Source organism: Sphingomonas sp. GW821-FHT09E03, from assembly GCF_059416225.1.
The window spans coordinates 1-55,470 of the sequence record NZ_JBWKOS010000007.1 but is presented as its reverse complement, the minus strand read 5'-3'; the positions used below and the strand labels follow the sequence as shown (position 1 = coordinate 55,470).

Here is a 55,470-nt window from a genome sequence, read left to right as displayed (position 1 = left end):
TTCGCGCGGCGCTCCAATCTGCTGGTGCTCGACGAGCCGACCAACGACCTCGACCTCGAGACGCTCGACCTGCTCCAGGAGGTGATCGCCGACTATGACGGCACGGTGCTGATCGTCAGCCACGATCGCGACTTCCTCGACCGCACCGTGACGGTGACGCTGGGGCTTGACGGCTCGGGCACGGTTGATGTGGTCGCCGGCGGCTACGAGGATTGGGAGCGGCGGCGCAAGGCCAAGGCGGAGCCGAAGAAGACCGCCGCGAAGGTGGAGGCCCCCGCCCCGTCGCCAGCCAAGACCAAGCTCACCTACAAGGACCAGCGCGACTATGATCTGCTGCCCAAGCGGATCGAAGAGATCGAGGCGGTTATCGCCCGCGACGAGAAGCTGCTCGCCGATCCCAACCTGTACACGCGCGATTTCGCCAGGTTCACCAGCCTCAGCAAGGCGGTGGAGGCGGCCCGCGAAGAAAAGGACGCGGCCGAGATGCGCTGGCTCGAGCTTGCCGAGCAGGTCGAAGCTCTGGGGTGAACGCGTCAGCTTGACGCCAGCGCGGATTAAGCGGTCAGCTCGAGCGTGACTTCGGTGCCGTCGGCGCCGCTGGCGGTGGTGATGACACCGCCGGCCTGGCGCGCGAAGGCGGGGATCAGGCGCGAGCCGAGGCCGTAATCGTTGCCTTGGGGTGCGGGAGCGGCGGTGTTCATGCCGACGCCATCGTCGGACACGATCAGCGCCCAGCCCTGCGGACGGGCGCGGAAGCACACCGCGATGGTGCCGCTGTCGCGCCCGGTGAAGGCGTGCTTGGCGGCGTTGGTGACCAGCTCGTTGGCGACGAGCCCTATAGAGACGGCGCGGTCGCGCGGCACCGCCGCCTCGTCGCAGTCGCAGATCAGGGTGATGCCGCCGCGCAGCGACAGCGCATCGGCGAGCGCCGAGCAGAGATCGCCGAGATAGGCCTGCATCTGCACCGTGCCCGACTGGCCGTCGCCACGGTAGAGATGGCGGTGGGCCCGGGCGATGCTCTCCACCCGGCGAAGCGCGCTGCCGAGCGCATCGGCGGCATCGCCGTCGGCGCGGCGGCGCTGGATATCGAGGATGCTCGTCACCAGCGCGAAATTGTTCTTCATCCGGTGATCGATTTCGGCGAGCAGCAGATCGCGATCGGCGATCTCGCGATCGCGCTCCTGCGTGGCGCGATGAGCGGCGCGGCGGAACATCTCGGCGCAGGCGATGGTGAGGATCGTGCCGAGGATGATGAACACCAAGGTCGCGTTGGCTCCGGCATTGGCGAAGCGGAAGCCGGGCTGGCGCGCGGTATAGGCATAGGCATAGCCGATGGTGGTGACCGCGGTAACCACGCCCGCCGGCCAGCGCGCGAACAGCGTCGCGAGCATTACCGCGGGGAACACCAGGGCGAACGGCGCGCCCCCAGTCGCCAGCGCGTCAAAGATCGCGCGGAGCAGGATGGCGCTGCTTGTGCACAGCAGCCCGACGCCGAGCTGCGTCACCCAGGGGGTGACGGTGGGCGAAAGCCGGTCCGGCAGGTCGAGTTCGCCCAGGCGAGACATGCCCGCAACGGAGCCGGTCGCCCGCGTCACGTCAAGTCGTGCCCGGTTGGCGCCAGCGACACGCCGGCACGACCGGCGAGATCGACAATATATTGCCAGGCGACCCGGCCCGAGCGGCTGCCGCGGCGCGTCGCCCATTCGAGCGCGTCCGCCGGATCCGCTTCGAGCCCGTGCCGCGCGGCATAGGCTGCGACCATCGCCAGATAGCCATCCTGATCAAGCGCGTGGAACCCGAGGCTGAGGCCGAAGCGATCGGCCAGCGCGAGATGGTCGTCGACCGCATCGCGCGGGTTGATCGCGCTCGATTGTTCGGCGATGTCGCGCGGCATCAGGTGGCGGCGGTTGGCGGTAACCAGCAGGCGGACATTGGCGGGCCGCGCCTCGGCCCCGCCCTCGAGCAGCGAGCGCAGGTGGCGCGCCTCGGCGGGATCGTCGACGCCAAGATCGTCGATGAAGATCACAAAGGCGCGGGGCACGCCGGCGAGCCCGGCGAACAAGGCGGGCAGCGTCTCGAGCGCGGCGACCTCGACCAGGGCGAGATCCCCGCCCTCGCCCTGCACCGCGGCGACGGCGCTCTTGACCAGCGCCGACTTGCCGGTGCCGCGCGCGCCCCATAGCAGCACGTCCTGCGCCGCAGCGCCCGCGGCGAACCGCCGCAGGTTGGCGAGCAGCGCCGCCTTCTGCCGGTCGATGCCGATCAGCAGCTCGAGCGGCAACGGCGCAAAGGCCCGCGTCGCGACCAGGGTGCGTTCGCGCCACACATAGGCCGGAAAGGCAGCGGCATCGGCGGCGGCGGGCGGCGGCGGGGAAAGGCGTTCGAGCGCGGCGGCGATGCGTTCCAGCGGGTCTGCCATGCTTCTACGGTGTCCCTGTCGGTGTGCGATGGAGCGGCCATGGCTGGCCCGGCTTGACTAGGCAAGCTGGTCGGCGCGAGGCCACGCCGGCGAAGGCTGGCGCTAGCGGGCGATCTGGCGAGCGTGGGCGGCGATCTGCGGGTCGGCCGGGGCCAGGGCGACCGCCTTGGCCACCAACTGGCGGGCGGCGCCCAGATCGCCGTCGGCGGCGAGCGCGACGCCATAGGCATCGGCGACGCCAGGGTTCATCGGCGCCAGCACATAAGCAGCACGCGCATAGCGGCGCGCCACCGCGCTCTCGTCGGCGGCGGCATAGGCGCGGGCGAGCCTGGCGAACAGCGCGGCATCGCGGTTGCCGATCATCCGGCGCAGGCTTTCAAGCGTCTCGATCGCCGCTGCGCCGTCTCCGCCCGCGAGTTGCAGGTCGCCGAGCAGGCGCAGCGCGGGCACGCTCTGCGGGTTTTGCCCGAGGTAGAGCGACAGCGCCGCGGCGGCATCGCGCGGGCGACCGGCGCGGCCGAGCGCGTCGACCAGCCGCAACATGGTGGGTTCGTCGAAGGAAAGGTCGGCGGCGGCGGCATAGGCGCTCGCCGCATCGGCCCAATGACTGGCCGCGGCGAGCGCGTCGCCGAGCGCGAGCCGCGCCGCAGGCGCACCCGGGCTGGCCGCGACCAGGCTGCGCGCGCGGGCGATGGCGCCGGGGATGTCGCCACCGTTCACCTGCGCGCGGATCGCCCCGACCACGTAATTGGGATCGTGGGGCGCGTCCGCGGCATCGGCGAGCACCGCGCCGACGGCATCGTCCGTCGCGAAGACGGCAGCGGTGCCGACCCGTGCTGCCGCGGCGCGATCAAGGAAGGTCGCCGCCGATGCCCGATCGCCGCTCGCCTCGAATGCCCGCGCGACCAGCAGCAGCGCATAGGGATCCGCGTCGTCGCGTTCGGCGACCGGGCGAAGGGCATCGAGCGCGCCAGCGGCATCGCCCGAGCGGAGCAAGGCCGCGCCGAGCAGGCGGCGGGCAAGCACGTTGACCGGCTGGTCCGCGACCAGCTGGCGCCAGGTGTCGATCGCCTGCTCATATTTGCCGTCGGCATAATCGAGGCTGCCGCTGAGCAGCATCGCCGCCGGCAGGTCCGACAGCGTATCGCCGGCCTTCTGGAGCAGATCGCGGGCAAGCGCGCGGTGGCCGGCGCGGACGGCAAGCACCGCCTGTAGGTACAGCGCCTGCGGGCTGCCGGGCCGGGCGGCGAGCGCATTGCGGGTGGCGGCGAGCATCTGCGTGTAGCGACCGGCCTCGCCAAGCGTCGCGGCATATTCGATCAGCGCCGGATGGTAGAAGGCGTCGCGCTGCAGCGCCGCCCGGAACCAGGGCAAGGCGGCAGTGAGACCATAACGGCTGCGGACGACCTCTCCCTGCAGCGTCAGTGCGATCGGCTCGCCGGGCAGCAGGCGCACCGCGCGGGCAGCCGCCGCAGCCGCGCCACCAAGATCGCCAGCGTTGAGCCGGATACGGCCGAGATCGGTCCAGGCGGCGCCGTCATTGGGTGATCGGGCGAGCAGCACGTCGAGTGCCTCGCCGGCCGCGGCGCCGTCGCCCTGCATCGCCAGCGCGCGGGCGCGGGCGCGGATCGCAACCGGATCGGCCGGGGTCGTCGCGGCGTCGCTGATCGCGCCGTCATAGTCGCTCTGGAGGAAGCGCGCCCGGGCGCGGTAGGGATCGAGCCGGGCGGCGGGCACACCGGCATCGCCGGCGCGGGTCAGCTCGCCCTCCGCAGCGACGCCGTCCCCCAGTTGCAGATAGGCGCGGGCGAGCAGCAGATGCGCCGGTGCGGAGCCCGGCACCATCTTCAGCGAGGCTAGCGCATGGTTGCGCGCGGCGCTGTAGTTGCCGCGGGCAAACGCCTGGTCGGCATCGGCGAGCGCGCGGCGTGGATCGACCGTCGCCGGCGAGCGCCACGCCAGCAGCACCGCCGCGGCGACGAGCAGCAGCAGGATCGCCGCGGCCACCAGCCGTGCGCCGACCAGCCGCGATGGGCGCGCCGGGCCAGGCCGGTGCGCGCGCCGGCGCGGCTTGAGCAGCGGATAGGCGGCCTCAGCCATGCAGGTCGTAGCTCTTCAGCAGATCGTATAGCGTCGGCCGGCTGACGCCGAGCAGCCGCGAGGCGCCGGAGATGTTGCCGTCCGAGCGGGCAAGCGCATGGCGAATCGCGCGGCGATCGGCGACTTCACGCACCGTGCGCAGGTTGAGCGGCACCTCGTCGCGATCACGGTCGTCCAGATCGAGGTCGGCCGCGGTGACGAGCTTGCCGTCGGCCATAATCACCGCACGCTTGATGCGGTTTTCGAGCTCACGGACATTGCCGGGCCAGCTCCAGGCATCGATCGCGGCGAGCGCGTCGGGGGCGAGGCCGGTGACGGGGAGCTTCATTGCCCCGGCATGCTTGTGGACGAAGGCGCGCGCGAGCAGGCTGGCGTCGCCGGGCCGCTCGCTGAGGCCGGGGATCCGCACCACGATCTCGGCGAGGCGATAGTAGAGGTCCTCGCGGAAGCGGCCCTCGGCCACCATCGTGTCGAGGTTCTGGTGGGTGGCGCAGACGATGCGGGTGTCGACGGCGATCGCCTTGCGGCCGCCGATCCGCTCGATCACGCGCTCCTGGAGGAAGCGCAGCAGCTTGACCTGGAGCGGCAGCGGCACATCGCCGATCTCGTCGAGAAACAGCGTGCCGCCCTGGGCGAGCTCGATCTTGCCCTCGGTGGTCTTGACCGCGCCGGTGAACGCACCCTTCTCGTGGCCGAACAGCTCGCTTTCGAGCAGCGTCTCGGGAATTGCGGCGCAGTTGATCGCGACAAAGGCGCCCTTGCGCCGTGGCGAGCTGTCGTGGACGCCGCGGGCGAGCAGTTCCTTGCCGGTGCCGCTGGCGCCGAGCAGCATCACCGAGACGTCGGCGGCAGCGACGCGCTCGATGGTGCGCACCACCCGGCCCATCTCGTCCGAAGCATAGATCAGGCCGCCAAAGCCGGATCCTTCCACCCGCGCCGCGAGCCGCCTGTTCTCGGCCTCGATGGCATGGACGTGGAAGGCGCGCGCGACGATCAGGCCGAGCGCGTCGATGTCGATCGGCTTTGCGTAGAAATCCCAGGCGCCCTGGGCGATCGCCTGGAGCGCGCTTTCGCGTGCGCCATGACCCGAGGCGACGATCACCTTGGTATGGGGTTTCAGCGACAGGATCTCGGCGAGGGTGGCGAACCCCTCGGTGGTACCGTCGGGATCGGGCGGCAGGCCGAGATCGAGCGTGACCACCGCGGGCTCATGCGCGCGCAACGCCTCGATCGCCTCGCCGCGGGTGGCGGCGGTGACGATCTCATAGCCCTCATAGGCCCAGCGCAACTGGCGCTGCAGCGCGAGATCGTCCTCGACGATGAGCAGGACTGGCCGTTGGCCCGACGGGTCGCTCATGCCGCGGCCTCCAGCGCCGGGGCTGGCGGCAGGATCAGGCGGAAGCGCGTGCCCTCGCCTTCGCGGCTGGCGACCTCGAGCGTGCCGCCCATCGCGGTGGCGAGCTGGCGCGCCTCATAGGCGCCGATCCCGAACCCGCCGGGCTTGGAGGAAACGAACGGGCGAAACAGGCGATCGCGGACGAAGGCCGGGCTCATGCCGACCCCGCGATCGATCACGTCGATGGCGATACCGGCATCGTGGCGGCCGACTGCCACCGTGATCGGCGCGCCGGCGGGGCTCGCCTCCACCGCATTCTGGAGCAGATGGCCGAGCAGTTGCTCGAGCCGGCCCGGCTGCGCAAGCGCGACCCCCGCGCCGGCGGCGTCGATCGGATGCTGGGCGCGACGATCGGCGGCGAGGCGCTGCGCCAGTTCGCCGGCGTCGACCGGCTGGACCGGTTCGTCGGCCGCCTGGTGATGCTGCGACAGGCGGGCGAGCAGCGCGTTCATGCGGGTGGCGGAATCCTTGAGGGTGGCGACCATGTCGGCGCGGAAATCAGGATTGTCGGCGTGGCGCTCGGCATTGCGCGCGACCAGGCTCAGCCCGCTCACCAGGTTCTTGAGATCATGGATGATGAAGGCGAAGCGGCGGTTGAACTCGTCGAACCGCGCGGCATCGGCGAGCGCGGCATGGGCGCGATCCTCGGCGAGGTAGCTCGCCGCCTGGCGCCCGGCGACGCGGAGCAGATCGAGATCCTCCCAGTCGAGCGGGCGATCGACCGGCGGGCGCGCGAGCAGGATCGCACCGATCAGGCTGGTGCCGTGGATCAGCGGCACCAGCGCCCAGGCGTCAGGCTGGTCGAGCATCCAGCCGGGGATCGCCGCCGTCTCCACCGCCGGCGCGGCACCGCGGCGGACCGCGTCGAGCTCGACGATGCGGCCCGAGGCGGCGAGGTGCTGGCCGAGATCGGCGCTGCCCTCGCCGGCCAGCGACCATGCCCAGCTGGCGCCGGCGATCAGCGCCGCGCCATCCGCGACCAGCAGCATCGCGGCGGGAGCGTCGGTGAGATCGGCCATCGCTTTGACGATGCGCAGGTCGAGCGGGTCGGCGGCATCGCCCGGGCGGCCGAGCCGGTCGGTGAAGCGCTGCCATTCGGCGCGATAGTCGTAGCGGTGGCGGAACAGGTGCTTGGCGACCTTGACCTTGAGCCAGGCGCGCAGCCACGGCGTCGACATCAGCGTCATCAGCGCCGCGGTGGCACCGAAGATGATCGCGGTCTGCACCAGCCGGACATTGTCGCCAGCCCAGCTCGCCGCGGCGCTGGTGAGGCCGACGGTGAGCGCGGCATAGGCCATCACCCCGGCGATCGACAGCGAGCGCAACGCCGCGGCGCGCGACACCATCAGCCCGCGGTCACCGCGGCGCTGGGCCAGGCCGAGGACCAGCGCCGCGCCCGCCATGGCGAAGCCGTACACCGCGATCAGCGCGTCGGGCCAGGCGCCAAGGGCATAGCCGAGCGCGGCGGTCGCGAGATCCATGCTCCACATCGTCGCAACGGTGATCGCGATCGGGATCAGCCGCGCCTTGTGCTGCGGCAGCAGGGTGATGGCGAGATGATGGACCAGCACCAGCCCGGCGACCGCGCTCATCATCCGGCAGACGAGCGACGCGCCGTATAGCGCCGCCGCGCCCTCGCCGTCGAACGGCAGCGTCTGGAGGATGGCGAGGATCGCGGTCAACAGCGCCATGCCGATCGCCACCAGATAGACCGCAAGCAGCGCATAGCCGCCGGCGCGCGCGCGGCGGACGAGCAGCGCCATCAGCCCGAGCCAGGCGATGTTGCGCGCCGCCAGCGCGAGGCTGGTGGCGACGTCGCGCGAGTCGATCCCCGCCACCGCCAGCGCCCACAAGGCGGTGACGAACAGCGCCAGCGCCAGCGCCCGATCCGTGGCGTCGAGCCGCGCGCGGCGCATCACCGCGAGCGCGAGCACGCCGAACATCAGCGCGGCGAGCGCATGGCCCCACAGGATCAGCGACACGGTCATCGCGCGCCCGACGGCCAGAGCACGACGCGCAGCGTCTGCAGCAGGATCAGCAGATCGAGGAAGGGCGAATAGTTCTTGGCGTAGTAGAGATCATATTCAAGCTTGTGCCGCGAATCCTCGATCGAGGCGCCATAGGGATAGTTGATCTGCGCCCAGCCGGTAATTCCCGGCTTCACCATGTGGCGCTCGGCGTAGAAGGGCAGCTGCTGCTCCAGCTGCTCGACGAACTGCGGCCGCTCGGGACGCGGGCCGACGAAACTCATCTCGCCCTTCAGCACCGTCCAGGTCTGCGGCAGCTCGTCGATCCGCACCTTGCGGATGAAGCGGCCGATGCGGGTGATGCGCGGATCGTCCGCCGCCGCCCACACTGCCTTGCCGGCAACCTCGGCATCCTGCCGCATCGAGCGCAGCTTCACGATGTCGAAGCCCTGATTGTACAGGCCGACGCGGCGCTGGCGGTAGAAAGCCGGCCCACGCGATTCGAGCTTGATCGCCACCGCGGTGACGAGGATCACTGGCAGCGTCAGCGCCAGCAGCAGCAGGCTGGCGACGATGTCGAACGCACGCTTGAACACGCTCGAGAGCATGCGGCCCGAGGCGAAGCCGTCCGAGAAGATCAGCCACGACGGGTTGACGCTGTTGAGATCGATCCGCCCGGTCTCCCGCTCAAGAAAGCTCGATATTTCGCTGACCATCACGCCGGTCGTCTTGACGCGCAGCAGGTCCTTGAGCGGCAGCGCGTTGCGGCGCTCCTCGAGTGCCAGCACCACTTCGCTGGCGTTGAGATCGACCACATGCGCGGCGAGGTTGGGGATCTGCTCGCGCGGCACCGCGTCGGCGACCACCTGGTTGGCCTCGGCCATCGCGACGTAGCCGGCGACCACCACGTTGACGCCCGGCAGGTCGGCGAGCGCGCCGATCCGCGCCGCGCGTGCGCCGGCGCCGAGCACGACGATCCGCCGCTTGAAGGTATCGCCGCCCAGCGAGCGGTTGAGCAGCGCGCGCACGGCCACCAGCAACACCGAGGCGATGACCATCGAATAGAGCAGGTTCGAGCGCCAGAAGGTGAGCGCCGGCACCAGGAAGAAGATCAGCGCGAGAAAGGTGACGCCAAGCGCGATCGCCACCGCCAGCCGCGCCGCGGCGAAGCGGAGGGACAAGAAGGAGGCGACGCCGTACGCGCCGACCGCGACCAGCGAGATCTGCAGCGCGGCGACGAAACTCAGCAATTGCGGAATGCGGGTGGTGATCGATTCCACCGCCATGCCGATCTGATGCGCGCGGATCACCCAGCCCATCTCGGCGGCGATGAACAGCAACAGCGCATCGACAAGCCCGAGCAGCAGCACCGCGTGCGGGATGTAATGCTTGAACAGCCGTATCACCGTGTCGCCTCCGCTACAGGGCGGGTGTAAACATTCCCGACATGTCATCGGCCTGTCGCAGCAAAAGACAAATAAAGGCTGAACGCGGGACACAGATAGCCATTCCGGTTCGGCCGCCGACACGATAGGGTTGCCGGGAAATCAGGAGTTTTCACCCCACATGACGATCGTTCCCGTGATCCTGTCCGGCGGATCGGGCACCCGGCTCTGGCCGATGTCCCGCCCCGAGATGCCCAAGCAGATGCTCGCGCTGACCGCCGAGGAGACGATGCTCCAGCTCACCGCGCGCCGGGCGCATGGCGAGGGCTTTGCGGCACCGATCATCGTCGCCAACGCCCGCCACGCCGATCTGATCGACGAGCAGCTTGCCGCGGTTGGCGCCAACGCCCAGGCGGTGATCCTCGAGCCCGCGGGCCGCAACACCGCGCCGGCGATCGCGCTGGCGGCACTTGCCGCCGGTGGCGAGAATGCGCTGCTGGTGATGCCGTCGGATCACGTCATCACCGATCTCAACGCCTTCCACACCTCGATCCAGGCGGCGATGCCGCTGGTCGCCGAGGGCTGGATGGTGACCTTCGGCATCACCCCCGATGCGCCCGAGACCGGCTATGGCTGGATCAAGATCGGCGACGAGATCAGCGGCGGCGTCCACCGCGTCGAGCGCTTCGTCGAAAAGCCGCCGCTCGATCGAGCCGAAGAGATGCTCGCCTCGGGCGACCATGCCTGGAACGGCGGCATCTTCCTGTTTCGTGCCGACATCTTCCTCGGCGAGCTCGCCGCGCATGCGCCGGGCATCGTCACCGCGGTGACCGATTCGCTCGCCAAGGCGCGACGCGACGGCGCGCGCATCTATCCCGACGCCGATTCCTTTGCGACTTCGCCGTCGGATTCGATCGACTATGCGGTGATGGAAAAGGCCGAGCGGGTCGCGGTGGTGCCGGTGGCGATGGGCTGGAGCGACGTCGGCAGCTGGGACGCGCTGCATGCGATCAGCGATCTCGACGTCGACGGCAATGCCCATGGCAGCACCGGCAGCGGCGAAGTGCTCGCGATCGAGACCGAGAACTGCCTGGTGCGCTCGGACGGCGTGCGCGTCGCGCTGGTCGGCGTCAGTGATCTCATCGTGGTGGCGAGCGGCAACGACGTGCTGATCCTGCCGCGCGGGCGCAGCCAGGAGGTCAAGAAACTGATCGAGGCGATGAAGAAGTAAGGGGCTTCACCTCCACACCGTCATCCCAGCGCAGGCTGGGATGACGGTGTGGCGAGCACAAGTGCCACCACGGAGCGACCCGGCTTTCGCTGCGGTGGCGGCAAGAGGCTGCCCTACAGCAGCTCCTCATGCGCCAACGCCTTGCGCACCGCCTCGCGGCCCATCATCCGCGCCTGGAACTCGCCGAGATAATCCGGCACCTCGATCTCGAAGCGTCGCGCCCACAACAGCATCACGAACAGATAGCAGTCCGCGACGCTCAACTCAGGCCCGAACAGATAATCGCCGACCATCGTGTCGGACAGATAGCGGAGGCGCCTGGCGATGACACCCTTCGCCTGCTGCCTAGCGACATCGTCGGCACCACCCATCAGCGGCTTGAACCCCTTGTGGATCTCGCTGCCGATATAGCCGAGCGCCTCGACCAAATGGGTGCAGCCCATGTGACCGGCCGGGCGGAGATGCGGCGCCTGCTCAGCGATCCAGTACAGGATCGCGACATTCTCGGTCAGCGTCTCGCCGCTGTCGATCGTCAGCGCCGGCACGTACCCCTTGGGGTTGATCGCGGCGTAATCGCCGTCGTGCTCGGTCCTCTTGGTGCGCAGGTCGACGCGCTCATGCTCAAAGGCGAGCCCCGCCTCGTGAAGCGCGATGTGATCGGCGAGGCTGCACGCGCCGGGGCTGTAGTAAAGCTTCACTGTTATTCTCCTGATACCGCTCAGCGGCTGATCGTCCAGGCCCACAGCCCGGCGAGCCCTGCCGCGCCGATCAACAGCTGCACCGGCCGAAGGGTCGCGAAGAAGGCGGGGGCATCGCCGGCCAGTGCGGCGCGGCGATCGAGCAGCGCGGCCACCGCAAAGCCGAGGATCAACGGCAACAGCGCATGGCTGGGGCGCCCGATCACCAGGCCGAGACCGGCGAGCACGAAATAGCCGATGCTGGTAGCGATCGAGACGGCGGTCGACGCACGCGGATTGCCGAAGCCATAACCGCGGCGAACGCCGGCGATGAAGGCAAGGATCAGTGCGCCCCAGATGATCCCGGCCTGGACCGCGAAATATGCGTAGAGATCCGGGAGCACCCAGGCACCGAGTGCTGCCGCGACCAGCGGGATCATCGGCCCATAGCCGAGAATGATGCCGTCGGTGGGCGTAGCCGTGGTCGAGCGATCGGTCATCGGCGGCCAACGTGCAGAGCCCGAGGCTGGTTGCACGCATTCGTGGCTAGCGCGGCGGTTACCGTACCCGGCAATCGGCCATCGATGGACGACGACTGCCGCTCACGGCTCCAACGTCAAGGTCGCCGTCGGGGTCCCGCGGCGTCTTCGGCGCCGGTCAAAGGCGCTGACGGTACCCGGCCGCGCATCCCGAGGCTCAGCCGGCAAGCGCCGCGAAGACGCGGCGGACCTGTTCTTCCGAGGCATCGGGATGGACGCTGACCCGGGTGCCGCCGGCGAGTTCGACCTCGACGCAGTCGGGGCATGCACGGTGCCGACCCGTCACGGCGGCGGCGGCTTCGGGCGCGCCGCCCGGCGCCGGCACGGCAGCGGGCTTGGGATAGACCTGCGCCATGAACGCATAATCGCTCGAATCGATGTCGGCGCCGCCGGGGATGCCGCGGCCATCCGTCGTCAGCCCGGCCGGAATTTGATAGCACATGATCGAATTCATGTCGGGTCGCGGCGTACCCCATAGCGATCCATCTTCCAGCGGGGTCAGGACCTGGCGGATCACCTGCTCTTCGCTCCACCCCTGGGTCTGGCCATAATATTCGATGGCCTTGGCGCGATCGATCCTGGCGATCAGTTCGGCGCGCATATGCTCATGCGGGCAGCCCAAGGTATGGCCGGTTTCGTGCCGGACGACGCGGTGGAACTCGGAGTCCGGCGTCGCCATGGTGAACCCTTCGAGGTTCATGGTCTGCTTGGCCTTGTCGATCAGCAGGATGTCGGTGCCGAGATAGGACCAATAGCCGCCCCGCTCGCGCGAGATGCGCACCTTGGGATCGACGTTGCTTTCGGTGAAAGTGACGTTTGCCGAGGCATTCCAGGCATTCATGTGCTGGAGGATCTTCCGACGCAGCTCGACCGGCGGGTTGTCGAGGAAGCCAACCGTGAGCGTGCAGCCGCCCCCGCGCCAATATTTGGTCGTGAGCACCGCGATGTTTTCACTGCTGATGGCGAATTCGGGATTGTGGGTGAGCAGCCGGTGAATGCCGGCCGGGTGATTGACGGGATTTTCGTTGCGCGCCACCCGTGCCGACTCGGTCAGGAGGTCGTTTCCGAGATGCTTGGGGGTGCAGGCGATCGGGGTGGCGGTCTTGGCGGGGCTAGGCATGACATGTCCTTTCAGGGTTCGAGGAGAATGGTGGCGACGGGATAGCCATCGATCGATGCGGCGAGCCGGCTGGGCGTCCAGCTCAGGATGATGCGGTGCGCCGACCAGCCGGCCCGCTGCCGGCGGGCGCGGCGAAACCGGGCGATCCAGGGCAGCCGCACGAACCAGGCACGGCGTGGCGCCGTGGTCCGGCGCAACTGCATGTCCCAGAAGCGATGGCCGAAGCGGACCTGCCCGGTGAAGGCGAGCAGTTCCATCCGCACCGCGGCAACCTGCGCGCCCTCGGCCACCGGCGTGCTGCCCGCGGCGATCAGCGAGGCCGCCAGATCGCGCATCCGGATCAGTCCCTCAGCCAATCCGGCTTCCTCGGGAAACCGATGTGGTAGCAAATCCACTGCAGCACCACGGGATGCTCACCGATGTTGAGCAGCTTGAACGACTTCTCGATGCCGATGATCTTGCCCCGGGGATAATCGTTGAGGCAGCGATTGAGCAGGTCCGCCTGGACATCGAGATCCTCCTGATGGTGAAGGGCTTCGTGATGGGTGCTGCCCAGTGTGACCCGCTTCACGAAGCCCACGTCGGTCATGTCGAACATCGCGGCGGCGCAGATCAGGCGTCGGCCATCTCGCGAACGCGGTAGGTATGGCCGGGCTCGAGATCGATCGGCGTCGGCTCATGATCCAGCACCCGGTCCTTCGCCTCGAGCGTATCGCCCGCTGCGATTGGCGTGTTGCCCGTCGCCGGCGTGGCCGTCGTCGGCGTGATTGTCTTGGGGGCGATGGCGGTGTTCATCATGTCGAGAACCCGGGCGAGCCCCTCGGGCATGCCCTTGTCCATCGCGCGCACCTGAACATGATATTTCGCGGTCTGGTCGGTCGAGCGGGTGTTCTCCTTGTGGGTGGCGACCGAGCCTTCGACATGGACCTTGAGGCTGATCGGGCCCCAGCCGACGCTGGCATCGGCAGAGAATTTGCCGGACTTATCCTCGCTGTCCTTCGAGGATTCGGAGTTCTTCACCTCCATGTCGAAGCTGATGTCGACCGTATCGATGCCGAGCGCGGGTACCTTGACGATCGCGAGCAGCGGCACTTCCAGCGACACCGTCTCGGTGGGCACGATGCCGTTGGCGTCCGCCGCGGCCCCGGCTGCGGGTCGGTTGAACCGGAACTCCACGGTGCGTACGTCGAACGACTTGGGGTCGAACACGATCTGCCCGTCGGGCCCGGGCACCGTTCCCTGCTTGGGCATGAAGCCCACCTGCTGGATGAACTGCGCCGTGGCGTTGGCGAGGCGCACCTGCGCGTCGCAGGCTGCCATCAGCGGTCCGCCGATAAGATCGCCCATCGGCAGCCCGCGAAACTGGTCACCCATATTGATCGGCATGCGCTTTCTCCTTGGTCAAACCACCTTGTTGAGCTGGGTAAGCAGGCGCAGCAGCCCCTCGCTGACGGGCTTGGCTTCCACCTTGATCGAGATGCGCGCGGTCGGGCCGCTGGCATCGGTGCGGCCGCCGATGCCGACGCTGAGGCCCATCGCCGGACGCGGCCGCAGCAGCGCCGAGGCGGCGAGCGGCGAGCGTTCGGCACCGGCCATGTCGGCCGCCGCGAGATCGCTATCGACCGACATGGCCGGGACGTCACGAGGCGCGCCGCTCGGCGCTCCGGGCGCGCCGGCGGCGTCGGGGCCGCCGGTGATCACGTCGCCGAGCTCGACATCGAGATCGACGGTCATTTCCTTGATCGCCAGCAGATTGCTTTCGACCAGCGACAGCAGCGGCACGCCAAGCTGGACATAGTCAGCATCGCCCGCGGACGGTGGCGGGCCGTCGCTCGTCTGCAGCGACGCAGGCACCGTGCTTTGAGGCTTGGGCAGCTTGATATCGAAGCTGATCGGGCGGCCGCTGCTGTCGAAGTAGCGGCCGATCAGGTCGAGGAAGTGGCGCTCCACCACCCCCTGCGCCTCGACGATCGCGCCGGCCACGGAACCGATCAGGTCGTGCAGTCCGACGTTGCCCGCCACCAGTTGCCCCTCTCCGTAATGGCCGGTTCGGCCTTCGGAGCGCACCTTCGCCGGTTTTGACGGCGATGGTTAATGGTACCCGCACCATAATGGGTGAAGCCGCGCGCGATGGATCCGCTACGGCAGCATCGGCCAGAGGCGAAGCGAAGCGGAGCAGTGACGCCGCCAGGGCTGCGCACGCAAAAAGGGCCGGGGGTCCCCCCGGCCCTTCTATTTGCTTCAGCCGAGTGGCCGAGCGGTACGGACTTAGAAGTCCATGCCGCCCATGCCGCCCATCCCGCCGCCGCCCGGCATTGCCGGTGCCTTGTCTTCCGGCAGCTCGGACACGGTGGCTTCCGTGGTGATGAGCAGGCCGGCGACCGAGGCTGCGTTCTGCAGCGCGGTGCGTACCACCTTGGTGGGGTCGATCACGCCGGCCTGGACCAGGTTCTCGTAGGTGTCGGTCGAGGCGTTGAAGCCGAACGAGGTGTCGCTCTGGTCGAGCAGCTTGCCCGACACCACGGCACCGTCATGACCGGCGTTCTGCGCGATCTGGCGGACCAGGGCGGTCAGCGACTTGCGGACGATGTCGACGCCGCGCGTCTGGTCGTCGTTGATGCCGCTGACGCCTTCGAGCGCCTTGGTCGCATAGAGCAGCGCGGTGCCGCCACCTGGGACGATGCCCTCTTCGACAGCTGCGCGGGTTGCGTGCAGCGCGTCGTCGACGCGGTCCTTGCGCTCCTTGACCTCGACCTCGGTCGATCCACCGACCTTGATCACGGCCACGCCGCCGGCGAGCTTGGCGAGACGCTCCTGGAGCTTCTCACGGTCATAGTCGCTGGTGGTGTTCTCGATCTGCGCACGGATCGCCTCGGTGCGGCCCTTGATCGACTCGGCGTCACCGGCGCCATCGATGATGGTGGTGTTGTCCTTGTCGATGGTGACGCGCTTGGCGGTGCCGAGCATGCCGACCGTGACGTTCTCGAGCTTGATGCCGAGGTCTTCCGAGATCATCTCGCCCTTGGTCAGGATCGCGATGTCCTCGAGCATCGCCTTGCGACGATCGCCGAAGCCCGGTGCCTTGACCGCTGCGACCTTGAGGCCGCCGCGCAGCTTGTTGACGACGAGCGTGGCGAGCGCCTCACCCTCGATGTCCTCGGCGATGATCAGCAGCGGACGACCCGACTGGACGACGGCTTCCAGGATCGGGAGCATCGCCTGCAGGTTGCTGAGCTTCTTCTCGTGGATCAGGATGTACGGATCGTTGAGCTCGACCGTCATCTTCTCGGGGTTGGTGATGAAGTAGGGCGACAGATAGCCGCGGTCGAACTGCATGCCCTCGACGACGTCGAGCTCGAAATCGAGACCCTTCGCTTCCTCGACGGTGATCACGCCTTCCTTGCCGACCTTCTCCATCGCCTCAGCGATCTTCTCGCCGACTTCACGATCGCCATTGGCCGAGATGATGCCGACCTGGGCGACTTCGGCCGATCCCGAGACCGGCTTGGAACGCGCCTTGATGTCCTCGACGACCTTGATCACGGCGATATCGATGCCGCGCTTCAGATCCATCGGGTTCATGCCGGCGGCCACCGACTTCATGCCCTCGCGGACGATCGCCTGGGCGAGCACGGTCGCGGTGGTGGTGCCGTCACCGGCGATGTCGTTGGTCTTCGAGGCCACTTCGCGCACCATCTGCGCGCCCATGTTCTCGAACTTGTCCTTGAGCTCGATCTCCTTGGCGACGGTGACGCCGTCCTTGGTGATGCGCGGCGCGCCGAAGCTCTTGTCGATCACGACGTTGCGGCCCTTCGGCCCCAGCGTGACCTTGACGGCATCGGCGAGGATGTCGACGCCGCGGAGGATGCGCTCACGCGCGTCGCGGCCGAATTTTACGTCCTTGGCTGCCATGATGGCTACCCTTTCAGATGTGCGTCACTCCGGCGACTGCCGGAGCCTTGCGGTAATGGGAGACCCCGGCGCGATGCCGGGGGGACGGAAGAATCAGCCGACGATCCCCAGGATGTCGGATTCCTTCATGATCAGCAGGTCTTCGCCGTCGACCTTGACCTCGGTGCCCGACCACTTGCCGAACAGGATCTTGTCGCCAGCCTTGACGTCGAGCGGGGTGATCGTGCCATTCTCGGCACGCGCACCGGTGCCGGCAGCGACGACCTCGCCCTCCTGGGGCTTTTCCTTGGCGGTATCCGGGATGATGATCCCGCCGGCCGTCTTCTCTTCCGCCTCAACGCGGCGAACGAGGACGCGATCGTGCAACGGACGAAAGTTCATTGCTGAGTCCCTCTTTACAGTGAGTGTTACAGATTTCTGGCACTCACGATCCGCGAGTGCCAACGACCGGGATATGTGCCTGCTCGACAGGCACGTCAAGGGAGCGGTGACGCAAAAATGGACGCAACGGGAGCGGTGCGGGACGACCTGTGCGCCGCTTCTGTGTTGCTTGGCTAAGACGGGCCGTTGCACCCTGCCCGCTCCTGCTCTAGCGCAGGATCATCGAAGCAAGGAGCGTGACGTGAAGCTGGTTCGGGGCGCATGGAAGCTGCTGGTCGCGATCAAGGACGGGTTGGTCCTGATCGCGATGCTGCTGTTCTTCGGGTTGCTGTTTGCGGCGCTGAACGCGCGGCCGGGATCGAAGCCGATCAAGAACGGCGCGCTGGTGCTCGATCTCGACGGCACCATCGTCGAGCAGCCGGAAGACATCACCGCGATGGCGGCGCTGTCCGGCAGCAAGGCACCGCAGCAGTTCCGCGCCCGCGACCTGCTGCGCGCGATCGACACCGCCCGCAGCGATGATCGGGTCAAAGCGCTGGTGCTCGATCTCGACCGCTTCGGCGGCGGCTATCCGGCGACGATCAACGAGGTCGCCGAGGCGATCCGCCGCTTCCGCGACACCAAGAAGCCGGTGCTGGCCTATGCCACCGCCTATACCGACTCCGGCTACCGCCTCGCCGCCAATGCCAGCGAGATCTGGGTCAACCCGCTCGGCGGCACGCTGTTCACCGGCCCGGGCGGCAACCAGCTCTATTACAAGGGCCTGATCGACAAGCTCGGCGTCAACACCCACGTCTACCGCGTCGGCAAGTTCAAGAGCTTCGTCGAGCCCTATACCCGCGCCGATCAGAGCCCCGAGGCACGCGCCGCCAGCCAGCAGCTGTATGGCGCGCTTGAAGGCCAGTGGCAGGAGGCGATCGCCAAGGCGCGGCCACAGGCGCAGGTGACGCAGTTCCTCAGCCAACCCGACAAGCTGGTGCTCGCCGCCAATGGCGACATCGCCAAGGCCAATCTCGCCGCCGGCCTCGTCGACAAGCTCGGCGATCGCACCGCCTTCGGTCGCCGCGTCGCCGCGATCGCGGGCACCGATGCCAACAAGTCGGTCGGCAACTTCAACACCATCGCCTATCAGAACTGGGTTGACGCGCATCCGCTCAGCAAGGCCGGCGACGGCATCGGCGTGGTCACGATCGCCGGCGACATCGTCGATGGCGAGGGCGGCCCCGGCGAGGCGCATGGCGACACCATCGCCAAGGCGATCCTCAATGGCCTCGCCACCAAGAACCTCAAGGCGCTGGTGGTGCGGGTCGACTCACCGGGTGGATCGGTGATGGCATCGGAGCGGATCCGTCTCGCGATCCTCGAGGCCAAGAAGAAGGGCCTGCCGGTGGTCACCTCGATGGGCGGGCTCGCCGCCTCGGGCGGCTATTGGGTGTCCACCCCGGGCGACGTGATCTTCGCCGAGCCGTCGACGATCACCGGCTCGATCGGCATCTTCGGGATCATCCCCACCTTCGAGAACACGCTCGCCAAGATCGGCGTTACCACCGACGGGGTGAAGACCACCGCGCTTTCGGGCCAGCCTGATGTGTTCGGCGGCACCAACCCGACGCTCGATGCGATCCTGCAGGCGGGAATAGAGAACGGCTATCGCCAGTTCATCGCCCGCGTCGCCCAGTCGCGCCACATGACCCCCGAGCATGTCAACGAGATCGCCCAGGGCCGGGTGTGGGACGGTGGCTCGGCGCATCAGCTCAAGCTGATCGACCGGTTCGGCAACCTCGACGATGCGATCGCCGAGGCGGCACGGCGCGCCAAGCTCGATCCCGCCAAGGTCCACGCCGAATATCTCGAGAAGAAGCCCGGCCTTGCCGCGCAGCTCGCCGCGTCGATCAACAAGGACGATGACGACGACGCGACCGGGGGCGACGTGTTCTCCCGGATCGCCGCCGATCGTCGCGGCATGCTTGCCCAGGTGCTCGGCGATGTACGACGGCTGGCGTCGGCCGGCTCGGTGCAGGCCCGCTGCCTCGAATGCGGCGGGTTCGGACCGAGCAGCAGCGCCGTTGCCGACACCCGGCTGCTCGATCTGGTGATGTCGAAGCTCGGGCTGTGAGGACCTGCTTGTGATCGCGCTGCGCCCGGCCCGGCCGGAGGATGCCGCGGCAATCGCGGCGATCTATGCGCCGCACGTGCTCGCCGGCACCGTGTCGTTCGAAACGGACGCGCCTGACGCGCGGACCATGCGTCACCGCATGGCGGCATCGGACGGGCTGTACCCGTGGATCGTCGCCACCGTCACCGACCAGGGCGGCGGCGGGGCCGGCGGCGTGCTCGGCTATGCCTATGCCACCGAATTCTCGGCGCGCGAGGCGTATCGCTGGACGCTTGAGACGACGATCTATGTCGCCGACGTCGCCCAGCGGCAGGGGCTCGGCCGGCTGCTCTACGAGGCGTTGATCGACACGGTGCGGGCGCAGGGCTTTACCCAGGCGATCGGCCGCATCGCCCTGCCCAACCCGGGTTCGATCAGCCTGCACGAGGCGGTCGGCTTCCGCCGCGCCGGCGTGTTCCGCGAGATCGGCTACAAGCACGGCCAGTGGATCGACGTCGGCTATTGGCAGTGCGAACTCGCCGAGGCCGCGTCGCCGCCCGCCGAGCCGCGGCGGTTCGCCGACATCGGCGTGGTGCGCGGCTAGGTCGCAGCGGGACGGCGCCGCGCTTGGGCAAAACGACCGGCGCCTACTGTTTCTCGCCATAAGCGGGCAGCGCCAGCCGCCAGCGGATCGCCGCCGCGCGCAGCGCGAAGCCGGCGCCGGCGCCGATCACCGCGGCGACCGCCGCCGGCAGCCCGAGCAGCACCAGCCCCATGTACAATGCCGAGGCGAGCGCGGCGGCGGTGACGTAGAGCTCGGGGCGCATCAGGATCGACGGCTCGCCGGCCAGCACGTCGCGGATGATGCCGCCGACGCAGCCGGTAACGACGCCCATCAATGCGGCGGGCACAGGCGGAATGCCATAGCCGCGCGCCTTGGTGACGCCGTAGACGGCATAGGCCGCGAGCCCGACCGCGTCGAACCAGCCGAGCGCGCTGTCCTTCCACCAGCGTTCCGGCGTCACCCAGATCACCGCGGCCATGATCAGGCAGACGGTGGCGGCGCGCGGATCGTGCACCCAGAACACCGGCGCGCCGATCAGCAGGTCGCGCACCGTGCCGCCACCGACGCCGGTGATCAGCGCGAAGAAGGCGAGCGTCACCGCGGTCTGCCCGCGCTTGGCCGCAGCAAGGGCGCCGGAGGCGGCGAATACCGCCAGACCGGCGACATCGAGCCAGGGCGCAAAGGACGGGAGCAAGGATACGGGGGGGATCATCGCACGAGCTTAAGCGGGGATGCGGCCAGGGGGAATGGCTGGCGGGCGCCGCTTGCCAGGTCATTCGGCCACCAGTGCTTAGGTCAAACTGGACCTATCTCGCCGCGCGAACACCCGCATTGATGGTAGCCCGTCGGCATCCATCAACAAACGACGGAGACTCGGCCATGTCCAACCATACCCCCTTTGCGATATTGTCGCGAGCGGAGACGCTCTACCAGATCATCAAGGGATATTATGTCGACGGCGGCCCTGGCCAGCCCGGCCCGCTTCTGTCGGGCGACATCACCAAGGTGATCACCGGCGAGGTCATCCGCGATCTCGCCTTGCACATCCGTGCCGAGCGACTGCAAACCGATGTACGGGATCTCGCCATCAACCTGATCCGCCGCGGCGCCGACGAGGTGGTCGGCAACGCCGAGTCCGACGGGCCACCCTGGACCGACCTGCCCTTTCCCTTCCCCTGGCCGCCCAAGAAGTTCAACCCGCGCGACAGCGTGTTCGGGGGGCTCGAGCCAGGTGCGCTCGACCATGTCCTTGCCGGCGTGGCCAATCGCCTCGCCGATGCAGCGTCCGAGAGGTTGTCTCGGCATCGATCGGCAGCCGCCTGAGGCGGCCAACGGGCGGGAGGGTTGTGTTGAGCAGCCCTCCCTCTCGCGGTCCACGCGCCGGAATAGATAGTGATCGTCAGAAGTGGCGGCCGACGACCAGACTGACCACCGGGTTGACCTTGCCGCTGTCGCTGTCGTGCGCGCCCTGATCGGCGGTGCCGGCATAGGCCCTGCCCTTCATCGCGCCGAGTTCGAGCCCGACGTTGGTGGACGCGCCCACGGTGCCGGCATAGCCCATGGTCAACGCCGGGGTGGAGCGCTTGAGCCCGGCCTTGGCGGTGGGCGCGGTCGCCGTCCGTGGCACCGCGAGCAGCGCCCGGGCACTGGCGTCGGGGCCCGCGATCGAGCCACCGCTGGAGGCGCCTCGAACATCGTAGAAGCGGCTGCCCGCGGAGACCCGGAAGCCCTTGCCGTCCACCGGGTAGAAGTCGATCATCGATCCGGCGAGCCGCTGGTGGACCCGGTCACGCGCGCCGAGCGGCCCCTGCGGCACGGTGGCGACGTTGGTGCGGACGCGAAATCGCGTGGCAAGCGCCGACGAGGTCTCGCGGGAGCGCGCCAGGGTCAGCGTGTCGGGGGTGCGCACCGCCTCGCGCGCCGCATCGAGCAACTGGTGATCGTCGAACGGGCGTGGGCCATGCTGCGCGGCCGCGGGTATCGCCGCGACACAGGCTACAACAATGGCAACGTCCCCGATCAGTCGCATATGCTCTCCCGGCATCAGCGGCGCTGGTCCCGATCCCCATCGGTTCCACAGCCCGCGTATCATGGCTTGGATGCGCAACCCACGGAGGTTGGTTACGGCTTAGCAACATTGCGACAAGACGTTGGATTTTAACGACGGGCGGTTGATGGCGACGGTAGCCCGTCGCGATGGGCGGGAACGGCTGGCCAAGGGCGGCCCCGACCGGTAAGGCGCCCGCTTTCAGATCAATCGAAGGCCAAGCCATGGGTTTCCGCTGCGGCATCGTGGGCCTGCCAAATGTCGGCAAGTCCACCCTCTTCAACGCGCTCACCGAAACGGCGGCGGCGCAGGCCGCCAACTACCCGTTCTGCACGATCGAGCCCAACGTCGGCAACGTCGCGGTGCCCGACGAGCGGCTCAACAAGCTCGCCGCCATTGCCGGTTCGGCCAAGATCATCGAGACGCAGCTCGCCTTCGTCGACATCGCCGGGCTGGTGCGCGGTGCCTCCAAGGGCGAGGGCCTCGGCAACCAGTTCCTCGGCAACATCCGTGAAGTGGACGCGATCGTCCACGTGCTGCGTTGCTTTACCGAGACCGACGTCACCCATGTCGAGGGCAAGGTCGATCCGATCGCCGATGCCGAGACGGTCGAGACCGAGCTGATGCTCTCCGATCTCGAGAGTCTCGAGAAGCGCGTCCCCAATCTGATCAAGAAGGGTCAGCAGGGCGACAAGGAGGCCAAGATCGGCGCCGCGGTGCTCGGCCAGGCGCTGGAACTGCTCCGCGAGGGCAAGCCCGCGCGGCTGACCAAGCCCAAGGACGTTGAGGAAGAGCGCGTGTTCGCGCAGGCGCAGCTGATCACCGCCAAGCCGGTGCTCTATGTGTGCAACGTCGACGAGGGCGACGCCGCCAAGGGCAATGCGCTCTCGGCCAAGGTGTTTGAGAAGGCCCGGACCGAGGGCGCCGAGGCGGTGGTCGTCTCCGCCGCGATCGAGGCCGAGATCGCGACCATGCCGGCCGACGATCGCGGCGACTTCCTCGCCGAGCTCGGGCTGGAGGAGACCGGGCTCGCCCGGGTGATCACCGCCGGCTACAAACTGCTCCAGCTGCTCACCTTCTTCACCGTCGGCCCTAAGGAGGCACGTGCCTGGACGGTCCACGCCGGCGCCAAGGCGCCGCAGGCCGCGGGCGAGATCCATACCGATTTCGAGCGCGGCTTCATCCGCGCCGAGACGATCGCCTATGACGATTACATCGCCTGCAACGGCGAGACCGGCGCGCGCGACGCCGGCAAGCTGCGCCAGGAAGGCAAGGAATATGTCGTCCATGACGGCGACGTGATGCTGTTTCGCTTCAACGTGTGATCCGGCTGGCGCGGGGGAGTTCGCTGCCTTGCGCCGACGGTTTCCCCGCTCGCTGCCGCAGGTCCGGGGCAAGCGCCTGACTGACGCCGCTTGTCCTGCCTACGTGCGACGCCTATTCTCCGCGGCGTGGTGATGCGCCTGATCCTTGCCCTGATGCTGGCGATATTTGCGGTGCCGACTGCGGCGCCGGCGGCCTGCCACGACTTGGCGCCTGCTGTGATGACCCACCATGCCATGCCGATGCCCGGTCATGGTCAACCAAAAGCGACCCCGCCTCACGGCTGCATCGGTTGCATCCCGCCGTCCGACTGGTTGGCGGCGCGGATCCTGCCGCCGCTGCTCGCCCCGACGCTAATCCCCAGCGCGGTCCCGACCCGGCTCGACCTTGGCGGCGACACGCTGCCGGCACGGCGCCCACCCCGCTTCGCCTGAGCGGCCAGCCCCTTCCGGGGCGATCCTCATCCAAGCGGAGTTTCTCATGAACAAGACGAGTTGGCTGGCGGCGCTTGCCGCCGCCGCGCTGCTGCCGATGACGGCGGTGGCGCAGGACCACGAGCATCAGGACGGCATGGCCATGCCGATGCCGGAGATGGCCGGCATGGCGCATCAAACGCCGATGGCCGGGATGGCCGACGACCTCGGCGGCATGGCGGCCATGATCGGCAGCGGCGCCTATGTGCAAGGGTCCGGCACCGCGCGCCTGCCATCCGACGAGGGCGCCATGCGCGGCAAGATGATTCATGCCGGCAAGTGGATGCTGATGGCACACGGCTACGCCTGGGGCGTCGCCACCGACCAGGGCGGCCCGCGCGGCGATCGTGCGGCGTTTATCGAGTCGATGGCGATGCTGATGGGCGACACCGACCTAAGCGATCGCCTCCACCTTCAATTGCGCGGCATGGCGAGCCTTGAGCCAGCGATGGGACAGCGCGGTTATCCCAATCTGTTCGCAACCGGCGAAGTCGCCGATGGCGCGCCCTTGGTCGATCGCCAACACCCGCACGACCTGGTCATGGAGCTGTCGGCGCGGGTCGATTACCGGCTGGGCAGCGGCGACAGTGTGTTTGTCTATGCAGCCCCGGTCGGCGAGCCGGCGCTGGGACCAAGCGCGTTCATGCACCGCGGCTCGGCGCGCTACCTGCCGCTGTCGCCGATCAGCCATCACTGGTTTGATTCCACCCACATCACCTATGGCGTGGTGACCGCAGGCTATGCGGCGTCGGCCTTCCAGCTGGAAGCCTCGGCATTTCGCGGCCGCGAGCCCGACGAGCATCGCTGGGACGTCGAGACGCCGGCGCTCGATTCATGGAGCGTGCGCGGCACCTGGACGCCCTCGCCGCACTGGGCGGTGCAGGTCAGCCACGGCCGGCTCGACAGCCCGGAGGAACAGCATCCGGGCGAGGACGAGGCGCGGACCACCGCCAGCGTGCAATATGCCACCGGCGGGCTGACCACGACGGTTGCTTATGCGCTGAAGGACCGGCTGCCCGGCCGGGCGCTGAGCGCGTGGCTCGGCGAAGCGAGCTGGGAGATCGACCGCCATCACGCGATCTTCGGCCGGGTGGAGAATGTCGCCAATGACGAGCTGTTCCCGGACGAGGCGAGCCCGCTCCACGATGCCAAGTTCCGGGTAACGAAGGTGGAGGCGGGCTACGCCTATCGGTTGCGGATCAGCGGGCCGCTGGGGGTCGCGCTGGGCGGCACGGTGGCTGGCTATGCCAAGCCGACGGTGCTGGACACGGCCTATGGCGATCCCGTCAGCTGGACCTTGTTTGCCAAGTTCGCGCTGGGGATCTGACAAGGCCGGCAAGCCCTTCCCCCGCCCTCGCCGCGCGCCTAGAGGGCGGGCGCCCCTACCCCTGATCGGGACGCTGCCCAGTGAAAAACTTGCCCCTGCTCGCCCTCGCCTTGTCGCTCGGCGCCTGCGCCTATCCCTACACGCCCCCCGCGCTCGGCCCCGCCAACCAGCCGGCGCCTTATGTCGCGGCCGCGGCGCCTGCCGAGGCGCGCGCGCCGGTGACGATCCTCGTCTCGATCGACGGCTTCCGCCCCGATTATCGCGAGCGTGGCGTGACCCCGAACCTCAACGCCCTCGCCGCTGCGGGTGTCTCGGCGTCGATGCGTCCGTCCTTCCCCTCCGTCACCTTCCCCAATCACTGGACGCTGGTCACCGGCAAGGTGCCCGATCACCATGGCATCGTCGGCAACAAGATGGAGGATCCGGCCCGCCCCGGCGAAACCTTCACCATGGCGACCGACGATCCGTTCTGGTGGAATGCCGCCGAGCCGATCTGGGTCAGCGCGGAGAAGGCGGGGATCCGCACCGCGACGATGTTCTGGCCGGGCGCCAATGTCGGCTGGGGCGGGACGCCGATCCCCAACAGCCACGGCGCGGTCGCCGGCGCGACCCGGCCCGAGGATTGGCAGCAGTTCAACCAGGCGGTGACCGGCGCGCAGCGGGTGGATGCGGTCATCGACTGGCTGCGTCGCCCGGCCGCCACGCGCCCCCGGTTCATCACGCTCTATTTCGACACGGTGGACAGCGCCGGCCATGCCCATGGCCCGCAAGCGCCGGAGACTACCGAGGCCGTGGCCGGGGTGGACGCGCAGATCGGGCGGCTGGTGCAGGGCCTCGCCGGGCTCGGCCAGCCGGCCAATCTGGTGATCGTCGCCGATCACGGCATGGCCGCGACCAGCAGTGCCCGCACCATCGCGATGGACCAGCTGGAGGATCCTGCCGATTACCGCCTGGTCGAGACCGGCCCCTATGCGACGCTGTTTCCCGCTCCCGGCCGCGAGGCCGCGGTGGAGAAGGCGCTGCTGCGTCCGCACGACCATCTGACCTGCTGGCGCAAGGGCGAGGTGCCGGCACGGCTGCGTTATGGCACCAATCCGCGCATCCCGCCTTATATCTGCCTCGCCGAACCCGGCTGGATGGTGCTGAAGACCGCACCGACCATCGCCGGTAGCGGCGGCATGCACGGCTATGACAATCGCGCGCCGGACATGGCAGCATTGTTCGTCGCCAGCGGCCCTGCCTTCGCCCGCGGCAAGACGCTGACGAGCTTCGACAACACCGATGTTGCGCCGCTCCTGCGCGATCTGCTCGGCCTGCCCGTGGGCGACCGGATCGACGGCGACGATGCGCCGTTCAGGGGCGTGCTTCGCCGCTGACGGCTTTCGCGGGGCTGCACCTTTGCCAAAGAAGGGTGTAGCCTCGCGGAGACTGGGAGACCACCGTATGCAGTATTTCGAGGATATCGCCGTCGGCGACACCGCGAGCTTCGGCCATTATGCCGTGACCCGCGAGGAGGTGATCGCATTCGCGGAACGCTACGATCCGCAACCCTTCCACCTCTCCGACGAAGCCGCGGCTGCGACGCATTTCGGCCGGCTGTCGGCAAGCGGCTGGCATAGCTGTGCAATGACCATGGCGATGCTGGTGGAGCACTCAGCCGCGACCGGCCACGCGGGGCTCGGATCCCCCGGGATCGACGCGCTGAGATGGCTGCGGCCGGTGTATCCGGGGGATACGTTGCGATGCGAGACGGAAGTGCTCGAGGCTCGGCGGTCGGCAAGCCGGCCTGAGATGGGGCTGCTGAAGAGCCGGATGACCGTGTTCAATCAGGACGACGTGGCGGTCATGACCTTCGTATCGAACCTGATGGTGGCGACACGACCCGCCTGAGGCTCGAGACGCGTCTGGATCAGCCGTCACCCCGAACCTGCCTGGGTGACGGCCATCCGATCTAGCTCGGCGGCCGCCCGTACACCCTAGCGACGGCTGCCGCGCCCGCCGCCGCGCGGGCCGCCGCGATAACCACCACCGCCGCCACGGAAGCCGCCATTGCCCCGGGCCTGCGGCGCTGTCGCGGGCGCCACCGCCTGTGGCGTCGCGTCCGCGCCCTGCGTCACCGCAGCGCCACCGTTGCCACGATTGAAGCCGCCACGGCCGCCGTCACCGCGCAGACGGCCCTGGAAGCCGCCAGGTCCGCGGTTGCCCTGGAAACCGGGACCCCGATTGCCCTGAAATCCTGGACCGCCGGGGCCACGATCGCCGCGGTTGAAGCCGTTCCAGTTGTTCTGGAAGCCGCCGTTGCCGCGACCGCCGCCGCGCCGGCCCTGCCAGTAGCGCCGCTGGCCATCATTCCAGCGGAACGGCCGACGATACTGATCATAGACGTAGATGCCGGTGCCCGGATAATAATAGTCGCCGTACCAGCCGAAATAGGAAGAGCCATAGCCCCCGTAATAGGGGTCACCGCCATAGTAGCCGTCGCCGTAACCGCCGTAGCCGGCGTCATAATAGCCATCGGCATAGCCTGCCGGACCATAGCCGACGCCGACGCCGCTATAACCATAACCGTCGGTGCAGCCGGCAGTGCCGATGCCGGCACCAATGATCAGGGCAGCAAGCCCTAAACGCTTCAAAAACATGGTGCTCTCCCAAACACATGAGAGGCGCGTGGCGGGCTGGCTTGGCAAAAGCTCGCTAGGCAGGCTGGATACGCGCCGATCGTCGTTCAACGAGGGCGGTCTATCGCAGGTTCCGCCTGAACCGTTAATGACCGGCAAAGGCGATCAGCGAATCCACTGTGATGCCGTCGCCGCGCAAGGCCTCGGCGCCTCCGAGTTCTGGCAGATCGATGACGAATTGAGCCTGCTCGAGCACCGCACCCGCCTTGCGCAGCAGCCGCACCGCGGCACGCGCGGTGCCCCCGGTGGCGATCAAATCGTCGACCAGCAGCACGCGCTGGCCGGGAACCAGCGCATCCTCGTGCATCACGATCCGGTCCTCGCCATATTCCAGCGCATAATCCTCGCCGATCGTCGCCCCGGGGAGCTTGCCGTCCTTGCGGATCAGCAGCACCCCGGCATCGAGCGGCACCGCCAGTGCCGCGGCGAAGATGAAGCCCCGCGCCTCGATGCCGGCAACCAGGTCCACCGGCCCGCGGGTCGCCGCCGCCATACGCTCGATCGTGGCGGCAAACCCGGCCTTGTGGAGCAACAGCGTGGTGATGTCGCGGAACTGGATACCGGGCTTGGGAAAGTCCGGGATGGTGCGGATCAGCGCCGCGAGGTCATCGTTCATGACCACCTCCTAGCGTGCCACGGGCGGCGAGGGAAAGACCCTCGCCGCCCGTGGCACGCGATCCGGGCGTGGCCGGGACGACGGCGCTGCCCTCAATGCTTCACGTCGCGCCAGACGTTCTGATAGGCGCCCCAGGCGAGGAAGCAGAAGATCACCAGGAAGATGATCGCCCCGAAGCCGGCGGCGTGGCGCGACTCCAGATTGGGTTCGGCCGTCCAGGTCAGGAATGCCGACACGTCGCGTGCCATCTGATCAACGCTTGCCTTGGTGCCATCGGCATAGGCGACCTGATTGTCAGCGGTTAGCGGTGGCGGCATGGCGATGTTGAGATTGGCGAAATACGGGTTGTAGTGAAGGCCCTGCGGGGTCTTGGCGCCGGGGAACTCCTTGAGCAGCGCCGCCGGCTGGGCACGATAGCCGGTGATCAGCGCGTGGATGTAGTTGGGGCCATCCTCGCGTGCCTTGGCCATCAGCGACAGATCGGGCGGCAGCGCATTGTTGTTGGCGGCGCGAGCGGCGACCTCATTGGCGAAGGGCGACGGGAACCGATCGCTCGGCACGTTCTTGCGTGTCGTCGCCTCGCCGGTGTCGGGGTTGATCGTCGGCTGCTCGATCACCCACTGGTTGGCGATCGCCTTCACCTCAGCCTCGGAATAGCCGATTTTGGTGAGGTCGCGGAACGACACGAACTTGAGGCTGTGGCAGGCCGAGCAGACCTCCTTGTACACCTGAAAACCGCGCTGCACCTGGCGCCGGTCGAACTTGCCGAAGAAACCGCCGGACGACAGCCCGATCGACTGGGGATGCAGGTGGAAGACGTGCTCGGCGGTTTCCGGTGCCGGCTCGGTGATGGCGGTCCTGATCGTGCCGAACAGCGCGAGTCCGAGCACGAACACGAAGACGACGCCGATCAGCGAGGCGATGATGCGAGGCATGAGTGGTTAATCCCCCAGTCGGTTCAGGCTTGCGCCGCGCTTTTGGCCGGGCTGGTGCCGCCCTGCTTTGCCAGCACCGCTTCGGTGATCGAGAAGGGCAACGGCCGCGGCCGCTCGGCCCGCGCCACCCAGGGCAGGATGATCAGGAAGTGGGCAAAATAATAAGCCGCCGCGACCTGGCCGAGCATGACGTTCTTCGCGGTCGCCTCGGCGCCGCCGACATAGCCGAGCACCAGAATGTCGATCAGCAGGATGATCAGGAACACGCGATATACCGGCCGGTAATTGGCCGAGCGGACCGGCGAGCTATCCAGCCAGGGCAGGAAGAACAGCAGCAGGATCGAGCCGAACATCGCCAGCACGCCCCACAGCTTGGCGGGCAGGATGAAATTGGCGGTGAAGCTCTTGAGGATCGCATAGAAGGGCAGGAAATACCATTCGGGTACGATGTGCGCCGGCGTCGAAAGCGGATTGGCCTCGATGTAATTGTCCGGGTGGCCGAGCAGGTTAGGGCTGAAGAAGATCAGCGCCGCGAACACGAGCATGAACACGCCGAGACCGACCGCGTCCTTGGCGGTGTAATAGGGATGGAACGGCACGGTATCCTGCTCGCCCTTGACTTCGACGCCGGTCGGGTTGTTCGAACCGGGGATGTGCAGCGCCCAGATGTGCAGCACGATCACGCCCGCGATCACGAACGGCAGCAGATAATGGAGCGAGAAGAAGCGGTTGAGCGTCGCATTGTCCGGCGCAAAGCCGCCGAGCAGCCAGATGCGGATGCTGTCGCCGACCAGCGGTATTGCCGAGAAGAAGCCGGTGATCACCTGCGCCCCCCAGAAGCTCATCTGCCCCCAGGGCAGCACATAGCCCATAAACGCGGTGGCCATAATCAGCAGGAAGATGACGACGCCCAGCAGCCACACCATCTCGCGCGGCGCCTTGTACGAACCGTAATAGAGGCCGCGGCCGATGTGCACATAGACCACGAACAGGAACATCGAGGCGCCGTTGGCATGGGCGTAGCGTAGGAACCAGCCGGCGTTGACGTCACGCATGATGCTCTCGATCGAGCCGAAGGCGACGCCTGAATTGGCGGCGAAATGCATCGCCAGCACAATGCCGGTGACGATCTGGATCGCCAGCGCCGCGCCCGAGAGCACCCCGAAGTTCCAGAAATAGTTGAGGTTGCGCGGCACCGGATAACCCGCGCCGACCGCATTGTAGACGAGCCGCGGCATCGGCAGCTTCTCGTCGAGCCACCGCATCAGCGGCTGCTTGGGTTGATAATGTTTGGCCCAGGGAAAGCTCATCTGTCGCTACCTCAACCAACCGTCACGAGCGTGTCGGAATTGAACGTGTAATCGGGCACGGCGAGATTCTTGGGCGCCGGCCCCTGGCGGATCCGCGCCGCAGTGTCATAGGCGGATCCGTGGCAGGGGCAGAAATAGCCGCCGAACGGTCCCTTGTTCTCGCCCTCGCCGGCGCCCAGCGGCACGCAGCCGAGATGGGTACAGACGCCGAGCGTGATCAGCCAATTCTCCTTGCCGGGCTTGGTGCGCTGGGCGAGCGTTTGCGGATCGCGCAGGCTGGCGATATCCACCTTGTTGGCCTCGGCGATCTCGGCAGGGGTAAGATTGCGGACGAACAGCGGCTGCTTGCGGAAGCTGGCCTTGATCGCCTGACCGGGCGCAATCTTGGAGATGTCGACCTCGGTGGTCGATTGCGCCAGCACGTCGGCAGACGGGTTCATCTGGTTGATGAGCGGCAGCACGATCGCGATCACCCCGACCCCGGCGAAGGATACGGCGGCGATGTTGATGAAGTCACGACGGCGAGGATCAGATGCATGTTCGTCGAACGGTTCCGGCGATTCACCGGGTGGGACCGTGCTCTCACTCACCATAAGCCTCAGCCTTTATTATCTTTATGAGGTCGAGAGCCTTGCCGTTAACGGTCCAGGCCCCCGCCGACCCTGCCGTCCCCACGTCAGGATGGCGAAGTGATAGACGGCGGCAATCGCCTTTGCCAACTTCATTTTGCGGGGCGGGGTGCGACGCTGTAGTGGCACGAGCAATGAGGATCGCTCTGTACCAGCCCGACATCGCCGGCAATCTCGGCACCATCCTGCGCACCGCGGCTTGCTTCGGGGTGGCGGTGGACGTGATCGAACCGACCGGCTTTCCCTGGGGCGATCGCGGGCTCGCCCGCGCCGGGATGGATTATGCGGCGGCAATCACGGTGAGCCGCCATGTCGACTGGGAGGCGTTCCTGGCCACCGTCGACGGCCGGATCGTGCTCGCGACCACCGCGGGCGCCCAGCCGCTGCCGCAGACGACGTTCGCGGCGAGCGACGTGTTGCTGTTCGGATCGGAGAGCGCAGGCGTGCCGCAGGCGGTACACGACCGCGCCGACCTACGCGTGCGGGTGCCGATGCGTGCCGGCCTGCGCTCGCTCAACGTCGCCGCCTCGGCGGCGATCATCACCGCCGAGGCGCTGCGCCAGACCGGCGGATGGCCCGACGAGCAGCCCTTGCAGCAAGGGTAAGTCCTTGTGTTTTGGTGCTCGATGGCGCATAACGACGCCATTGGGTCCCCTCGCTGAGCACGGCCTGACTGAGAGATGATGTCGCGCTCCCGCTCAAGTCGAGGAAGCCGCATGTCTCGCGCAATCAACGTCAAGTCTACCGAACAGCAGGTCGTTGCCCTGTGCCGCAAGCACGACGTCACGATCAGCGCGATCGAATCCTTGCCCTCCGGCGGCACTCGCGTGGTGCTGATGAACGGCGATGCCGCCGCGACCATGCGCACCGCGTTCGGCAAGAACATCCTGACGGGCACCGTCACACGCACCCCGCTGCGCCTGCGCACCGCCTGAGGCGCCAGCGTCGCCTGCCCGACGGTGAGTCGGCGGCGGCGGCGCAACTCGACTTTGGCCAGTCCATCCCGCTATGGCGCCGCCATGCTGGAACTCGATCACGAACAGTCCGCCGCCCGTAGCTGGTTCGAGGACCTGCGCACCCGCATCTGCGCCACGTTCGAGGCGATCGAGCGCGAGGCCGGCTCCGACGCATGCTTCGCCTACACGCCCTGGGACCGAATCGATCCCAGCGGCGAGCCGGGTGGCGGCGGCACCCGCGGTGTGATGAAGGGCAAGGTGTTCGAGAAAGTGGGGGTCAACGTCTCCACCGTCGGCGGCACCTTCGAGGGCGAGTTCGGCCGCACCATCCATGGCGCTGGCGAGGATCCGCGCTTCTTTGCGACCGGGATCAGCCTGGTCGCGCACATGGCCAATCCGCACGTGCCCGCGGTGCACATGAACACGCGCTTCCTGGTCACCACCAAGCGCTGGTTCGGCGGTGGCGCCGATCTCAACCCGCCGTTGCCGATCCCCGAGGATACCGACGATTTCCATGCGACGCTGAAGGCGGCGTGCGATGCGCACGATCCGGCCCACTATCCGCGGTTCAAGGACTGGGCGGACGAGTATTTCTACATTCCCCACCGCCAGGTCCACCGCGGCGTCGGCGGTATCTTCTACGATCATCTCGAAGGCGATTTCGCCGCCAATTTCGCCTTCACCCGCGCTGTCGGCGAGGCGTTTCTGGACGCCTATCCGCGCATCGTGCGGCGGCGGATGGCGCTCCCGTTCACGGCCGACGACGTTGCCGCGCAGAAGGCGTGGCGCGGCCGCTATGCCGAATTCAACCTGGTGTATGACCGCGGCACGCTGTTCGGGCTCAAGACCGGTGGCAATATCGACGCGATCCTGATGAGCCTGCCACCGGTGGCGACATGGGACTGATCCCGGTCGCGCCCGGCGAGCTGGCGACGGTGGTGACCACGCTGGAAATGACCCGGCGACCGCCGCTGCGCCCCCTGCCCGCCGCCCCGCTGCGACTGGTGACCTGGGCGCCCCCGGAGCTCGACCATTACCGCACGCTGTTCCGCCGGGTCGGAAGTCCGTGGCTGTGGTATTCGCGGCTGGCGATGGCCGATGACGCGCTGGCGGCAATCATCCATCATCCCGCAGTCGGCGTTCATGCAGTGGTCGATCGCACCGGCATCGAGGTCGGGCTGCTCGAGCTCGATCATCGCCTGCCAGGGTCGTGCGACCTCACCTATTTCGGTTTGGTCCCGGAGCTGGCCGGCAAGGGCCATGGCCGCTGGCTGATGGCCGAGGCGCAGATGCGCGCCTGGTTGCCGGAGGTGACACGGCTGACGGTGAATACCTGCACGCTCGATCACCCGTCGGCGCTCAACTTCTACCGCGCGCAGGGTTTTACCGCGGTCAGGCGGACGATCGAGACATTTCCCGATCCGCGCCTGCTTGGGCTGCTGCCGCGCCACACCGCGCCGCAGATCCCGCTGCTCGGCTAACGCGCCAGCCGGCGATAGGCACAGATCGCGATCAGCGCGAGGCCGAGCTGGGTGGCCATCGCCACCGTCGCGGCGGCGGCATCGACCAGCGCCACCGCGATCGGATTGCCCCCGCCGCCTTCCCGCAAGGCCGTGTCGGCAAGCAGGAACGGCTGGCCGGCGAGCAGCCCGACCAGATAACCGAATGCCGCCAATCCCATCAGCGACAGCCCCTGCCCGCGGGTGAGCGCCAGCGAGCGGCGGATCGCCTGCCAGGCGCCGATCGGCTGCTCGGCGACCAGCGCCGGCGCGGTGAGCATCGTTCGCCCGAGTACGTACAGCCCCGGGATCACCAGCACCCACATGCCCAAGCCAGCCGGTATCGAGACCAGCATCATCGCCAGGAAGAAGCGCGGATAAAGAACGAGCGCACGCTTCATCGCGGTGCCGACCGCGGGTCGCGTCGGATCCACGTAGAGCATCATGATCACGGCAAGCCCGTAATAGGCGAGCGCATAAGCCAGGAAGAAGCCGAGGCCATAGCCCTGCACCCACACCGATACCGCGTTGGTCCAGGTCTCGGCGCGCGTCTGCGCATCGGCGATCGCCTGCTCGGGCATCGGCATCGGCGGCACGAACAAGGTGAGCGCATAGGCCGGCAGGAACAGGAACGGCGGCACCACCCGCAGCAGCAGCCCCGCGTCGCGGCGCAGCAGCGCCCAGGCATCGGCGAGCACGCCGGCAAAGGTGATCTTCATGCGGGTAATGGCTGCCTGGCTACGAAGGCGACGTAGAGCTGGGCGACGAACGCCAGCGCAATGACGGTAAAGATGGTGCTGACGATCGAGCCGACGACGCCTGCAAGGAGGGTCACGGTGGCGGTGGCGTCGCTGCCGAGGATCAGGCGGAAGATCAGCCCGGACACCGAGCTCGCCGCCATCACGGCGATGCCGAAGACGATGCTGAACAGGATCAGGACGCCGACGATGCGCCAAGTGTGGCCCCGCGTCAGCTGCCAGCTGCGGCGCAGCGCGCCGAGCCCGCGCTGCTCGTGTAGCACCACCGCATTCAGCACGGCGAGGCGAGCGAATACGAAGAAGGAGACGATGCCGACCACGACGCTGTAGAGGCCGGCGAACGCCAGCGCCCCGGGCCGGGCGGCCGCAGGCATCGTACCGGCAGCCATCGCTCGCCAATCCATTCCCGAGCCGGCAAGAGCGACGAGCGCCGGCACGAACAGCAAGGTGATGATCAGGCCGAGCACCAGCGATACACCGATCAACGGCAGCAGCCGCTTGCTCGCCAGCGCCTGCGCCTCGGTGCGGCCGGTGGTCGGATGGCTCGCAGCGGCGATGATCGCCAGCTCGCCCCACAGCATGATCACCAGCACCACGATCGATAGCACACCGCCGACGAGCGCGAAGCTCACCGTGCCCGGCGTCGCATAGGCAACATAGGCATCGCGCACGATTGTCGGCACCAGCAGCGTCGGCACGGCGATGCCGGCGAGCATCCCTGCCCGGCCGCTCAGCACCTCGCTGGTGCGATCCCATACATTGCCCATCTTGACCATTGGCTACCCCCGTCTGCCCAGTGCCTTCCCACCGGGCGATTAGCCCAAGCGCCGTCGCTTGGCCATCGCTTGCAAGCGCGATGCCCGTGGCCCAGATGGGCCGGGTGACGACGACGGACATACCCGGGCTCGACGGGATCGAATGGCGGGTGACGCCGGGGCTGACCCCTTACGATGAGGCGCTCGCCGCGATGGAGGCGCGCGCCGCCGCGGTGCTGGCGGGCGAAGCGCGCGAACTGATCTGGCTGCTCGAGCATCCGCCGGTCTACACCGCGGGTACCAGCGCCGACGTCGCCGACCTGATCGACCCGCGCTTTCCGGTGATCGCCACCGGGCGAGGCGGCAAATATACCTACCATGGCCCCGGCCAGCGGATCGGCTATCTCGTGCTCGATCTCAACAAGCGTGGTCGCGACGTGCGCTGCTTCGTCCATGGCGTAGAAGGCTGGGTGATCGCGGCGCTGGCGCGGGTTGGCGTCGACGCGTTTCGCGCCGAAGGCCGGGTGGGCATCTGGACGCGCGACGGCGGCGAGGAGGCCAAGATCGGTGCGATCGGTGTGCGGGTGCGACGCTGGATCACGCTGCACGGCTTCTCGGTCAACGTCGCCCCTGACCTCGGCCATTTCGGCGGGATCGTACCATGCGGGCTGCCGGACTTCGCCGTCACCAGCCTCAAAGCGCTCGGAAACGACACCGATCTTGCAACTTTCGACGCCGCGCTGGCGTTCACCGCCAAGCCTTTCCTCGATACTCTTTCTTGCGACCTTGAAAACGGGGCTTGAGGGCGTGGGCTTATCGAATTAATGTCCACCACGATTTGGGTATTAAAAGGGCCAGCAAGCCTCCAAATCCTCTTTCTAGGGAGCTTCCAATGCGTGCACTCATCTCCAAGGTTCTGACCGGTTCGCTGATCGCCGGCGCCGCGCTGGCCGTTTCGGCTTGCGGTCCGAAGACCGAGACCACGACCGAGAACACCATGGTCACTGACATGAACACGACCGACGACATGGGCACCATGTCCGACAACATGACCGCGGTCGACGGTTCGATGAACGGTGGCGCGATGGCCAACGACACGGGCGCCATGGGCAACGACACCATGATGACCACGAACACGACCACGACCACCAACGCGATGTAATTCCCACCCGGGAGTTTTTACGTTGATGAAACGGCCGTCCGGGCAACCGGGCGGCTTTTTCTTTGTTCCACGGCTGGCCGCGCGTCTGCGTCGACTGATCGGCGATTGCCGTTAATGGGGGATTGGGTCGGCGGGCAAATAGCTCTAGAATCGCTCACTAATACTTCCGGTGAGGATCGATTGAGATGACGATGTTGCGTTGCGCCCTTGCCGTTGGTGGCATGGCCATGAGCCTGGCGGCGGCCGCGCCGGCCTCCGCGCAGTTCTTCCTGCGCTCGCACGATTTCCGCGGCGATGTCGTGCGCGGCGACGAAGAAGGCCTGGGCCAGGCGCTGCCGGGATCGACCGAAGCCGAGCGCCGCGCCGCGGTAATGTGGAGCATGCGGGCCGCGCTCAACGTGGCGGCGCTGCAATGCCAGTTCGAACCGACGCTGCTCACCGTCCCCAACTACAATGCGGTGATCAAGGATCATGAGGCCGAGCTCAAGGCCTCGTTCGACACCCTCACCAAATATTTCAACCGCGTCGCCAAGACCAAGGCGCTGGGCCAGGTGGCGCTCGACCAGTTCGGCACCCGCACCTATTCCGGCTATGCCACGGTCGCGGCACAATATGGGTTCTGCCAGACCGCCAGCGTGATCGGCCGCGACGCGGTGTTCGTCCCACGCGGCAGCTTCAACGTGATCGCACATGAGCGGATCCGTGAACTGCGCAACAGCCTGGTGCCCTATGGCGAGCAGCATTTCTCCACCTATCTGCGCCGCGATTACGCGTCACTGCCGGTGCTCGACCCCAAATGCTGGGACAAGAAGGGCAGCTGGGTGGCCAAGAAATGCGGTGTCAGCAGCTGGCCGCCGGCGGGCATCGCCACCGCGGCTCGCTGATCGCCTTGCTACGTTGATCATCGTCATCCTGGGCGTGGCCCGGGATGACGAGAGCCCCTTGGGAAGCGCTTAGCGCAATCCCAGGAACTTGTGGGTCTGCAGCGTCAGGCGCCAGTGCGGCCGCGCCATCACCACCGCGATCGCCGCCTCGGTATTGGCGGCATGATTGGCATCGTCGAGCGGCTGCAGCAGCCGGTGGGTGAAAGCCCAGCCTTCCATCTCGTCGATATCGCTGCCGGTCTGCGGCCAGACCAGCTTGAGCTCGTCGCCGGTACGCTGCACGACGGTGCTACCCGCCTTGGGGCTGATGCAGACCCAGTCGATTTCCGGATGCGCCGCGAGCGTGCCGTTGCTCTCCACCGCGATCCTGAAGCCCGCATCGTGCAGCGCCCCCACCAGGGCGTCATCGATCTGCAGCATCGGCTCGCCGCCGGTGAGAACGACAAAGCGGTTTTCCGCGCCCTCACCCCAGAACCCCGCCACCGCCGCGACCAGTGCCGCGGCATCGGCAAACTTACCGCCGCCCAGGCCATTGGTGCCAACGAAGTCGGTGTCGCAGAAGCGGCATACCGCGGTCGCCCGATCAGTCTCGCGGCCGCTCCACAGGTTGCACCCGGCAAAGCGCACGAACACCGCGCGAGCGCCGGCATTCACGCCCTCGCCTTGCAGGGTCAGGAACATCTCCTTGACGGCGTAGCTCATGGCCTGACGGCATACACCGTGGGATCGGCGACGCCTGCCTCCTCAAAGCCCTTGGCGCGCAGCCGGCAGCTGTCGCACAGCCCGCAATGCTCGCCGGCCGGCGTGGGGTCGTAGCACGACCAGCTCAGCCCCATGTCGAGCCCCAGCCGCGCGCCTTCGCGGACGATGTCCGCCTTGGTCATGTGCTGGAGCGGCGCGTGGATCTTGAACGGCTCGCCCTCGACGCCCGCCTTGGTGGCGATCTCCGCCAGCCCTTCGAACGCGGCGATGAACTCGGGGCGGCAATCGGGATAGCCCGAATAGTCGAGCGCGTTGACGCCGATGAACAGGTCGCGCGCGCCTGCCGCCTCGGCCCAGCCGAGCGCGAGGCTGAGGAAGATGGTGTTGCGCGCGGGCACATAGGTGACCGGGATGCCACCCTCACCGTCCGCGCCGACACCGTCCTTGGGCACGTCGATATCGTCGGTCAGCGCCGAGCCGCCGAAGGCGGAGAGATCGAGCGGCAGCACGATGTGGCGCTCGGCGCCGAGCGCGGCGGCGACGCGGGCGGCGGCGGCGAGCTCGATGCGGTGACGCTGGTTATAGTCGATCGACAGCGCGAGCAGTCGATAGCCGGCCTCACGGGCGCTGGCAGCGGAGATCATCGAATCAAGCCCGCCAGAGACGAGCACAACAGCCAGCGGTGCGGCTTGAGGTTGGTTTGCCATGATCCGCGCGGCGCTAGGCCAAGCGGGCGCAAAAAGAAAGGGCCGCGGAGGTCCGCGGCCCTTAGGGAAGAGCAAAGCTCTTTAGGGAGAAAAGCGTGCCGAAAGAAAGCACTCACCCCGCTTAAGGGCTGCAGGTGAAAAGCGCGTTAACGCCCGCCGTTCCCGCCGAAACAAGCCGGAACGGCAGCCGGTGAGCGCAGCGGGACGGAACGAATCATTCCGCCGCAACCGCCTCAGCGGGCACGGGAAACTTGGTCGAGCAGAAAGCGCAATCGACCTGGATCAAGCCGTGCTCGTCCGCCATCTCGCGCCGTTCCTCGATCGAGAATTTGGCGAGCACCCCGGCGATGTAATCGGCGTTGCAGCGACAGCCACGGCTGAGCGGCGTCGAGGCGAGCGCGCGCACCTCCGGCTCTTCGTTGAACAACCGCCACACGAGCGTTTCCAGCGGCAGGGCCGGATCGGCGAGCTCGTCCACCCCCATGGTGCCGCCGAGGGCAGCGACATGTTCCCATTCGGGATGATCCAGCCGGGTATGCAGCCGCTCGCGGCCGACCTCGCCCTCGGGCAGATGCTGGAGGAACAGCCCGCCGGCGACCGTGTGGCCATCGGCGTCGCGGGCGATACCGACGCGAACCAGGCTAGGGATCTGCTCCGACTGGATGAAGTAGCTCTCGGCCGCCTCTGCGAGCGTATCGCCGTCGAGCGGGACGATGCCCTGATAGCGCTCGCCGCTGGTCGCGAGATCGAAGGTGATGGCGAGATAACCTTGGCCGAACAGCGCGAACAGCGTCGGCTTCTCCGGTGACTCGGCGAGCTTTTCGGCATCATATTCGATATAGCCGCGCAGTTCGCCGCCACGATAGTCGCACACCAGCAGCTGGACGACGCCGCTGTCGCTGCGGGTCTGCATGGTCAGCTGGCCGGCCGGGTCCTTGAGCGTCGAGCCGATCAGCGCGGCAAGCGTCAGCGCCTCGGCGAGCAGCGCCTCGATCGCCGGCGGATAGGCATGGGCGGCAAGCACCGCGTCGAGCGTCGGCCCCAGGCGGACGACGCGGCCACGCGCACTGCGAGAGGGGATCGCGAAGCCGAGCGCGCGATCCAGATCGATGGTGGTTTCTTGCATGCCGCCCAGATGGGAACCGGTGCTCGCAGGATCAACGGGTCGAGGCGGTCGGCCCGGGCCGGCCGCACCGGCTCAGCCGATCTGGCCGAACACCCAGCGCAGCACCGCCTTCTGCGCGTGCAGGCGATTTTCCGCCTCGGCCCAGATCAGCGATTGTGGCCCATCGATCACCTCGGGGGTGACCTCCTCGCCGCGGTGCGCGGGAAGGCAGTGGAGGAACTTCGCATCCGGCTTGGCGCGCGCCATCAGCGCCGCATCGACCTGATAGGGCGCGAGCGCGGCGAGCTTGGTCTCGGCATGCGCCTGCCCCATCGAGATCCAGGTATCGGTGACGACGATATCGGCGCCTTCGACCGCTTCCTGTGGCGAGGACACCACCCGTGCCCTGCCCGAGGCCCGGGCGATCGCCTCTTCCTCCAGCTGGAACCCTTGCGGGCAGGCCGCGACGACGTCGAACTGCATCAGCGCCGAAGCCTCGACGATCGATGCGAGCACGTTGTTGCCGTCGCCCAGCCACGCCACCTTGAGCCCGGGCAATGCCTTGCCGCTCTCGATGATCGTCAGCAGATCGGCCATGATCTGGCAGGGATGCGAGGCATCGGTCAGACCGTTGATCACCGGCACGGAGGCGTAATGCGCCATCTCCTCCACCTTGGCGTGATCGTCGGTGCGGATCATGATCGCATCGGCATAGCCAGACAGCACCCGCGCGGTATCGGCGACGCTCTCGCCGCGGCCGAGCTGCATGGTACCGGCATCCATCACGATCGAGCTGCCACCGAGCTGGCGGATCGCCATGTCGAAGCTGACGCGGGTGCGGGTGGAATTCTTTTCGAACACCATTGCCAGCGCGTGCCCGGCAAGCGGGGCATCGGCATCGACCTTGCCCTTGGGCCAACCCGCGCGCGCGGCCTTGCGATCGATCGCATCGGCCAGCATCGCGGCGATGCCGTCGGCACCGGCATCGGTGAGGTTGAGGAAATGACGCATGATGTTTTTACCTTCAACCCCTCTCCCACCGGGAGAGGGAATAGCGCTCAATCGTCGCTCGCGGGCACGTAAACCCGGGCGGCGTTGCTCAATTTCTCGATCGCCTCGGCAATATGGCTCTCGTCGATCACCAGCGGCGGCACCAGCCGGACGACGTTTTCGCCCGCCGAGACGGTGAGCAACTGATGCTCGTCGCGCAGGAAGCCGACGAAGGCGCGCGCGTCACTCTTGAGCTTGAGTCCCAGCATCAGCCCATGGCCGCGGACCTCCTCGAACAAATGATCATGGTTGGGGATCATCTGCTCGAGCGCCTGGCGTAGCCGCTGGCCCATCTGCTCGACATGCTCGAGGAAGCCCGGCTCGTGGATCACCTCGAACACCGCCTCGCCCGCGGCCATGGCCAGCGGGTTGCCGCCATAGGTGGAGCCATGGGTGCCGAACACCATGCCCTTGGCCGCCCGTTCGGTCGCGAGGCAGGCGCCGAGCGGGAAGCCGCCGCCGATGCCCTTGGCCACCGCCATGATATCGGGCGTGACGCCGTACAGTTCGTGCGCGAAGAACTTGCCGGTGCGCCCATAGCCGCACTGGACCTCATCGAGCACCAGCAGCAGGCCATGCTCGTCGCATGCCTTGCGCAGGCCCTGGAGGAACGCCGGGCTAGCCGGGCGCAGGCCGCCCTCACCCTGGATCGGCTCGACCAGGAAGCCGGCGGTATTGTCGTCGATCAGCGCCAGCGCCGCGTCTAGATCGTCGAACGGCGCATAGGCGAAGCCCGGCAGCAGCGGCTCGAAGCCATCGCGCATCTTGCCCTGATTGGTTGCACTGATCGCGCCGAGCGTGCGCCCGTGGAAGGCGTTGTGGAACGTGATCAACGTGTGCCGCTGCGGATCGCCATTGGCGAAATGGTAGCGTCGCGCGGTCTTGATCGCGCATTCAACCGCCTCGGCGCCCGAATTGGTGAAGAACACCGTGTCGGCGAAGGTGCTGTCGACCAGCTTCTGCGCGAACGCCTCGCCCTGCGGCGAGCCGTAGAGGTTGGAGACGTGCATCAGCGTCGCCGCCTGGGTTGCGATCGCCTCGACCAGTTTGGGATGGCCATGGCCGAGCGCATTGACCGCGATCCCGGCCGCAAAATCGAGATAGCGGGTGCCGTCCTCGCCGAACAGATAGACGCCTTCGCCTCGCACCGGACGCACCCCGCACCGTGGGTAAACGGGCATGAGCGCAGGTGTAGACACAGGCCTTCTCCTCTCGAAAACGAGAAAGGGCGGCCCGTCGTGGGCCGCCCGGAGCGGTCTAATACCGGGGGTGCGCCCGCGGGGTCAACCGCGGTCGTATCGGGCGTTCAGGATGAGGGCGGCTTGAGGTCGGCTGCAGGTGTCAGATCCACCACCTCCACCCGCCGCTGCGAGTTGCGCACAGGCAAGTTGCTGCCTTTGGTCTCGATCAGGTCGGAGACGAACAGGTAGCGCTCCACACGGATCAGCCCGGGTGATCCGGGCGGCACATCGAGCGGCAAGTAGCGGCGCTTGCTCAGTGCCCTTGTGGCGAGCTTCAACCAGTCACCGTCCATGTCTGGCGATTGCTGGATGGTGGCGATGTCCCTCACCCTCCCGTCGGGCGCGATCCAGAAGCTGACGTCTGCCCAGCGCGGCTGAAAATCGCCGCGTGCGGTGCCGAATGCCATGTCTTTCATGTCGATGATCGGTGCATAGGCAATGGTGGGCAGCGTGCCTTGCGGTTCCATCGCCGCTATCGCCCGCTCGAGTTCGGCAGGCTTGTTCCGGGTGCTGGCCAGGCCGACCCGCATCAGCCGCGCAGCGTTGCGATACGGTGCAAAGGCCGGATCGGGATTGGCCTCGATCCGCTGCAACGCCTTGCGCGCCTTCATCACAAGCACCTGAGGTGGTGCAACCGCGCTGGCCGCGCTCGTCCACAGCTGCGCGCTCCTCAACAGGGCCATGCCTTCGAGAACGGGAAGATGCGCGACGCGCGCATCCGTCGCGACCCGGTCATATTGAGCGACCGCCGCTGATGGCCGGCCGATCCGCGCCAGCGTGTCGCCGATCTCGATCCGCTGGAGGATCACCCGCGGATCGTCCTTGCGCATGCCCTGCTTGAGTGCATCGACCGCATCGCGGCTGCCCCGTCGGGCCGGGCCGGGCAACCCGTTGACCGACGACAACCTCGCCGCGACCCGATGCAGCGTTGCGACCTCCTGGGGATATTGCGCTGCATAGCCATGGTTGCGGTGGACCGACGCCAGCAGGATCTTACGGCTCTGTGCGTAGGCGCCAGCCATGAACAGGTTTTCCGCATGCGCGATCGAGGCGGCAATATCGTCGGTCGGCGGGCAATGGCGGGCGAGGCAGGCAGCGAGCGCGGCGGCGCTGGTTTCGGGCCGCTGCGCCGTGACCACGATCGTTTCGCCTTGATGAAGCGAAGATCCGGCGCTCGGCGCCGCTGATGCGGGAGCAGCTTCTCCCGCCGTCGGACCTATTCCTCCAGCAGCCTGAAGAAGAACGAGCGCAGCGATGATCGACATGCAGCGAATCTCCACAATGGCGGTTGATGCGACGTCTTTGCGGAAATTTTATCCTATCTCCGGCGGCTGGCAATAGCTGCTGTAACGGCAGCTGTGATGAGCGACTGATCACCGTTCGATCGCTACAGTCGGCCTGTATGCCGCAGCCCGGCGTCTGCCGCCTTGAACACTGGCGATTGTTCCCACGGATTGGCGATCCTCGCCACTTTCCCAAGCTTCCGTTTAAGCGGAACAGCAGCGAAACAGCCACTTAGGGTGTATGGCATCATTAATGCAGTAAATCAGCGGGGGCGTATTCCGCCTCCTCGGCCAGTCCATTGAAAGAGGTACCGCCATGCTGATCAACGCGCGTCACACGATCGTCACCCTTGTGCTAACACTCGGCACCGCCATGGCGCCGGCCGCGCACGCGACGGCGCACAAGACGCCACCGGTGAAAGTCCCTGCGCAGGTCTTCGCCACTCCGACCAGCAAGCTGTGCATGGCCAGCAGCGTGCTAGGCCGCGACGCCACCAAGACATTGCCCAAGACGATCTGTCAGACCAAGGCCGAGTGGGAAGCGCAAGGAATCGTTTTCGTGATCACTTGACGGGTCGAATGGCAAACACCGTCTGCACGTGCGGCACAATGCGGGCGCGGCGCAGACGGGCCGATCAGGCGTCGATCGCTTCCTCGTCGAGTCTTCCGGCATTCTCCTGGATGAACGCGAAGCGATGAGCGGGATTGTTACCCATCAGACGGTCGACCAGATCCTTCACCCCTGCCCGTTCCTCATATTCCTGCGGCAGGGTGATGCGGATCATGCCGCGGGTGGCGGGATCCATCGTGGTCTCGCGCAGCTGCCCCGGGTTCATCTCGCCAAGCCCCTTGAAGCGCGAGACTTCCACCTTCTTGCCCTTGAACGGCCCGGCCTCGATCGCCGCGCGATGGGCATCGTCGCGGGCGTACATGGATTTGGCGCCCGCGGTGATCCGGTACAGCGGCGGCTGGGCGAGGTGGAGATGGCCGCGACGGACGAGATCGGGCATTTCCTGGAAGAAAAAGGTCATCAGCAGCGTCGCGATATGGGCGCCGTCGACGTCTGCATCGGTCATGATCACAATCCGCTCGTAGCGCAGCTGGCTAGCGTCGCAGTCCTTGCGGGTGCCGCAGCCCAGCGCCTGGATCAGATCCGCAATCTCCTGGTTGGCGAGGATTTTGGCGCTGGTCGCGCTGGCGACGTTGAGGATCTTGCCGCGGATCGGCAGGATCGCCTGCGTCTTGCGATCGCGCGCCTGCTTGGCCGAGCCGCCGGCGCTGTCACCCTCGACGATGAACAGCTCGGTACCGGCCGGGCTGTCGGCCGAACAGTCGGTGAGTTTGCCCGGCAGGCGCAGCTTGCGCGCGCTGGTCGCGGTCTTGCGCTTGACCTCGCGCTCCTGCTTGCGACGCAGGCGATCATCAAGCCGCTCGAGCACATAGCCGAGCAGCGCCTTGCCGCGCTCCATATTGTGGCCGAGCCAATGATCGAAATGATCGCGCACCGCCTTCTCGACCAGCCCCGCCGCCTCGGGCGAGGTCAGCCGGTCCTTGGTCTGGCTCTGGAATTGCGGATCGCGGATGAACACCGACAGCATCAGCTCGCTGCCGACCATCACGTCGTCGGCGGTGATCTCCTTGGCCTTCTTCTGGTTGACCAGTTCACCGAATGCGCGGAGCCCGCGGACCAGCGCCTGGCGCAGGCCCTGCTCATGGGTGCCGCCATCCGGCGTCGGAATGGTATTGCAATACCAGCTGTAGCTGCCGTCGCTCCACAACGGCCAGGCGACCGCCCACTCGACGCGGCCCTGATCCTCGCCCGGAAAGGCTTGCTGGCCCGCGAAGAAGTCGGCGGTGGCGCATTCGCGCCCGGCGACCTGCTCCTTGAGATGATCGGCCAGGCCGCCGGGAAACTGGAACACTGCCTCGGCCGGCACGTCGTCGCCGACCAGTTCGGGCGCGCACTTCCAGCGGATCTCGACACCGGCGAACAGATAGGCCTTGGAGCGCGCCAGCGTGTACAGCCGTTTGGGCTTGAAGCTGAGCTCCGGCCCGAAGATCTCGGTATCGGGTGTGAACGCCACCGAGGTGCCGCGGCGATTAGGTGCGGCGCCGACATGCTCGAGCGGCGCGAGCGCCAGACCCTTCGCGAACCGCTGACGATAAAGCTGTCGATCGCGCGCGACCTCCACCACCGTATCCGACGACAAGGCGTTGACCACCGAGGCGCCGACGCCGTGGAGCCCGCCGCTGGTCGCATAGGCCTTGCCCGAGAACTTGCCGCCCGAGTGGAGCGTGGTGAGGATCACCTCGAGCGCCGACTTGTCGGGAAACTTGGGGTGGGGGTCGACCGGCATGCCGCGGCCATTGTCGACGATAGTCAGCCGGTTACCCGGCTCCAGCGTGATATCGATGCGCGTGGCATGGCCCGCGACCGCCTCATCCATCGCATTGTCGAGCACTTCGGCAGCAAGATGGTGCAGCGCTCGCTCGTCGGTGCCCCCGACATACATGCCGGGCCGGCGGCGGACGGGTTCGAGCCCTTCCAGCACCTCGATCGAAGAAGCATCATAAACGGGAGCCGCCTTGGCGGACGAAGCGAACAGATCTTCAGGCATCAGCCAGGGATATAGGCAGTGTTCGCGGTTCGTGCCAAGCGCCACGGGCATTGCGACCACCGATCGCCCGCTCGCGTGGCGGCGATGATGCCTAGCTGTAAGGAATGATTGCGCGGCGCCGACCGCTGCATACCCGCGTTGCCCGGGCTCGTTCCTGCTGCATCAATGCCAGGGAGAATTCGATGCGTACCTTCACCGCCGGCCTGCCGATCCTGCTCGCCGCCACCGCCGTGGCCATGCCAGCTGCTGCCCAGCAAGTTTCCGACGATGCGCCGTTCAGCGGCCTCTACGTCGGTGCGGCGGGAGGCTATGACGTACAGCCCAACGATGTCGGCTCCTCGATCCTGTTCGACCGCAACCTCGATGGCGGATTCAGCGATACGGTGACCACCGCCGCCGGCGCCAACGCCTTCTCCCCCGGATTCTGCAACGGCGCCGGACGCGGCGCCCGGCCGGCACTTGGCGGCTGCCGCAACGACAAGGATGGTTGGGCTTATTATGGCCGGATCGGTGCCGATGCACAGCGGGGCCACATCGTCGTCGGCCTAGTCGGCGAATTCGGCAAGACCGAGATCAGCGACAGCGTCACCGGCTTCTCCACCACGCCGGCCAATTACGTGATGACCCGCAGCGTCGGCTGGGAAGCATCGGCGCGGGGCCGCATCGGCTATGCCGCCAACACTACGCTGTTCTACGGCACCTTCGGCCCCGGCTATGCCCGGATCGACCGCAGCTTCACCACCACCAACACCGCCAATTCTTTCAGCCAGAGCGGTCGCCGCAATCAGTTCGGCATCACCGGCGGCGGCGGCATCGAGCAGAAGCTCGGCGACCATTTCTCGGTCGGGATGGAATATATTTTCCATCAGTATCAGGATGACGATTACCGCGTCCGTGCCACCGCAGGCACAGCGCCGGCAACCAACCCGTTTATCCTGGCGCCCAACACCGCAGGCACCGATTTCAAGCGCTCGGACGAGATGTTCCGCTGGCACTCGCTACGTGCCACGGCCGCGTTCCGCTTCTGATGCCTCAAGCCTGACAGCCTCGATGCGAGGCGGTCAGGCGTCGACCAGATCCAGCCTACGCTTGATCCGCGAGACGTCCTCGCGGATCTGATCGAGTTCGACATTGATCCGGGCGATGTCCGTCACGACACTTGCGACATCCGACGCCATGGTGGCTTGGCGCTGCTCCAGCGTTGCCAGGCGCATTTTCATGGACGCGACGTCCCGACGAAAGTCGCCGAACTCAGCGTGCATGCGCTTCAGCAGCTCGTAGGTGAGGTCAGCAGCGTCACTCATACCGCGATGCTACCCCGCCTCACCGATCGAGTCGATTCAGCGCACGCGCGGGCCGCCGAACGGCAGCGGCGGCGGCGGACGACGATCGCGACGGGGCAGCTGCGCCTGGTAAGCGTGGCCGCAATGCGCGACGCAATAGGGGAAGCCCGGGTTCACCTTGTCACCGCAGAAGTGGAAGTCCGGCTCGCCCGGATGGCCGAGCGGCCATTTGCAGATGCGATCGTTGAGATCGAGCAGGCTGGTCTTGCCGGCCATATCCGCCGATGGCTTGGCGGGGACCAGGCGACGCGGCGGCGCCGGCGTCGCCGGCGGCTGCTGCTCGCCGGGCGACTGGCGGACAAAGCCACCTGGGCCGACCGAGCGCATCACCGGCTCGTCGCGTTTGACGGGTGCCGGCGCGGGAGCCGCTTCGCGCTCCGCCTCGGCATCATCCTCTTCCTCATCGTCGCTGAGGTCGAAGGGCGGCGGGACCGGGGTGGCCGGCTGCGGCACCGGCTCGACCGGCGCGGGTACAGGCGCCGCAGCGGCAACGACATCGGGCTCCGCGGCGGGCTTGCCGTCAGTCTCGTTCGCCTTCACCGGCGACGGACGCGATTGCAGCCCCAGGCGATGAGCCTTGCCGATCACCGCGTTGCGGCTGACGCCGCCCAGTGCTTCGGCGATCTGGCTGGCGGTCTGGCCGCCCTCCCACATCGTCCTGAGCGTTTCGATCCGCTCGTCAGTCCACGACATTCTTGCTTCCTCGTTCGGCGCCGGGTTGCGGGCGACTGCGGCTGCGGTTACCCGCACAAGCCATGAGCAGCCATCCCCCCATCGGCGAAATTCGTTCGGCGATCCGGGCCGAACCAGGCGTACCGGTCATCCGGAACGTCAATTGGGGCGGCCTGAAGACCCTCTATATCAAGGAGGTCCGCCGGTTCTTCAAGGTCCACCTCCAGACGGTGTGGGCGCCGGCGATCACGACGCTGCTGTTTCTGGTGGTATTCACCATCGCGACCGGCGCAAAACGGCCGGTGTTGGTGGGCGGCGTCACCATCCCCTTCGCCGATTTCATCGCGCCCGGGCTGATCATCAGCCAGGGGATGATGGGCCCGGCCTTCGCCAATGCGAGCTTCTCGCTGCTGGTCGGCAAGATTCAGGGCACGATCGTCGATTATCTGCAGCCGCCGTTGTCGACGCTTGAGCTGCTCAGCGCATTGGTGGGCGGCGCGATGACCCGAGCGTTCATCGTCGGCTTCATCTGCTGGTGCGCGATGGCTTTGTGGCCCGACGTGCACGTCACCCCGTCGCATCCGCTCGCGGTGCTGTGGTTCGGCTTCCTCGGCGCTGCATTCCTGTCGTTCCTCGGCGTGCTTACCTCGATCTGGGCGGAGAAGTTCGACCATGCCGCGGCCGTGACCAATTTCGTCATCGCGCCACTGTCGCTGCTTTCGGGCACCTTCTACTCGGTCGACAAGCTCGCCCCCGCCTTCCGCGCCTTCAGCCATGCCAACCCGTTTTTCTACATCATCTCCGGCTTTCGCTACGGCTTTCTGGGCACCGCCGATTCGCCGGTGATGCTCGGCAGCATCATCATCTTGGGCATCGACATCGTGCTTGCGGCCCTGTGCTTCACGCTGCTGAAGCGCGGTTGGAAGCTTAAGAACTGATGCTCGCCGCGGCCGCCGCTGCGCTGATGCTCGCGCTGCCCCCAACGGGCCAGGCGGCGTCGGCCGCGACGACCGCGACGCCTGCCGATCCGGCGGTGCGTGCCCAAGCCGACGCACTGCTCGCCGTGCTCGCCGGCCGCGGCGATTATGACCGCTATTTTGCCGTCAGTTTCCGCGACGCCGTGCCACGCAGCCGGCTCGACCCGCTGCTGGCGCAATTGCGCACTACGCTGGGCGAGCCCAAGGCGATCAAGACGCTGACGCCCGAGGGCCGGTGGAGCGCGATGCTGGTGGTGCGCTACACCCGCGGCACCGCGACCATGCGGCTGGCAATCGACTCGGCGGCCTTGCATGCCGTCACCGGGCTATTGATCACCGGTACGGCGGCGCAGGACGACAGCCTTTCCCGCATCGAAACCGAGATCAAGGCTCTGCCGGGCAGCGCTGGGTTTGGCGTGTACGCGTTGGCCGATGGAGCGCCGGCGCCAATCCTCGAGGTCAATGCGCAGGCACCGGCGCCGCTCGGCTCCGCGTTTAAGCTCTGGGTGCTTGCCGAGGCGGCGCGACAGGTGGCGGCCGGCGAGCGGCATTGGGCCGACGTCGTACCGCTCGGCACGCCGTCGCTGCCCTCGGGGATCCTGCAGTCGTGGCCCGCGGCGACGCCGATGACGCTGCAGGCGTTGGCGACGCTGATGGTCTCGATCAGCGACAACACCGCGACCGACACGCTGGTGACCCTGCTCGGCCGCGACCGGATCGACGCAATGGCGGCGGCAAACGGCGGCAGCACGCCGGTACTGACCACCCGTGAAGCCATCCTGCTCAAGACCGATGCCACATTGCGCGGACAGTGGCAGGCGGCAAATCCTGCGGCGCGGCGGGCGTTGCTCGACCGCGAGGCTCCCAGAATAGCCGCCGCGCCGCTCGATCCGACGGCGTTTGCCGGTAATCCGCTCGCCACCGACAGCGTCGAATGGTTCGCTAGCCCGCATGCCATGGCCGGGCTGCTCGATCGGCTGCGCCACGACAGCGATACGGTGCGGGCGATCCTCGCCGTCAACCATGGTGCCGACTCTGGCACCACGGCGCGGCTCGGCTATCTGGGCTTCAAGGGCGGCTCGGAACCCGGCGTGCTCACGCTGAACTTCCTTGCCCAGGCGAAAGACGGCCGCTGGTATGCGATCGCCGGCAATTGGCACCGCACCGACGGGCAAATCGACGAGGTGAAGTTCCTCGGGCTGATGTCGCGGGTGCTGGCGCTGGTCGCCGCGCGCTGACCGATCGGATCAGGCGGTCAGTGCCGCGACCAGTGCCTTAACCTTGGCCTGGCGCCACTGCGGCAGCGGTGCGACCAGCCAATAGCCGAACCGCGACGGCTGCGGATCGCCGATCACGGTGACGCGGCCCGCGGCGATGTCTGCCGACGCCAGCATCTCGGGCACTGTCGCCCGGCCGAGCCCGGCCGACACCGCGTCGATCGCGAGCCCGGCATCGGCGACCTGGACTAAAGCGGTGCCGTCGCTGCTCGGCGCGCCGTGCCAGCCGATCGTGGCGTCGCCGCCGCCGGGCGCGACGATCGTCACCATGCCTTCCGATTCGAGCGCCTCGCCCTCATGCTCGCCCGGGCCTTCGCCCCAGCGGATTGCGAGATCGAGATTGGCCTCGGTGAAGTCCACCGCGTCGTCGGCCGCGATCAGCACGAAGCGGAGATCGCCGTCGCCGGCGGCGACCTCGGCTAGCCGCGGCATCAGCCATTTCACCGTCAGGTCGCGCGGTGCGGCGATGGTCAGCGACTTGGAGGACTGCCCCGCCTGCATCGCCCGCACCGCCTCCTCGAACTGGAGGAAACCACCGCGCAGGGCACCAAGGCCCGCCTCGGCCTCGGCGGTGAGCTCGAGGCCTCGGGTGGTGCGGCGGAACAGCACCACGCCGAGCGTGTCCTCGAGCGCACGGATCTGCTGGCCGACCGCGGCCGGCGTCACCGCCAGCTCGTCGGCGGCGCGGGTGAACGACAGGTGGCGGGCCGCGGCGTCGAGGACGCGCAGGCCGTTGAGGGGAAGATGGGTGCGCTTCACGACGACACCGCCGGCGCCAGCAGGCTGAACCGCGGGATCGCGACGTCAAAGTGCGCGCCGTCTTCCGAGATCATCCGGTAGCTCCCCTCCATCGCCCCGGTCGGCGTCGCCAGCGGGCAGCCGGAGACGTAATCATAGCTCGCGCCCGGTTCGATCAGCGGCTGCTCGCCGACCACGCCCTCGCCCTCCACCGAATGGCGGGCGCCGCGGCCGTCGGTGATCACCCACTGCCGGGCGAGCAACTGGACGGTGGCGTCGCCCTCATTTTCGAGGCGGATGTGATAGGCCCAGAACCAGCGGCCGCGCGCCGGGTCAGACTGTTCGGGCAGATAGCTCACCGACACCCGGACGGTGACGCCATGGGTGGTCTGGGCGTGGGGGAAGAACTGCTTCACAGCCCGGCCTGACGGAGTGCCTGGTCGAGGTCGTCGATCAGATCCTGCGGATCCTCGAGCCCGACGTTGAGGCGGAGCATGCCCTCGGTCACGCCCATCTCGAGCCTTTTGTCCTCGGCGACGCTGGCGTGGGTGGTGGAGGCGGGGTGGGTCATCAGCGAGCGCGAGTCGCCGATGTTGTTCGAGATATCGATCAGCGTGAGCGCGTCGAGCAGGGCGTGGGCCTGGGTGCGGTCGGCGACCTCGAAGGCGAAGATCGGGCCGGTCGCTTCCATCTGGCTCATTGCCAGCGCATGCTGCGGGTGGCTCGGCAGCCCGGGGTGAAGGATGCGCGGCACCCGGCTCTCGACGAACTGGCCAACCCGCACCGCATTCTCGGACTGGCGGCGAATGCGCAGGTCCAGCGTCTCGAGCCCCTTCAGCACCACCCAGGCGTTGAACGGCGACAGGTTGGGGCCGGTGTTGCGGGTGAAGGGCAGCAGCGTGTTGGTGATGAAATCCTCGGTGCCGCACACCGCGCCGGCGAGCACCCGGCCCTGCCCGTCCATCATCTTGGTCGCCGAATAAGCGGTGACGTCGGCGCCGAATTCCATCGGCCGCTGCAAGGCCGGGGTGGCGAAGGCATTGTCGACCACCGAGGTGATGCCGTGGCGGCGGGCGATGGCGCAGACCGCGCGCAGGTCGACGACATCCATCGTCGGGTTGGCCGGGGTCTCGAAGAAGAACACCTTGGTGTTGGGCCGGATCGCATCCTCGAATTGCTGCGGATCGCGAGCATCGACGACCGTGGTCTCGATCCCGAACTTGGGGAGCAGGGTATCGGTCAGCCAGCGGCACGAGCCGAACGCGGCGCGGCCGCCGACCAGATGATCGCCCGCCTGCAGCTGGCAGAGCAGCACCGCGGTCATCGCCGCCATGCCGGTCGCCATCGAGCGGCACGCCTCGGCGCCTTCCAACAGCGCGATGCGCTTCTCGAGCATCTCCACCGTCGGGTTCTGCAGCCGGGAATAGGTCATCCCCTCCTGCTCGCCGGCAAAGCGGGCCGCGGCGTCGCCCGCCTTGTCGTAGCTGTAGCCCGAGGTGAGGAACAACGCCTCGGACGTCTCGCCCCATTCGCTGCGCGCGGTGCCGCCGCGGATCGCGAGCGTCGCGGGGCGCCAGTTGGCGGTGATCGAACGGTCCTGGCCTGCCTTGCGCTTCATGGCCGCCGCTTTGCCGGTAACCGGCGCAGCCCGCAAGTACGCGGCTTGCCAGCGCGGCCGGCAGCGGGAACAAGGGCGCGTGCTCGAACCGCTCCGCCGCCCCCTCCCCGCCGCGCTCGGGCTCGGCCTGATCGCCCAGCTGCTGTTTGCGTGGCGGCTGACGACGCCGCACAAACTGGTGTTCGACGAGGTCCATTACGTTCCTGCCGCGCAGATGCTGCGCAGCCTCGCCGGGCCGGTCAACATCGAGCACCCCTTGCTGGGCAAGACGCTGATCGCGCTCGGCATCACGCTGTTCGGCGACAATTCGCTCGGCTGGCGGGCGCTGTCGACGCTCGCCGGCACCGCGGTGGTGGTTGGCGTGTTCGCGATCCTGTGGCTCGGCCTCCAGCGCCTGCGCCCGGCGGTGATCGGGGCGACGCTGACCATCCTCAACTTCACCGTGTTCATCCAGGCGCGGATCGCGATGCTCGACGGCTTCATGGCCGCCTTCGTCGTGCTCGCGCTCGCGGCGATGCTATGGTCGATGCGCGGTGGCAGCGGCGGCGCGGTCTGGCGGCGGTGGCTGCTCGCCGCCGTGCTGCTCGGCCTCGCGGTCGGCGTCAAATGGACCGCCGCGCCCTATGTGGCCTTTGCCGCGCTCGCCTTCCTGCTGCTGCGCCACAGCCGGCCCGATCGCTGGCCGGGGCTGGCGCCGCTGCCGGCGCTGGCGGCGCTCGGGGCGGTCAGCATCCTCACCTATTTCGCCACCTTCTGGCCGGCGTTCCTCTACCGCACCGAGCCGCTGACGCTCGCGACCCTGCTGCCGTTCCAGCTGGTCATGTACGCCCAGCAGACCCAGGTGCTGCCGCCGCACACCTATCAATCGAGCTGGTGGAGCTGGCCGCTCGACCTCCGGCCGATCTGGTATCTCTACGAGCCGGCCGACGGCGCCCAGCGCGGCATCCTGATGCTCGGCAACCCGGTGGTGATCTGGGGCGGGCTGGTCGCGGTGCTGCTGTGCCTGGCGAGCTGGGCACGCGCGCGGCGGACGCCCAAGGCGGCAACGGCGAGCGGCGCGGCGGCGGCGCTGTGGATCGCCAGCCTGGCGATGTGGGCGATCATCCCCAAGTCGCTCGGCTTCTTCTATTATTACTATCTGTCGAGCATCTGGCTCGGCATCGTCATCGCCGTCGCGCTCGACCGCTGGCGCGCCCGCCTCGGCGACTGGGACGAGGCGGTGCTGCTCGCCGCGGCGGTGCTGTTCGTCCATTTCTACCCGATCATCGCCGCGACGCCGCTGGCGGCGCCGGGTTCGTTCCACCGCTGGATGTGGTTCAAGAGCTGGGTGTGACCGCGACGCAAAAACGGCGGAAATCTGCCGAAGGTCTCACGAACGTCACACCTAGGCGAGAGCGCGACACGCGGGTGAAGTTGAGGAAGTTGAGATCATGCGCGGGGATGATCCGGCGCGATCGTTTCCATTTCTGCGACCATGAGAAAGAGCGGGAATAGGGTGCGGGCAAGGTATCAAGACCGGGGCGTGTAGGACAGCGGATTGTCGGCGGCGTCGCCACGTCGATGATGACGGGCGGCGGCGCGGTTCCCGATTGCGGACGCGTCGCCGGCGCGGCATGATCCCCCTGCCGCAACCCCAGCCGAACGGACGAGAGATGAGCCGCATCGCCAGCTTCGCCGACTTCTGGCCTTATTACCTGCGCGAACACAGCAAGCCTGCGACCCGCGCGCTGCATTATGCAGGAACGACGCTGGTGCTCGCCTGCCTGGTTGCGGGGGTCGTCACCGGGCACTGGCTGCTGTTCGTGCTGATGCCGGTGTGCGGCTATCTGTTCGCCTGGATCGCGCATTTCGCGATCGAGCGGAACCGCCCGGCGACGTTTCAATATCCGTTGTGGAGCCTGGCGGCTGATTTCGTGATGTATGGCTGCTGGGTGAGTGGGCGGATGCGGCGGGAGTTGACGCGGGCTGGAGTGCGGTAGCGCGCATTGCCAGACGCTCAGTGGCCCGCCACGGCATCGCGAAAGCAGCCATTCGGAAGCCTGGCGCAGACCAGTTTTGTCCCTGTTCGACGCTTGCTTCTCGGAAACTCAACGGGACCACCTCGGGGGAGTGACAAGAACGGCAAGCGGAACATCGAAAGCTGGAGTTAGTGCACTTCGGCTCCAAGGAGCCGCTTGCCGAGCCATCCATCGATCAAGTCGAGCGTCCCCTGATCCGAAACCGGCCAGCCCTTATACTCCGGCTTGGCCGAAGCCCCGGAAACCCGAGGCTGGAATCCATGATTCACCTTTGGGACTTCGATCACCGTGGCGTCGGGATTACGGTGAAGGGCGAGCCGAGCTTCCGGAAGACTCCGCGGAGTCGATATGACCGTGTCGTCTGCGGCATACAGCGCGAGCACCGGCACCTTTACCCTCGCCAAATTGTCGTTCGCCGCAACCCGGTACAGCGAGACTGTCGCAGGATCGCTCAGCGTGTGCACTGCGCCCTGTGCCTGCTGCCGGTTCCATCCGGCCGCCAGGAACGCACCTTCCAGGGAGTCCTGAGCGGTGGCGGTCGCTGCATCGGAACCCCCGGCGGTGCGTGCATTTAGATAAGCGCGCGTGGCCTCGATAACGTGCTCGACGGCATCCTTTCTCATTCCTGCGGTCGTCAGCTTTACGCGCATCTCGTCGAGGAACATCACCCCACGCTCGCCTGCGGGCGCAGCGAGCATGACTGCTGCCCTTATCGTAGGATCGTCGGCGGCCAGCATGGTACTGAGGACTCCGCCTTGGCTGAGCCCCAGCACGGCTATACGTTTGCCGTCCAGATCGGCGCACGAACGAAGATAGTTGATGGCCGCAACTGCATCGCGCTGCATCAATTCAATAGTATCCACGAACTCACCGGACGACTTTCCGATCCCACGCTTGTCATAGCTTAGGGTCAGGACTCGTTGATCACAGCCAGAAGATGACGGTGGCAGCGAGGGTGACGGCAGCGAAGAAGGCCGTTGGG

60 protein-coding genes (1 of these 60 only partly in view) are annotated in these 55,470 nt (G+C 67.5%); 23 read left to right on the top strand and 37 right to left on the bottom strand.

Annotated elements, in window-relative coordinates:
• On the top strand, nt 1-528 hold the end of the coding sequence (locus tag AC07M8_RS14650; RefSeq protein WP_495175066.1) for an ABC-F family ATP-binding cassette domain-containing protein. It extends 1,248 nt beyond the left edge of the window; the window shows 528 of its 1,776 coding nt (coding positions 1,249-1,776); its start codon lies beyond the left edge, outside the window; it ends in the stop codon at nt 526-528.
• A 26-nt stretch (nt 529-554) separates the two neighbouring features.
• Here AC07M8_RS14650 and AC07M8_RS14645 read toward each other — a convergent pair whose 3' ends face one another.
• The 6 genes from AC07M8_RS14645 to AC07M8_RS14620 form a co-directional block, all read right to left on the bottom strand.
• Complete coding sequence (locus tag AC07M8_RS14645) at nt 555-1,565, bottom strand: sensor histidine kinase (protein ID WP_495175065.1); 1,011 nt, start codon at nt 1,563-1,565, stop codon at nt 555-557.
• A 26-nt stretch (nt 1,566-1,591) separates the two neighbouring features.
• On the bottom strand, nt 1,592-2,419 hold the full coding sequence (locus AC07M8_RS14640) for an ATP-binding protein (RefSeq protein WP_495175064.1): 828 nt from the start codon (nt 2,417-2,419) through the stop codon (nt 1,592-1,594).
• 102 nt (nt 2,420-2,521) lie between these two features.
• A complete protein-coding gene (locus AC07M8_RS14635; protein WP_495175063.1) occupies nt 2,522-4,519 on the bottom strand; it encodes a tetratricopeptide repeat protein in 1,998 nt (665 codons plus the stop codon).
• Nucleotides 4,512-5,876 (bottom strand): PEP-CTERM-box response regulator transcription factor, encoded by a 1,365-nt coding sequence (prsR, locus tag AC07M8_RS14630; protein ID WP_495175062.1) that lies wholly within the window; start codon nt 5,874-5,876, stop codon nt 4,512-4,514. The genes AC07M8_RS14635 and prsR overlap by 8 nt, the downstream gene beginning before the upstream one ends.
• On the bottom strand, nt 5,873-7,903 hold the full coding sequence (gene prsK / locus AC07M8_RS14625; protein WP_495175061.1) for an XrtA/PEP-CTERM system histidine kinase PrsK: 2,031 nt from the start codon (nt 7,901-7,903) through the stop codon (nt 5,873-5,875). Before prsK ends, prsR begins: the two co-directional genes overlap by 4 nt.
• Complete coding sequence (locus AC07M8_RS14620; RefSeq protein ID WP_495175060.1) at nt 7,900-9,288, bottom strand: TIGR03013 family XrtA/PEP-CTERM system glycosyltransferase; 1,389 nt, start codon at nt 9,286-9,288, stop codon at nt 7,900-7,902. The genes prsK and AC07M8_RS14620 overlap by 4 nt, the downstream gene beginning before the upstream one ends.
• Nucleotides 9,289-9,448: 160 nt before the next feature.
• Between AC07M8_RS14620 and AC07M8_RS14615 the strand changes: the two genes are divergently transcribed.
• Nucleotides 9,449-10,498, top strand: a complete 1,050-nt coding sequence (locus AC07M8_RS14615) for a mannose-1-phosphate guanylyltransferase/mannose-6-phosphate isomerase (RefSeq protein ID WP_495175059.1) — start codon at nt 9,449-9,451, stop codon at nt 10,496-10,498.
• A 113-nt stretch (nt 10,499-10,611) separates the two neighbouring features.
• On the opposite strand, the gene AC07M8_RS14610 is transcribed toward AC07M8_RS14615, so the two are convergent.
• The 9 genes from AC07M8_RS14610 to groES all read right to left on the bottom strand — a co-directional run bounded on the left by AC07M8_RS14610 (nt 10,612) and on the right by groES (nt 17,127).
• On the bottom strand, nt 10,612-11,196 hold the full coding sequence (locus tag AC07M8_RS14610; RefSeq protein WP_495175058.1) for a glutathione S-transferase N-terminal domain-containing protein: 585 nt from the start codon (nt 11,194-11,196) through the stop codon (nt 10,612-10,614).
• 20 nt (nt 11,197-11,216) lie between these two features.
• Entirely contained in the window at nt 11,217-11,675 is a 459-nt protein-coding gene (locus AC07M8_RS14605) for a DUF3429 domain-containing protein (protein WP_495175057.1), read from the bottom strand.
• A 196-nt stretch (nt 11,676-11,871) separates the two neighbouring features.
• Nucleotides 11,872-12,834 (bottom strand): M12 family metallopeptidase, encoded by a 963-nt coding sequence (locus AC07M8_RS14600; protein ID WP_495175056.1) that lies wholly within the window; start codon nt 12,832-12,834, stop codon nt 11,872-11,874.
• Nucleotides 12,835-12,845: 11 nt separating this feature from the next.
• The gene (locus AC07M8_RS14595) at nt 12,846-13,169 is read right to left on the bottom strand and encodes a hypothetical protein (RefSeq protein ID WP_495175055.1); all 324 of its coding nucleotides are present in this window, start codon (nt 13,167-13,169) and stop codon (nt 12,846-12,848) included.
• A gap of 5 nt (nt 13,170-13,174) precedes the next feature.
• Nucleotides 13,175-13,432 (bottom strand): hypothetical protein, encoded by a 258-nt coding sequence (locus tag AC07M8_RS14590; protein WP_267394028.1) that lies wholly within the window; start codon nt 13,430-13,432, stop codon nt 13,175-13,177.
• Between the two features lie 14 nt (nt 13,433-13,446).
• Entirely contained in the window at nt 13,447-14,220 is a 774-nt protein-coding gene (locus tag AC07M8_RS14585) for a DUF2589 domain-containing protein (protein ID WP_495175054.1), read from the bottom strand.
• Between the two features lie 15 nt (nt 14,221-14,235).
• Nucleotides 14,236-14,856 (bottom strand): DUF2589 domain-containing protein, encoded by a 621-nt coding sequence (locus tag AC07M8_RS14580; RefSeq protein WP_495175053.1) that lies wholly within the window; start codon nt 14,854-14,856, stop codon nt 14,236-14,238.
• 246 nt (nt 14,857-15,102) lie between these two features.
• Nucleotides 15,103-16,746, bottom strand: coding sequence for a chaperonin GroEL (gene groL / locus AC07M8_RS14575; RefSeq protein WP_495175052.1), 1,644 nt, complete (start codon nt 16,744-16,746; stop codon nt 15,103-15,105).
• Between the two features lie 93 nt (nt 16,747-16,839).
• Nucleotides 16,840-17,127, bottom strand: a complete 288-nt coding sequence (gene groES / locus AC07M8_RS14570) for a co-chaperone GroES (RefSeq protein ID WP_037532998.1) — start codon at nt 17,125-17,127, stop codon at nt 16,840-16,842.
• A 241-nt stretch (nt 17,128-17,368) separates the two neighbouring features.
• On the opposite strand from groES, the gene sppA reads away from it, so the two are divergent.
• Both sppA and AC07M8_RS14560 read left to right on the top strand, forming a co-directional pair.
• Nucleotides 17,369-19,243: a signal peptide peptidase SppA gene (gene sppA, locus AC07M8_RS14565; protein WP_495175051.1), complete on the top strand. Its 1,875-nt coding sequence runs from the start codon at nt 17,369-17,371 to the stop codon at nt 19,241-19,243.
• A gap of 10 nt (nt 19,244-19,253) precedes the next feature.
• Complete coding sequence (locus tag AC07M8_RS14560; RefSeq protein ID WP_495175050.1) at nt 19,254-19,826, top strand: GNAT family N-acetyltransferase; 573 nt, start codon at nt 19,254-19,256, stop codon at nt 19,824-19,826.
• Between the two features lie 43 nt (nt 19,827-19,869).
• On the opposite strand, the gene AC07M8_RS14555 is transcribed toward AC07M8_RS14560, so the two are convergent.
• Nucleotides 19,870-20,499 (bottom strand): trimeric intracellular cation channel family protein, encoded by a 630-nt coding sequence (locus tag AC07M8_RS14555; protein WP_495175049.1) that lies wholly within the window; start codon nt 20,497-20,499, stop codon nt 19,870-19,872.
• Nucleotides 20,500-20,666: 167 nt separating this feature from the next.
• On the opposite strand from AC07M8_RS14555, the gene AC07M8_RS14550 reads away from it, so the two are divergent.
• Complete coding sequence (locus AC07M8_RS14550) at nt 20,667-21,110, top strand: hypothetical protein (RefSeq protein ID WP_495175048.1); 444 nt, start codon at nt 20,667-20,669, stop codon at nt 21,108-21,110.
• A gap of 76 nt (nt 21,111-21,186) precedes the next feature.
• On the opposite strand, the gene AC07M8_RS14545 is transcribed toward AC07M8_RS14550, so the two are convergent.
• On the bottom strand, nt 21,187-21,816 hold the full coding sequence (locus AC07M8_RS14545) for a hypothetical protein (protein ID WP_495175047.1): 630 nt from the start codon (nt 21,814-21,816) through the stop codon (nt 21,187-21,189).
• Nucleotides 21,817-22,058: 242 nt separating this feature from the next.
• Here AC07M8_RS14545 and ychF point away from each other — a divergent pair, with 242 nt between their 5' ends.
• From ychF to AC07M8_RS14520, 5 genes are all read left to right on the top strand, one after another.
• Nucleotides 22,059-23,159, top strand: a complete 1,101-nt coding sequence (gene ychF / locus AC07M8_RS14540) for a redox-regulated ATPase YchF (RefSeq protein ID WP_495175046.1) — start codon at nt 22,059-22,061, stop codon at nt 23,157-23,159.
• 126 nt (nt 23,160-23,285) lie between these two features.
• The gene (locus AC07M8_RS14535) at nt 23,286-23,591 is read left to right on the top strand and encodes a hypothetical protein (protein WP_495175045.1); all 306 of its coding nucleotides are present in this window, start codon (nt 23,286-23,288) and stop codon (nt 23,589-23,591) included.
• Nucleotides 23,592-23,637: 46 nt separating this feature from the next.
• On the top strand, nt 23,638-24,957 hold the full coding sequence (locus AC07M8_RS14530) for a hypothetical protein (protein WP_495175044.1): 1,320 nt from the start codon (nt 23,638-23,640) through the stop codon (nt 24,955-24,957).
• An 80-nt stretch (nt 24,958-25,037) separates the two neighbouring features.
• Nucleotides 25,038-26,333, top strand: a complete 1,296-nt coding sequence (locus tag AC07M8_RS14525; RefSeq protein ID WP_495175043.1) for an alkaline phosphatase family protein — start codon at nt 25,038-25,040, stop codon at nt 26,331-26,333.
• 67 nt (nt 26,334-26,400) lie between these two features.
• The gene (locus AC07M8_RS14520; protein WP_495175042.1) at nt 26,401-26,847 is read left to right on the top strand and encodes a MaoC family dehydratase; all 447 of its coding nucleotides are present in this window, start codon (nt 26,401-26,403) and stop codon (nt 26,845-26,847) included.
• A gap of 86 nt (nt 26,848-26,933) precedes the next feature.
• On the opposite strand, the gene AC07M8_RS14515 is transcribed toward AC07M8_RS14520, so the two are convergent.
• The 5 genes from AC07M8_RS14515 to petA form a co-directional block, all read right to left on the bottom strand.
• Nucleotides 26,934-27,596: a hypothetical protein gene (locus AC07M8_RS14515; RefSeq protein ID WP_495175041.1), complete on the bottom strand. Its 663-nt coding sequence runs from the start codon at nt 27,594-27,596 to the stop codon at nt 26,934-26,936.
• 124 nt (nt 27,597-27,720) lie between these two features.
• On the bottom strand, nt 27,721-28,251 hold the full coding sequence (locus tag AC07M8_RS14510; RefSeq protein WP_495175040.1) for an adenine phosphoribosyltransferase: 531 nt from the start codon (nt 28,249-28,251) through the stop codon (nt 27,721-27,723).
• 92 nt (nt 28,252-28,343) lie between these two features.
• On the bottom strand, nt 28,344-29,186 hold the full coding sequence (locus AC07M8_RS14505) for a cytochrome c1 (protein ID WP_495175039.1): 843 nt from the start codon (nt 29,184-29,186) through the stop codon (nt 28,344-28,346).
• A gap of 23 nt (nt 29,187-29,209) precedes the next feature.
• Nucleotides 29,210-30,496: a cytochrome b gene (locus AC07M8_RS14500; RefSeq protein WP_267393992.1), complete on the bottom strand. Its 1,287-nt coding sequence runs from the start codon at nt 30,494-30,496 to the stop codon at nt 29,210-29,212.
• Between the two features lie 11 nt (nt 30,497-30,507).
• On the bottom strand, nt 30,508-31,089 hold the full coding sequence (petA, locus tag AC07M8_RS14495; protein ID WP_267393990.1) for a ubiquinol-cytochrome c reductase iron-sulfur subunit: 582 nt from the start codon (nt 31,087-31,089) through the stop codon (nt 30,508-30,510).
• A gap of 170 nt (nt 31,090-31,259) precedes the next feature.
• Between petA and AC07M8_RS14490 the strand changes: the two genes are divergently transcribed.
• The 4 genes from AC07M8_RS14490 to AC07M8_RS14475 all read left to right on the top strand — a co-directional run bounded on the left by AC07M8_RS14490 (nt 31,260) and on the right by AC07M8_RS14475 (nt 33,562).
• Nucleotides 31,260-31,730, top strand: a complete 471-nt coding sequence (locus tag AC07M8_RS14490) for a tRNA (cytidine(34)-2'-O)-methyltransferase (protein WP_495175038.1) — start codon at nt 31,260-31,262, stop codon at nt 31,728-31,730.
• Between the two features lie 111 nt (nt 31,731-31,841).
• Nucleotides 31,842-32,060, top strand: a complete 219-nt coding sequence (locus tag AC07M8_RS14485) for a hypothetical protein (RefSeq protein WP_495175037.1) — start codon at nt 31,842-31,844, stop codon at nt 32,058-32,060.
• A gap of 84 nt (nt 32,061-32,144) precedes the next feature.
• Nucleotides 32,145-32,987 (top strand): oxygen-dependent coproporphyrinogen oxidase, encoded by an 843-nt coding sequence (hemF, locus tag AC07M8_RS14480; protein WP_495175036.1) that lies wholly within the window; start codon nt 32,145-32,147, stop codon nt 32,985-32,987.
• Nucleotides 32,978-33,562, top strand: a complete 585-nt coding sequence (locus AC07M8_RS14475) for a GNAT family N-acetyltransferase (RefSeq protein ID WP_495175035.1) — start codon at nt 32,978-32,980, stop codon at nt 33,560-33,562. Before hemF ends, AC07M8_RS14475 begins: the two co-directional genes overlap by 10 nt.
• Here the strand turns inward: AC07M8_RS14475 and AC07M8_RS14470 are convergent.
• Nucleotides 33,559-34,299 (bottom strand): hypothetical protein, encoded by a 741-nt coding sequence (locus AC07M8_RS14470; RefSeq protein WP_495175034.1) that lies wholly within the window; start codon nt 34,297-34,299, stop codon nt 33,559-33,561. The two genes, AC07M8_RS14475 and AC07M8_RS14470, sit on opposite strands and share 4 nt — an antisense overlap.
• On the bottom strand, nt 34,296-35,105 hold the full coding sequence (locus AC07M8_RS14465; RefSeq protein ID WP_495175033.1) for a DUF7847 domain-containing protein: 810 nt from the start codon (nt 35,103-35,105) through the stop codon (nt 34,296-34,298). Before AC07M8_RS14465 ends, AC07M8_RS14470 begins: the two co-directional genes overlap by 4 nt.
• Before the next feature lie 89 nt (nt 35,106-35,194).
• Between AC07M8_RS14465 and lipB the strand changes: the two genes are divergently transcribed.
• From lipB to AC07M8_RS14450, 3 genes are all read left to right on the top strand, one after another.
• Nucleotides 35,195-35,896 (top strand): lipoyl(octanoyl) transferase LipB, encoded by a 702-nt coding sequence (gene lipB, locus AC07M8_RS14460; protein ID WP_495175032.1) that lies wholly within the window; start codon nt 35,195-35,197, stop codon nt 35,894-35,896.
• Nucleotides 35,897-35,985: 89 nt separating this feature from the next.
• Entirely contained in the window at nt 35,986-36,255 is a 270-nt protein-coding gene (locus AC07M8_RS14455) for a hypothetical protein (RefSeq protein ID WP_267393978.1), read from the top strand.
• Between the two features lie 221 nt (nt 36,256-36,476).
• The gene (locus AC07M8_RS14450) at nt 36,477-37,139 is read left to right on the top strand and encodes a hypothetical protein (protein WP_495175031.1); all 663 of its coding nucleotides are present in this window, start codon (nt 36,477-36,479) and stop codon (nt 37,137-37,139) included.
• Nucleotides 37,140-37,208: 69 nt separating this feature from the next.
• On the opposite strand, the gene queE is transcribed toward AC07M8_RS14450, so the two are convergent.
• The 6 genes from queE to AC07M8_RS14420 all read right to left on the bottom strand — a co-directional run bounded on the left by queE (nt 37,209) and on the right by AC07M8_RS14420 (nt 43,209).
• Complete coding sequence (gene queE / locus AC07M8_RS14445; RefSeq protein ID WP_495175030.1) at nt 37,209-37,841, bottom strand: 7-carboxy-7-deazaguanine synthase; 633 nt, start codon at nt 37,839-37,841, stop codon at nt 37,209-37,211.
• Entirely contained in the window at nt 37,838-38,548 is a 711-nt protein-coding gene (gene queC, locus AC07M8_RS14440; RefSeq protein ID WP_495175029.1) for a 7-cyano-7-deazaguanine synthase QueC, read from the bottom strand. Before queC ends, queE begins: the two co-directional genes overlap by 4 nt.
• A 214-nt stretch (nt 38,549-38,762) precedes the next feature.
• Entirely contained in the window at nt 38,763-39,674 is a 912-nt protein-coding gene (gene hslO, locus AC07M8_RS14435) for an Hsp33 family molecular chaperone HslO (protein ID WP_495175028.1), read from the bottom strand.
• 72 nt (nt 39,675-39,746) lie between these two features.
• The gene (gene argF / locus AC07M8_RS14430) at nt 39,747-40,664 is read right to left on the bottom strand and encodes an ornithine carbamoyltransferase (protein ID WP_495175027.1); all 918 of its coding nucleotides are present in this window, start codon (nt 40,662-40,664) and stop codon (nt 39,747-39,749) included.
• Between the two features lie 47 nt (nt 40,665-40,711).
• Nucleotides 40,712-41,902: an aspartate aminotransferase family protein gene (locus tag AC07M8_RS14425; RefSeq protein WP_495175026.1), complete on the bottom strand. Its 1,191-nt coding sequence runs from the start codon at nt 41,900-41,902 to the stop codon at nt 40,712-40,714.
• 107 nt (nt 41,903-42,009) lie between these two features.
• A complete protein-coding gene (locus AC07M8_RS14420) occupies nt 42,010-43,209 on the bottom strand; it encodes a hypothetical protein (RefSeq protein WP_495175025.1) in 1,200 nt (399 codons plus the stop codon).
• A 334-nt stretch (nt 43,210-43,543) separates the two neighbouring features.
• Here AC07M8_RS14420 and AC07M8_RS14415 point away from each other — a divergent pair, with 334 nt between their 5' ends.
• Nucleotides 43,544-43,798: a hypothetical protein gene (locus AC07M8_RS14415; RefSeq protein ID WP_495175024.1), complete on the top strand. Its 255-nt coding sequence runs from the start codon at nt 43,544-43,546 to the stop codon at nt 43,796-43,798.
• Nucleotides 43,799-43,862: 64 nt separating this feature from the next.
• Here the strand turns inward: AC07M8_RS14415 and parE are convergent, their stop codons facing one another.
• Nucleotides 43,863-45,845, bottom strand: coding sequence for a DNA topoisomerase IV subunit B (parE, locus tag AC07M8_RS14410; RefSeq protein WP_495175023.1), 1,983 nt, complete (start codon nt 45,843-45,845; stop codon nt 43,863-43,865).
• 182 nt (nt 45,846-46,027) lie between these two features.
• Here parE and AC07M8_RS14405 point away from each other — a divergent pair, with 182 nt between their 5' ends.
• Entirely contained in the window at nt 46,028-46,873 is an 846-nt protein-coding gene (locus tag AC07M8_RS14405; RefSeq protein WP_495175022.1) for an outer membrane protein, read from the top strand.
• Between the two features lie 33 nt (nt 46,874-46,906).
• Here the strand turns inward: AC07M8_RS14405 and AC07M8_RS14400 are convergent, their stop codons facing one another.
• On the bottom strand, nt 46,907-47,149 hold the full coding sequence (locus AC07M8_RS14400; protein WP_495175021.1) for a hypothetical protein: 243 nt from the start codon (nt 47,147-47,149) through the stop codon (nt 46,907-46,909).
• 36 nt (nt 47,150-47,185) lie between these two features.
• Complete coding sequence (locus AC07M8_RS14395) at nt 47,186-47,881, bottom strand: GcrA family cell cycle regulator (RefSeq protein ID WP_495175020.1); 696 nt, start codon at nt 47,879-47,881, stop codon at nt 47,186-47,188.
• Between the two features lie 62 nt (nt 47,882-47,943).
• Here AC07M8_RS14395 and AC07M8_RS14390 point away from each other — a divergent pair, with 62 nt between their 5' ends.
• On the top strand, nt 47,944-48,798 hold the full coding sequence (locus AC07M8_RS14390; protein ID WP_495175019.1) for an ABC transporter permease: 855 nt from the start codon (nt 47,944-47,946) through the stop codon (nt 48,796-48,798).
• A complete protein-coding gene (locus AC07M8_RS14385; protein ID WP_495175018.1) occupies nt 48,798-50,075 on the top strand; it encodes a serine hydrolase in 1,278 nt (425 codons plus the stop codon). The genes AC07M8_RS14390 and AC07M8_RS14385 overlap by 1 nt, the downstream gene beginning before the upstream one ends.
• Before the next feature lie 9 nt (nt 50,076-50,084).
• Here AC07M8_RS14385 and AC07M8_RS14380 read toward each other — a convergent pair whose 3' ends face one another.
• The 3 genes from AC07M8_RS14380 to AC07M8_RS14370 are packed head-to-tail and all read right to left on the bottom strand — an operon-like array spanning nt 50,085 to nt 52,470.
• Nucleotides 50,085-50,873 carry a LysR family transcriptional regulator gene (locus AC07M8_RS14380; RefSeq protein WP_495175017.1) on the bottom strand — a complete coding sequence of 263 codons (789 nt, stop codon included), beginning with the start codon at nt 50,871-50,873 and terminating at the stop codon, nt 50,085-50,087.
• On the bottom strand, nt 50,870-51,268 hold the full coding sequence (gene apaG, locus AC07M8_RS14375; protein WP_495175016.1) for a Co2+/Mg2+ efflux facilitator ApaG/CorD: 399 nt from the start codon (nt 51,266-51,268) through the stop codon (nt 50,870-50,872). The genes AC07M8_RS14380 and apaG overlap by 4 nt, the downstream gene beginning before the upstream one ends.
• Nucleotides 51,265-52,470, bottom strand: coding sequence for a trans-sulfuration enzyme family protein (locus tag AC07M8_RS14370; protein WP_495175015.1), 1,206 nt, complete (start codon nt 52,468-52,470; stop codon nt 51,265-51,267). Before AC07M8_RS14370 ends, apaG begins: the two co-directional genes overlap by 4 nt.
• 79 nt (nt 52,471-52,549) lie before the next feature.
• On the opposite strand from AC07M8_RS14370, the gene AC07M8_RS14365 reads away from it, so the two are divergent.
• Nucleotides 52,550-53,803, top strand: a complete 1,254-nt coding sequence (locus tag AC07M8_RS14365; protein WP_495175014.1) for a phospholipid carrier-dependent glycosyltransferase — start codon at nt 52,550-52,552, stop codon at nt 53,801-53,803.
• A gap of 319 nt (nt 53,804-54,122) precedes the next feature.
• Nucleotides 54,123-54,449, top strand: coding sequence for an Mpo1-like protein (locus tag AC07M8_RS14360; RefSeq protein WP_495175013.1), 327 nt, complete (start codon nt 54,123-54,125; stop codon nt 54,447-54,449).
• A gap of 167 nt (nt 54,450-54,616) precedes the next feature.
• On the opposite strand, the gene AC07M8_RS14355 is transcribed toward AC07M8_RS14360, so the two are convergent.
• Nucleotides 54,617-55,470: alpha/beta hydrolase (locus tag AC07M8_RS14355; RefSeq protein WP_495175012.1), on the bottom strand; the 854-nt coding region annotated here is incomplete at its 5' end.

Coding starts and splice junctions, on each gene's coding strand:
- AC07M8_RS14645 (WP_495175065.1), bottom strand. CDS start 1,565: ATGTCTCGCCTGGGCGAACTCGACCTGCCGGACCGGCTTTCGCCCACC.
- AC07M8_RS14640 (WP_495175064.1), bottom strand. CDS start 2,419: ATGGCAGACCCGCTGGAACGCATCGCCGCCGCGCTCGAACGCCTTTCC.
- AC07M8_RS14635 (WP_495175063.1), bottom strand. CDS start 4,519: ATGGCTGAGGCCGCCTATCCGCTGCTCAAGCCGCGCCGGCGCGCGCAC.
- prsR (WP_495175062.1), bottom strand. CDS start 5,876: ATGAGCGACCCGTCGGGCCAACGGCCAGTCCTGCTCATCGTCGAGGAC.
- prsK (WP_495175061.1), bottom strand. CDS start 7,903: ATGACCGTGTCGCTGATCCTGTGGGGCCATGCGCTCGCCGCGCTGATG.
- AC07M8_RS14615 (WP_495175059.1), top strand. CDS start 9,449: ATGACGATCGTTCCCGTGATCCTGTCCGGCGGATCGGGCACCCGGCTC.
- AC07M8_RS14605 (WP_495175057.1), bottom strand. CDS start 11,675: ATGACCGATCGCTCGACCACGGCTACGCCCACCGACGGCATCATTCTC.
- AC07M8_RS14600 (WP_495175056.1), bottom strand. CDS start 12,834: ATGCCTAGCCCCGCCAAGACCGCCACCCCGATCGCCTGCACCCCCAAG.
- AC07M8_RS14595 (WP_495175055.1), bottom strand. CDS start 13,169: ATGCGCGATCTGGCGGCCTCGCTGATCGCCGCGGGCAGCACGCCGGTG.
- AC07M8_RS14590 (WP_267394028.1), bottom strand. CDS start 13,432: ATGTTCGACATGACCGACGTGGGCTTCGTGAAGCGGGTCACACTGGGC.
- AC07M8_RS14585 (WP_495175054.1), bottom strand. CDS start 14,220: ATGCCGATCAATATGGGTGACCAGTTTCGCGGGCTGCCGATGGGCGAT.
- groL (WP_495175052.1), bottom strand. CDS start 16,746: ATGGCAGCCAAGGACGTAAAATTCGGCCGCGACGCGCGTGAGCGCATC.
- groES (WP_037532998.1), bottom strand. CDS start 17,127: ATGAACTTTCGTCCGTTGCACGATCGCGTCCTCGTTCGCCGCGTTGAG.
- AC07M8_RS14555 (WP_495175049.1), bottom strand. CDS start 20,499: ATGATCCCCCCCGTATCCTTGCTCCCGTCCTTTGCGCCCTGGCTCGAT.
- AC07M8_RS14550 (WP_495175048.1), top strand. CDS start 20,667: ATGTCCAACCATACCCCCTTTGCGATATTGTCGCGAGCGGAGACGCTC.
- AC07M8_RS14545 (WP_495175047.1), bottom strand. CDS start 21,816: ATGCGACTGATCGGGGACGTTGCCATTGTTGTAGCCTGTGTCGCGGCG.
- ychF (WP_495175046.1), top strand. CDS start 22,059: ATGGGTTTCCGCTGCGGCATCGTGGGCCTGCCAAATGTCGGCAAGTCC.
- AC07M8_RS14530 (WP_495175044.1), top strand. CDS start 23,638: ATGAACAAGACGAGTTGGCTGGCGGCGCTTGCCGCCGCCGCGCTGCTG.
- AC07M8_RS14520 (WP_495175042.1), top strand. CDS start 26,401: ATGCAGTATTTCGAGGATATCGCCGTCGGCGACACCGCGAGCTTCGGC.
- AC07M8_RS14515 (WP_495175041.1), bottom strand. CDS start 27,596: ATGTTTTTGAAGCGTTTAGGGCTTGCTGCCCTGATCATTGGTGCCGGC.
- AC07M8_RS14510 (WP_495175040.1), bottom strand. CDS start 28,251: ATGAACGATGACCTCGCGGCGCTGATCCGCACCATCCCGGACTTTCCC.
- AC07M8_RS14505 (WP_495175039.1), bottom strand. CDS start 29,186: ATGCCTCGCATCATCGCCTCGCTGATCGGCGTCGTCTTCGTGTTCGTG.
- AC07M8_RS14500 (WP_267393992.1), bottom strand. CDS start 30,496: ATGAGCTTTCCCTGGGCCAAACATTATCAACCCAAGCAGCCGCTGATG.
- petA (WP_267393990.1), bottom strand. CDS start 31,089: ATGGTGAGTGAGAGCACGGTCCCACCCGGTGAATCGCCGGAACCGTTC.
- AC07M8_RS14490 (WP_495175038.1), top strand. CDS start 31,260: ATGAGGATCGCTCTGTACCAGCCCGACATCGCCGGCAATCTCGGCACC.
- AC07M8_RS14485 (WP_495175037.1), top strand. CDS start 31,842: ATGTCTCGCGCAATCAACGTCAAGTCTACCGAACAGCAGGTCGTTGCC.
- hemF (WP_495175036.1), top strand. CDS start 32,145: ATGCTGGAACTCGATCACGAACAGTCCGCCGCCCGTAGCTGGTTCGAG.
- AC07M8_RS14475 (WP_495175035.1), top strand. CDS start 32,978: ATGGGACTGATCCCGGTCGCGCCCGGCGAGCTGGCGACGGTGGTGACC.
- AC07M8_RS14470 (WP_495175034.1), bottom strand. CDS start 34,299: ATGAAGATCACCTTTGCCGGCGTGCTCGCCGATGCCTGGGCGCTGCTG.
- AC07M8_RS14465 (WP_495175033.1), bottom strand. CDS start 35,105: ATGGGCAATGTATGGGATCGCACCAGCGAGGTGCTGAGCGGCCGGGCA.
- lipB (WP_495175032.1), top strand. CDS start 35,195: ATGCCCGTGGCCCAGATGGGCCGGGTGACGACGACGGACATACCCGGG.
- AC07M8_RS14455 (WP_267393978.1), top strand. CDS start 35,986: ATGCGTGCACTCATCTCCAAGGTTCTGACCGGTTCGCTGATCGCCGGC.
- AC07M8_RS14450 (WP_495175031.1), top strand. CDS start 36,477: ATGGCCATGAGCCTGGCGGCGGCCGCGCCGGCCTCCGCGCAGTTCTTC.
- queE (WP_495175030.1), bottom strand. CDS start 37,841: ATGAGCTACGCCGTCAAGGAGATGTTCCTGACCCTGCAAGGCGAGGGC.
- queC (WP_495175029.1), bottom strand. CDS start 38,548: ATGGCAAACCAACCTCAAGCCGCACCGCTGGCTGTTGTGCTCGTCTCT.
- hslO (WP_495175028.1), bottom strand. CDS start 39,674: ATGCAAGAAACCACCATCGATCTGGATCGCGCGCTCGGCTTCGCGATC.
- argF (WP_495175027.1), bottom strand. CDS start 40,664: ATGCGTCATTTCCTCAACCTCACCGATGCCGGTGCCGACGGCATCGCC.
- AC07M8_RS14420 (WP_495175025.1), bottom strand. CDS start 43,209: ATGTCGATCATCGCTGCGCTCGTTCTTCTTCAGGCTGCTGGAGGAATA.
- AC07M8_RS14415 (WP_495175024.1), top strand. CDS start 43,544: ATGCTGATCAACGCGCGTCACACGATCGTCACCCTTGTGCTAACACTC.
- parE (WP_495175023.1), bottom strand. CDS start 45,845: ATGCCTGAAGATCTGTTCGCTTCGTCCGCCAAGGCGGCTCCCGTTTAT.
- AC07M8_RS14405 (WP_495175022.1), top strand. CDS start 46,028: ATGCGTACCTTCACCGCCGGCCTGCCGATCCTGCTCGCCGCCACCGCC.
- AC07M8_RS14400 (WP_495175021.1), bottom strand. CDS start 47,149: ATGAGTGACGCTGCTGACCTCACCTACGAGCTGCTGAAGCGCATGCAC.
- AC07M8_RS14395 (WP_495175020.1), bottom strand. CDS start 47,881: ATGTCGTGGACTGACGAGCGGATCGAAACGCTCAGGACGATGTGGGAG.
- AC07M8_RS14390 (WP_495175019.1), top strand. CDS start 47,944: ATGAGCAGCCATCCCCCCATCGGCGAAATTCGTTCGGCGATCCGGGCC.
- AC07M8_RS14385 (WP_495175018.1), top strand. CDS start 48,798: ATGCTCGCCGCGGCCGCCGCTGCGCTGATGCTCGCGCTGCCCCCAACG.
- AC07M8_RS14370 (WP_495175015.1), bottom strand. CDS start 52,470: ATGAAGCGCAAGGCAGGCCAGGACCGTTCGATCACCGCCAACTGGCGC.
- AC07M8_RS14360 (WP_495175013.1), top strand. CDS start 54,123: ATGAGCCGCATCGCCAGCTTCGCCGACTTCTGGCCTTATTACCTGCGC.